The sequence below is a fragment of the Flavobacterium cutihirudinis genome (assembly GCF_003385895.1).
Taxonomy (GTDB): Bacteria; Bacteroidota; Bacteroidia; order Flavobacteriales; family Flavobacteriaceae; genus Flavobacterium; species Flavobacterium cutihirudinis.
Map to the genome: position 1 here is coordinate 115,343 of NZ_QRDQ01000007.1, position 57,671 is coordinate 173,013.

The 57,671-nt window shown below is 33.7% G+C and carries 58 protein-coding genes and 1 pseudogene (2 of these 59 running past the window's edge); 16 read left to right on the top strand and 43 right to left on the bottom strand.

Features of this window, described 5'->3' with window-relative positions:
* A protein-coding gene (locus BD847_RS00490) for an alpha/beta hydrolase (protein WP_115886317.1) crosses the window boundary here: on the bottom strand, nucleotides 1–403 show its 5' portion. Its footprint begins 398 nt before the window's first position; 403 of the gene's 801 nt are visible here — the first part of the coding sequence; its start codon is at nucleotides 401–403; its stop codon lies beyond the left edge, outside the window.
* A 53-nt stretch (nucleotides 404–456) separates the two neighbouring features.
* Between BD847_RS00490 and BD847_RS00495 the strand changes: the two genes are divergently transcribed.
* Entirely contained in the window at nucleotides 457–858 is a 402-nt protein-coding gene (locus tag BD847_RS00495) for a helix-turn-helix domain-containing protein (protein ID WP_115886318.1), read from the top strand.
* Nucleotides 859–878: 20 nt separating this feature from the next.
* Here BD847_RS00495 and BD847_RS00500 read toward each other — a convergent pair whose 3' ends face one another.
* The 17 genes from BD847_RS00500 to trmD form a co-directional block, all read right to left on the bottom strand.
* Complete coding sequence (locus tag BD847_RS00500) at nucleotides 879–3,074, bottom strand: prolyl oligopeptidase family serine peptidase (RefSeq protein WP_115886319.1); 2,196 nt, start codon at nucleotides 3,072–3,074, stop codon at nucleotides 879–881.
* Nucleotides 3,075–3,178: 104 nt separating this feature from the next.
* Nucleotides 3,179–5,170 carry an excinuclease ABC subunit UvrB gene (uvrB, locus tag BD847_RS00505; RefSeq protein ID WP_115886320.1) on the bottom strand — a complete coding sequence of 664 codons (1,992 nt, stop codon included), beginning with the start codon at nucleotides 5,168–5,170 and terminating at the stop codon, nucleotides 3,179–3,181.
* A gap of 428 nt (nucleotides 5,171–5,598) precedes the next feature.
* Nucleotides 5,599–6,543 (bottom strand): alpha/beta fold hydrolase, encoded by a 945-nt coding sequence (locus BD847_RS00510; RefSeq protein ID WP_115886321.1) that lies wholly within the window; start codon nucleotides 6,541–6,543, stop codon nucleotides 5,599–5,601.
* 77 nt (nucleotides 6,544–6,620) lie between these two features.
* On the bottom strand, nucleotides 6,621–6,857 hold the full coding sequence (locus tag BD847_RS00515; RefSeq protein WP_115886322.1) for a uroporphyrinogen decarboxylase: 237 nt from the start codon (nucleotides 6,855–6,857) through the stop codon (nucleotides 6,621–6,623).
* A 91-nt stretch (nucleotides 6,858–6,948) separates the two neighbouring features.
* A complete protein-coding gene (locus tag BD847_RS00520) occupies nucleotides 6,949–7,251 on the bottom strand; it encodes a type II toxin-antitoxin system RelE/ParE family toxin (protein WP_115886323.1) in 303 nt (100 codons plus the stop codon).
* Nucleotides 7,236–7,466 (bottom strand): hypothetical protein, encoded by a 231-nt coding sequence (locus tag BD847_RS00525; RefSeq protein ID WP_115886324.1) that lies wholly within the window; start codon nucleotides 7,464–7,466, stop codon nucleotides 7,236–7,238. Before BD847_RS00525 ends, BD847_RS00520 begins: the two co-directional genes overlap by 16 nt.
* Nucleotides 7,467–7,524: 58 nt before the next feature.
* Nucleotides 7,525–8,469, bottom strand: a complete 945-nt coding sequence (gene rlmF / locus BD847_RS00530; protein WP_115887299.1) for a 23S rRNA (adenine(1618)-N(6))-methyltransferase RlmF — start codon at nucleotides 8,467–8,469, stop codon at nucleotides 7,525–7,527.
* A 169-nt stretch (nucleotides 8,470–8,638) separates the two neighbouring features.
* Entirely contained in the window at nucleotides 8,639–9,301 is a 663-nt protein-coding gene (locus BD847_RS00535) for a thiamine diphosphokinase (protein ID WP_115886325.1), read from the bottom strand.
* Nucleotides 9,302–9,392: 91 nt separating this feature from the next.
* Nucleotides 9,393–9,836, bottom strand: a complete 444-nt coding sequence (locus BD847_RS00540) for a DinB family protein (protein WP_115886326.1) — start codon at nucleotides 9,834–9,836, stop codon at nucleotides 9,393–9,395.
* 12 nt (nucleotides 9,837–9,848) lie between these two features.
* Nucleotides 9,849–10,427, bottom strand: coding sequence for a hypothetical protein (locus tag BD847_RS00545; protein ID WP_115886327.1), 579 nt, complete (start codon nucleotides 10,425–10,427; stop codon nucleotides 9,849–9,851).
* 20 nt (nucleotides 10,428–10,447) lie between these two features.
* On the bottom strand, nucleotides 10,448–10,930 hold the full coding sequence (locus BD847_RS00550; protein WP_115886328.1) for a GyrI-like domain-containing protein: 483 nt from the start codon (nucleotides 10,928–10,930) through the stop codon (nucleotides 10,448–10,450).
* A gap of 9 nt (nucleotides 10,931–10,939) precedes the next feature.
* Complete coding sequence (locus tag BD847_RS00555; RefSeq protein ID WP_115886329.1) at nucleotides 10,940–11,761, bottom strand: DUF4249 family protein; 822 nt, start codon at nucleotides 11,759–11,761, stop codon at nucleotides 10,940–10,942.
* A 33-nt stretch (nucleotides 11,762–11,794) separates the two neighbouring features.
* Nucleotides 11,795–14,176, bottom strand: a complete 2,382-nt coding sequence (locus BD847_RS00560; protein ID WP_115887300.1) for a TonB-dependent receptor — start codon at nucleotides 14,174–14,176, stop codon at nucleotides 11,795–11,797.
* 142 nt (nucleotides 14,177–14,318) lie between these two features.
* Nucleotides 14,319–16,541 (bottom strand): NADP-dependent isocitrate dehydrogenase, encoded by a 2,223-nt coding sequence (locus tag BD847_RS00565; protein WP_115886330.1) that lies wholly within the window; start codon nucleotides 16,539–16,541, stop codon nucleotides 14,319–14,321.
* A gap of 282 nt (nucleotides 16,542–16,823) precedes the next feature.
* Nucleotides 16,824–17,174: a 50S ribosomal protein L19 gene (rplS, locus tag BD847_RS00570; protein WP_035649165.1), complete on the bottom strand. Its 351-nt coding sequence runs from the start codon at nucleotides 17,172–17,174 to the stop codon at nucleotides 16,824–16,826.
* A gap of 161 nt (nucleotides 17,175–17,335) precedes the next feature.
* The gene (locus tag BD847_RS00575; protein WP_115886331.1) at nucleotides 17,336–17,707 is read right to left on the bottom strand and encodes a hypothetical protein; all 372 of its coding nucleotides are present in this window, start codon (nucleotides 17,705–17,707) and stop codon (nucleotides 17,336–17,338) included.
* A 91-nt stretch (nucleotides 17,708–17,798) separates the two neighbouring features.
* The gene (gene trmD, locus BD847_RS00580) at nucleotides 17,799–18,476 is read right to left on the bottom strand and encodes a tRNA (guanosine(37)-N1)-methyltransferase TrmD (RefSeq protein ID WP_115886332.1); all 678 of its coding nucleotides are present in this window, start codon (nucleotides 18,474–18,476) and stop codon (nucleotides 17,799–17,801) included.
* Between the two features lie 663 nt (nucleotides 18,477–19,139).
* On the opposite strand from trmD, the pseudogene tnpA reads away from it, so the two are divergent.
* From tnpA to BD847_RS00610, 6 genes and pseudogenes are all read left to right on the top strand, one after another.
* Nucleotides 19,140–19,601: pseudogene (tnpA, locus tag BD847_RS00585) on the top strand (IS200/IS605 family transposase).
* 92 nt (nucleotides 19,602–19,693) lie between these two features.
* Complete coding sequence (locus tag BD847_RS00590) at nucleotides 19,694–20,593, top strand: Zn-dependent protease (protein WP_115886333.1); 900 nt, start codon at nucleotides 19,694–19,696, stop codon at nucleotides 20,591–20,593.
* Between the two features lie 2 nt (nucleotides 20,594–20,595).
* Nucleotides 20,596–20,937, top strand: coding sequence for a cupin domain-containing protein (locus BD847_RS00595; protein ID WP_115886334.1), 342 nt, complete (start codon nucleotides 20,596–20,598; stop codon nucleotides 20,935–20,937).
* Between the two features lie 133 nt (nucleotides 20,938–21,070).
* Entirely contained in the window at nucleotides 21,071–22,213 is a 1,143-nt protein-coding gene (locus BD847_RS00600; protein WP_244201536.1) for an MFS transporter, read from the top strand.
* 67 nt (nucleotides 22,214–22,280) lie between these two features.
* Complete coding sequence (locus tag BD847_RS00605; protein WP_115886336.1) at nucleotides 22,281–23,213, top strand: peptidylprolyl isomerase; 933 nt, start codon at nucleotides 22,281–22,283, stop codon at nucleotides 23,211–23,213.
* 98 nt (nucleotides 23,214–23,311) lie between these two features.
* Nucleotides 23,312–23,620, top strand: coding sequence for a c-type cytochrome (locus BD847_RS00610; protein WP_115886337.1), 309 nt, complete (start codon nucleotides 23,312–23,314; stop codon nucleotides 23,618–23,620).
* Between the two features lie 110 nt (nucleotides 23,621–23,730).
* Here the strand turns inward: BD847_RS00610 and BD847_RS00615 are convergent, their stop codons facing one another.
* The 3 genes from BD847_RS00615 to BD847_RS00625 form a co-directional block, all read right to left on the bottom strand.
* The gene (locus tag BD847_RS00615) at nucleotides 23,731–24,126 is read right to left on the bottom strand and encodes a GreA/GreB family elongation factor (protein ID WP_115886338.1); all 396 of its coding nucleotides are present in this window, start codon (nucleotides 24,124–24,126) and stop codon (nucleotides 23,731–23,733) included.
* Nucleotides 24,127–24,504: 378 nt separating this feature from the next.
* Nucleotides 24,505–25,059 carry a thioredoxin family protein gene (locus tag BD847_RS00620; protein WP_115886339.1) on the bottom strand — a complete coding sequence of 185 codons (555 nt, stop codon included), beginning with the start codon at nucleotides 25,057–25,059 and terminating at the stop codon, nucleotides 24,505–24,507.
* A 193-nt stretch (nucleotides 25,060–25,252) separates the two neighbouring features.
* A complete protein-coding gene (locus BD847_RS00625) occupies nucleotides 25,253–26,146 on the bottom strand; it encodes an alpha/beta fold hydrolase (protein ID WP_115886340.1) in 894 nt (297 codons plus the stop codon).
* 127 nt (nucleotides 26,147–26,273) lie between these two features.
* On the opposite strand from BD847_RS00625, the gene BD847_RS00630 reads away from it, so the two are divergent.
* Complete coding sequence (locus BD847_RS00630; protein WP_115886341.1) at nucleotides 26,274–26,609, top strand: tRNA-binding protein; 336 nt, start codon at nucleotides 26,274–26,276, stop codon at nucleotides 26,607–26,609.
* A gap of 91 nt (nucleotides 26,610–26,700) precedes the next feature.
* Here BD847_RS00630 and BD847_RS00635 read toward each other — a convergent pair whose 3' ends face one another.
* From BD847_RS00635 to BD847_RS00650, 4 genes are all read right to left on the bottom strand, one after another.
* Nucleotides 26,701–27,246 (bottom strand): RBBP9/YdeN family alpha/beta hydrolase, encoded by a 546-nt coding sequence (locus BD847_RS00635; RefSeq protein WP_115886342.1) that lies wholly within the window; start codon nucleotides 27,244–27,246, stop codon nucleotides 26,701–26,703.
* Nucleotides 27,247–27,267: 21 nt separating this feature from the next.
* Nucleotides 27,268–28,098 carry an alpha/beta hydrolase gene (locus BD847_RS00640; RefSeq protein WP_115886343.1) on the bottom strand — a complete coding sequence of 277 codons (831 nt, stop codon included), beginning with the start codon at nucleotides 28,096–28,098 and terminating at the stop codon, nucleotides 27,268–27,270.
* A gap of 167 nt (nucleotides 28,099–28,265) precedes the next feature.
* Nucleotides 28,266–28,634 carry a PUR family DNA/RNA-binding protein gene (locus BD847_RS00645; RefSeq protein ID WP_115886344.1) on the bottom strand — a complete coding sequence of 123 codons (369 nt, stop codon included), beginning with the start codon at nucleotides 28,632–28,634 and terminating at the stop codon, nucleotides 28,266–28,268.
* A gap of 69 nt (nucleotides 28,635–28,703) precedes the next feature.
* Nucleotides 28,704–30,482 (bottom strand): ABC transporter ATP-binding protein, encoded by a 1,779-nt coding sequence (locus tag BD847_RS00650; RefSeq protein WP_115886345.1) that lies wholly within the window; start codon nucleotides 30,480–30,482, stop codon nucleotides 28,704–28,706.
* A gap of 203 nt (nucleotides 30,483–30,685) precedes the next feature.
* Between BD847_RS00650 and BD847_RS00655 the strand changes: the two genes are divergently transcribed.
* From BD847_RS00655 to yajC, 3 genes are all read left to right on the top strand, one after another.
* Complete coding sequence (locus tag BD847_RS00655; RefSeq protein WP_115886346.1) at nucleotides 30,686–31,792, top strand: Glu/Leu/Phe/Val family dehydrogenase; 1,107 nt, start codon at nucleotides 30,686–30,688, stop codon at nucleotides 31,790–31,792.
* A gap of 250 nt (nucleotides 31,793–32,042) precedes the next feature.
* A complete protein-coding gene (gene nusB / locus BD847_RS00660) occupies nucleotides 32,043–32,954 on the top strand; it encodes a transcription antitermination factor NusB (RefSeq protein ID WP_115887301.1) in 912 nt (303 codons plus the stop codon).
* Nucleotides 32,955–33,031: 77 nt separating this feature from the next.
* Nucleotides 33,032–33,307, top strand: coding sequence for a preprotein translocase subunit YajC (gene yajC, locus BD847_RS00665; RefSeq protein ID WP_115886347.1), 276 nt, complete (start codon nucleotides 33,032–33,034; stop codon nucleotides 33,305–33,307).
* A 288-nt stretch (nucleotides 33,308–33,595) separates the two neighbouring features.
* Here yajC and BD847_RS00670 read toward each other — a convergent pair whose 3' ends face one another.
* From BD847_RS00670 to BD847_RS00700, 7 genes are all read right to left on the bottom strand, one after another.
* The gene (locus BD847_RS00670; protein WP_115887302.1) at nucleotides 33,596–34,156 is read right to left on the bottom strand and encodes a YdeI/OmpD-associated family protein; all 561 of its coding nucleotides are present in this window, start codon (nucleotides 34,154–34,156) and stop codon (nucleotides 33,596–33,598) included.
* A gap of 27 nt (nucleotides 34,157–34,183) precedes the next feature.
* Complete coding sequence (gene pepT, locus BD847_RS00675; protein WP_115886348.1) at nucleotides 34,184–35,461, bottom strand: peptidase T; 1,278 nt, start codon at nucleotides 35,459–35,461, stop codon at nucleotides 34,184–34,186.
* A 121-nt stretch (nucleotides 35,462–35,582) separates the two neighbouring features.
* Nucleotides 35,583–36,722: a formylglycine-generating enzyme family protein gene (locus tag BD847_RS00680; RefSeq protein WP_115886349.1), complete on the bottom strand. Its 1,140-nt coding sequence runs from the start codon at nucleotides 36,720–36,722 to the stop codon at nucleotides 35,583–35,585.
* 104 nt (nucleotides 36,723–36,826) lie between these two features.
* Complete coding sequence (locus BD847_RS00685) at nucleotides 36,827–37,855, bottom strand: DUF6515 family protein (RefSeq protein WP_115886350.1); 1,029 nt, start codon at nucleotides 37,853–37,855, stop codon at nucleotides 36,827–36,829.
* Between the two features lie 85 nt (nucleotides 37,856–37,940).
* On the bottom strand, nucleotides 37,941–39,173 hold the full coding sequence (locus BD847_RS00690) for an OprO/OprP family phosphate-selective porin (RefSeq protein WP_115886351.1): 1,233 nt from the start codon (nucleotides 39,171–39,173) through the stop codon (nucleotides 37,941–37,943).
* 17 nt (nucleotides 39,174–39,190) lie between these two features.
* Complete coding sequence (locus BD847_RS00695; RefSeq protein WP_115886352.1) at nucleotides 39,191–39,763, bottom strand: hypothetical protein; 573 nt, start codon at nucleotides 39,761–39,763, stop codon at nucleotides 39,191–39,193.
* A 119-nt stretch (nucleotides 39,764–39,882) separates the two neighbouring features.
* Nucleotides 39,883–42,324 carry an arylsulfatase gene (locus BD847_RS00700; protein ID WP_115886353.1) on the bottom strand — a complete coding sequence of 814 codons (2,442 nt, stop codon included), beginning with the start codon at nucleotides 42,322–42,324 and terminating at the stop codon, nucleotides 39,883–39,885.
* Between the two features lie 352 nt (nucleotides 42,325–42,676).
* Between BD847_RS00700 and BD847_RS00705 the strand changes: the two genes are divergently transcribed.
* On the top strand, nucleotides 42,677–43,711 hold the full coding sequence (locus BD847_RS00705; protein WP_115886354.1) for a quinone-dependent dihydroorotate dehydrogenase: 1,035 nt from the start codon (nucleotides 42,677–42,679) through the stop codon (nucleotides 43,709–43,711).
* Here the strand turns inward: BD847_RS00705 and BD847_RS00710 are convergent.
* The gene (locus BD847_RS00710) at nucleotides 43,697–44,413 is read right to left on the bottom strand and encodes a DUF3307 domain-containing protein (protein WP_115886355.1); all 717 of its coding nucleotides are present in this window, start codon (nucleotides 44,411–44,413) and stop codon (nucleotides 43,697–43,699) included. The genes BD847_RS00705 and BD847_RS00710 overlap by 15 nt on opposite strands.
* Nucleotides 44,410–45,021, bottom strand: a complete 612-nt coding sequence (locus BD847_RS00715; protein ID WP_115886356.1) for a SatD family protein — start codon at nucleotides 45,019–45,021, stop codon at nucleotides 44,410–44,412. The genes BD847_RS00710 and BD847_RS00715 overlap by 4 nt, the downstream gene beginning before the upstream one ends.
* 326 nt (nucleotides 45,022–45,347) lie before the next feature.
* Here BD847_RS00715 and BD847_RS00720 point away from each other — a divergent pair, with 326 nt between their 5' ends.
* The 4 genes from BD847_RS00720 to guaB all read left to right on the top strand — a co-directional run bounded on the left by BD847_RS00720 (nucleotide 45,348) and on the right by guaB (nucleotide 49,907).
* Entirely contained in the window at nucleotides 45,348–46,214 is an 867-nt protein-coding gene (locus BD847_RS00720) for a beta/alpha barrel domain-containing protein (RefSeq protein WP_115886357.1), read from the top strand.
* A gap of 81 nt (nucleotides 46,215–46,295) precedes the next feature.
* Complete coding sequence (locus BD847_RS00725) at nucleotides 46,296–46,844, top strand: hypothetical protein (protein WP_115886358.1); 549 nt, start codon at nucleotides 46,296–46,298, stop codon at nucleotides 46,842–46,844.
* Nucleotides 46,841–48,244, top strand: a complete 1,404-nt coding sequence (locus tag BD847_RS00730; RefSeq protein WP_115886359.1) for a DUF5723 family protein — start codon at nucleotides 46,841–46,843, stop codon at nucleotides 48,242–48,244. Before BD847_RS00725 ends, BD847_RS00730 begins: the two co-directional genes overlap by 4 nt.
* A gap of 190 nt (nucleotides 48,245–48,434) precedes the next feature.
* Complete coding sequence (guaB, locus tag BD847_RS00735) at nucleotides 48,435–49,907, top strand: IMP dehydrogenase (RefSeq protein WP_115886360.1); 1,473 nt, start codon at nucleotides 48,435–48,437, stop codon at nucleotides 49,905–49,907.
* A gap of 55 nt (nucleotides 49,908–49,962) precedes the next feature.
* Here guaB and BD847_RS00740 read toward each other — a convergent pair whose 3' ends face one another.
* The 9 genes from BD847_RS00740 to BD847_RS00780 all read right to left on the bottom strand — a co-directional run.
* Nucleotides 49,963–50,793, bottom strand: coding sequence for a hypothetical protein (locus tag BD847_RS00740; RefSeq protein WP_115886361.1), 831 nt, complete (start codon nucleotides 50,791–50,793; stop codon nucleotides 49,963–49,965).
* 62 nt (nucleotides 50,794–50,855) lie between these two features.
* Entirely contained in the window at nucleotides 50,856–51,998 is a 1,143-nt protein-coding gene (locus BD847_RS00745; protein WP_115886362.1) for an FAD-dependent oxidoreductase, read from the bottom strand.
* A 59-nt stretch (nucleotides 51,999–52,057) separates the two neighbouring features.
* Nucleotides 52,058–52,648: a TetR/AcrR family transcriptional regulator gene (locus BD847_RS00750; RefSeq protein WP_115886363.1), complete on the bottom strand. Its 591-nt coding sequence runs from the start codon at nucleotides 52,646–52,648 to the stop codon at nucleotides 52,058–52,060.
* A 192-nt stretch (nucleotides 52,649–52,840) separates the two neighbouring features.
* On the bottom strand, nucleotides 52,841–53,725 hold the full coding sequence (locus BD847_RS00755; RefSeq protein ID WP_115886364.1) for a L,D-transpeptidase: 885 nt from the start codon (nucleotides 53,723–53,725) through the stop codon (nucleotides 52,841–52,843).
* Between the two features lie 157 nt (nucleotides 53,726–53,882).
* On the bottom strand, nucleotides 53,883–54,464 hold the full coding sequence (locus tag BD847_RS00760; protein ID WP_115886365.1) for an NUDIX domain-containing protein: 582 nt from the start codon (nucleotides 54,462–54,464) through the stop codon (nucleotides 53,883–53,885).
* A 55-nt stretch (nucleotides 54,465–54,519) separates the two neighbouring features.
* Nucleotides 54,520–55,791, bottom strand: coding sequence for an adenylosuccinate synthase (locus BD847_RS00765; RefSeq protein WP_115886366.1), 1,272 nt, complete (start codon nucleotides 55,789–55,791; stop codon nucleotides 54,520–54,522).
* Nucleotides 55,792–55,885: 94 nt separating this feature from the next.
* On the bottom strand, nucleotides 55,886–56,344 hold the full coding sequence (locus BD847_RS00770) for a Fur family transcriptional regulator (RefSeq protein ID WP_026981862.1): 459 nt from the start codon (nucleotides 56,342–56,344) through the stop codon (nucleotides 55,886–55,888).
* Nucleotides 56,345–56,528: 184 nt separating this feature from the next.
* A complete protein-coding gene (locus BD847_RS00775) occupies nucleotides 56,529–57,071 on the bottom strand; it encodes a hypothetical protein (protein WP_115886367.1) in 543 nt (180 codons plus the stop codon).
* A gap of 216 nt (nucleotides 57,072–57,287) precedes the next feature.
* Nucleotides 57,288–57,671, bottom strand: the 3' end of a protein-coding gene (locus tag BD847_RS00780; protein ID WP_115886368.1) for a RelA/SpoT family protein. 1,836 nt of this gene lie beyond the right edge of the window; the window shows 384 of its 2,220 coding nt (coding positions 1,837–2,220); its start codon lies off the right edge, out of view; the stop codon is at nucleotides 57,288–57,290.

Below are 57,671 nucleotides of genomic sequence, written 5' to 3' on the forward strand. Positions count from 1 at the left end.
TCACGGTATTTACGATAAAATCCAGGTATTCATCAGCTTTTCCGCCGCCGTATTTTTCATTTTTGAAAGGCGTTAATTCATCGATACGTTTGTCATTTCCGTGTTCGATTCCCACCACAATTACAGGTGCTTTTAAACTGTCCAATTTTTCATCTATATTCCATTCGCCTACAAAAGAGGTTTTAGCATCAAAGAGATTTTGAGCATCATGCATATAGATTACACTATATCTTTTTTTGGCTGAAGCCGAATAATCTTCGGGCAGATAAAGCCATATTTTTTTGGTGGTTTTAAGTTGAGGAGATTCCAGATTGAAAGTAGACACATTTTTGGAAGCAGTGCTTTCTTGCGCATTTCCGAACGTAATCCAAAGAAAAACAAAAAAGAAAAGTCCTCTATTCATGTTTATTGTGTTTTAGTTATAAATATGATATTTTAGCTAAAAATAATAAATTGATGAATACCGAAGAAGAAAAGAGAAGTTTACTTTTAGAAATGATTGCTTTCTCGACAGTTGATGGTCAATTGCATAAACGCGAGCTGGAATTTTTATGGCTGGTTGCTCAGGAACTGAATATTGATCGTGCTCTTTTTCAGGATTTATTTCATCAGGAATATACTGCTAAAGTGATCAAATCTGAATTTCAGCGTATTCAGCAATTTTACAGATTAGCATTGATTATGCATTGCGACGGTATTTTGCACGAAAAAGAAGCAAAAGCAATTCAGCAAATTGCAATTGAAATGGGATTAAATCCAGGCGCTGTAAAGCGTGTTTTGGATCTTATGGAAAAAGCACCAAATGCCTTAATTGACCCAAAAGTGCTGCTCAAGGTATTTCAGGAGCAACACAATTAGTTCATAAAAAATTTTAGATTTTATAGTTTGCTATTTATTTGTGATTGATTTTTTGATGGTTGAAATTTTGGATGCCCAGTATAAGTATAAGCGAAACTCACTAAGTCACTTGCTTTTTCAATGTTTTTTGTGACGCTGTCACCCATTCCGTGTCCCGATTCAAAGTCAGTAAAGAAAAGTATAGGATTATCAGATGTATTGGCATTTTGAAATGCTGCTGCAAATTTTGACGGTTGCCAGGCAATAACCCGCGGATCATTCATTCCTGCCGTAATTAATGTTGCCGGATATGCGGTTCCTTTTTTAATATGATGAAAGGAATCCATTTCCAGTAAAGCTTTAAATTCTACAGGATCTTTTACAGTTCCAAATTCGGGAATATTTGGTGGACCATTTGGAGCTATTTCTGATCGAATTGTATTGAATTCCCCAACTTGTGCAATGGCAGCTGCAAATAGATCAGGACGTTCAGTAATGGCTCTTCCAATTAAAATTCCGCCGGCACTTGCGCTCCAAATTGCAATTTTTTTGGATGACGTATATTTTTCCTGAATTAAATATTCGGCAGTTGCGATTAAATCCTTCCAGGTATTAGGTTTAGTTGTTTTGTAACCGGCTTTGTGCCAGGTTTCTCCCAATTCGCCGCCACCACGGACATGTGCAATAACATAAATTCCACCATAAGCACAATACGTCATATTCATAGTGCTGAAATAAGGATCGATTGAAGCTCCGTATGCTCCGTATCCCATTATTAAAACGGGATTTTCTCCGTTGAGCTTGGTGTTTTTATTATATATAAGAGAAACCGGAAGTTTTATACCATCATGAGAAGTAACTGTAATTTCTTTGGAAATAATATCTTTAAATTCGGGATATTCTATAGCTTTTGACAAAGGCTGATAAATAAAGTTATTTGTTTCCGGATTGTATAAGTAACGTTTTTTAGGCGAAGTCCAGCCAGTAAGCGTAATCCAGATTTCGCTTTTATTTTCGTTTATATTTAAAAAAGATGCTGCGCCAGACTGAAATGGCAATTTTAGTTCAACGGGATTGGTTTTTTCTTTCGGTAAAAAATATACTTTCGCCTGAACTCCATTTACTGTAAGCGAATAATACAAGCCATCTTTTGTAAGAACAAAATCGGTAATATTTCCGTATTTCGATTCATTGATTACATTTGTTGCATTTTCGATTTCAGGATGTGCAATTGGAACTTTAATAATTTTGAAATTGGGTGCATTTTTAAAGGTTAAATAGTAAATGAATTCTTTGTCGACGTGATAATTAATAACTTCGTCTTTTTTGTCAACTAAGATTTTCCATTTTGCAGGCGAAAAATTATTTTTTAAGTCTGTGGTATATAACTTAATTCTGTTATCTACTGTTACAACTTGTCCGTAATTTTTACTTGAATTTTTATGAAAATAATTAAATGGAAATTCTTCTGCAGCGATGTTAAGTTCGGGATTAGTTGCGCTCGAAAAATATTCGATGTCTTTGTTTGCATCTTTTCCCACTTCGTGGTAATAAACTTTGGAGTTTAATAGTCTGTTAGGATCTGTAATATTTGAAGAATTTAACCTTGCATAAGTAAAAGAATTACCATCCGGAAGCCATGATGGAGAACTAAACCAGCACCGATCAATTACTTCAGGATAAACTTTACCATCACTGTTTATAATTAGTAATTCAGCATTTTCAGAACCGCTTGCAGCAATCTCTACAGCAACTTTATCTCCTTTTTCATTGGGTGTAATAGAACTGATATTGTAATTGGCTTTAGTGGATTTTTTATAAGTTTCGGGATCTAAAAGTAATTTTTCAGCTCCTTCGTAACCAATCCGTAAATATAATTTGCCGTTTTCTTCGTTGGCATTTCGTTTTAGATAAAAATAATGATTGTTTTCAGTAATTTGCAGATCTGTGATGGTACTTTCTTTTCTGGTATCAAGCTCTTTAAGTTTTTTAATCAGATTTTGACGTTCTGGAACTTCATCTAATTTTGCGCGGGCATAATTAGCATTAGATTTCATCCAATTTACCACATTTGGATCTTCGAGATTTTCGAGATATTGGTATGCATCTTCTATTTTCTGCCCAAAATATTCATCAACAACAATTTTTTCTTTTGCGGGCTGAGGCTTAACTTGTCCGAAATTGTATACTATCGAACCCAAGAGAGAAGCAATAGTGAAAGTAAATTTAGTATTCATAATTTATCTAGTTTAAAAGAAAGGCTGAAATCCCAGATAGATTATGGATATGTAAATTTATACAATTATTTTAAGTAATTGATATTTAAGTTGTTGTATTTTTTTTATGATAGCTGTTCCTGAAGCTTTTTAATATCATCGCGAAGTTTAGCAGCTTGCATAAAGTCTAATTCTTTTGCCGCTTTTTCCATTGATTTTCGTTTTTCACGAATCATTTTTTCCAATTCAGTTTTCGACATATACTTCGTTTCGGGTTCTGCTGCAGCTGGCAAAGTATGTCCTAATTCGTATTCTACCAAAGGGTTTTTTGTAAACGCGCTGTCGATTTTTTTATTTAAAGCTTGTGGCGTAATGTTATTTGCAGTGTTGAAATTGATTTGTTTTGTTCTTCTGTAATTGGTTTCATCAATTGTTCTTTGCATGCTGGCCGTTATTTTATCGGCATACATAATGGCTTTTCCATTTAAATTTCTTGCGGCACGTCCAATGGTTTGGGTCAAAGATCTGTGGTTTCTTAAAAAACCTTCTTTATCGGCATCAAGAATGGCGACTAATGAAACTTCTGGTAAATCTAGACCTTCACGAAGTAAGTTTACCCCAATTAAAACATCAAAAATACCTTTTCGTAAATCCTGCATAATTTCAATACGTTCCAAAGTATCAACTTCCGAATGGATATAACGACAGCGAATGTTCACTTTTGTCAAATATTTGGCTAATTCTTCGGCCATTCTTTTTGTTAAAGTCGTTACCAAAACACGTTCGTCTAATTCGCATCGAACCTGAATTTCTTCTATCAAATCATCAATTTGATTTAAACTTGGACGAACTTCAATAATAGGATCCAACAATCCGGTTGGACGAATAATTTGCTCGACATAAATTCCGTCCGATTTCTGTAACTCATAATCGGCAGGAGTTGCTGAAACATAGATAACTTGATTTTGCAAGGCTTCAAATTCTTCAAATTTTAATGGACGGTTGTCCATAGCTGCAGGGAGTCGGAAACCATATTCGACCAGGTTTTCTTTACGACTTCTATCACCTCCATACATGGCATGAACTTGAGAAACCGTAACGTGGCTTTCGTCAACAACCATTAAAAAATCACTCGGAAAATAATCTAATAAACAGAAAGGTCGTGTTCCGGCTTCTCGTCCGTCAAGATAGCGGGAATAATTTTCAATTCCGGAACAATAACCTAATTCCCGAATCATTTCTAAATCGAAATTAGTTCTTTCTTCCAGACGTTTGGCTTCCAGATGTTTGCCTATTTCTTTAAAATAATCAACTTGTTTTACTAAATCCTGCTGAATCTGCCAAATAGCACCTTGCAAAACTTCAGGTGAAGTCACAAACATATTGGCTGGATAAATTGTAAGTCTTTTGAATTTTTCAATAACCTGGGAAGTTTTAGCATCAAATGATTCAATTTCTTCGATTTCATCTCCAAAAAAATGAATTCGATAGGCATCATCAGCATAACTTGGATATACTTCGACCGTGTCGCCTTTGATTCTGAATGTTCCCGGATTAAAATCGGCTTCTGTTCTGGCGTACAAACTCTGAACTAAACTATGCAATAATTTTGTTCTCGAAATAACCTGATCCCTTGTGATTTCAATTACATTCTTCTGAAATTCGACAGGATTTCCAATACCATACAAACAAGAAACGGAAGCGACTACCAAAACATCGCGGCGGCCTGAAAGTAGGGAAGAAGTAGTGCTTAAACGCATTTTTTCTAATTCTTCATTGATAGATAAATCTTTCTCAATAAAAACTCCGGTTACAGGCATAAAAGCTTCCGGCTGATAATAATCGTAATAAGAAACAAAATATTCAACAGCATTGTTTGGGAAAAACTGCTTGAATTCTGAATATAATTGTGCCGCCAAAGTTTTATTATGTGCTAAAACCAAAGTAGGGCGCTGTACTTCTTGAATAACATTTGCAACAGTAAAAGTTTTACCAGATCCTGTAACTCCCAATAAAGTTTGATATTTTTCTCCATCGACTACGCCTTGTGCTAGTTTTTGTATGGCTTGAGGCTGATCTCCTTTTGGACTATATTCTGAGGATACTTGAAAATTCATTTCTTACTGATGAAAGATTAGTTTTGTAAAGATACGAAGTTTGAATTCTATAAAAAAGCTAAATAGGATTGCCATGAATTACACGGATTTTCATGAATTATTTTATGGTGTAGTCCCTACGGGACATTCGTTTTGGACGATATTTTTTCTACCGATATTAAATTCCTAACGGAATATTTTATAGCAATTTGACAAATAAATTTTGTTTTTGACTAATATTAAACTACAAATAAGATATCTCGTAGCGTTTTGATCGATATTTTTCCGGCAGATATTTTCTTCCGACATTAAACTTTTAAATGAATATTCCGCTAGAATCTAATTTTCATCAAATTACTCCGTTAGGAGTTTAATATCGGTAGAAAATATCGGTAGAAAAAAATGTTTTCACACAACAAAATTGTCCCGTAGGGACTACACATTGTACATTATTGTAAAAAATCACTAATCTTATCATTCACAATTTGCGATTGATCTATGGATAAAAAATGCCCCGCATCCTTAATTGTTTCGGTTTTACTGTGAATTAGATGTTTTTTTGCCCGTTCTAAACTGTCTTCCGAATTTATAACATCATGATCGCCAATTAAAACCAATACCGGATTTTGAATCGATTCTAATTCTTTATCTGAAAAAGGTGTCATTTTAAGCATGCTAGAATTAGATTTAGCATATTTATTGGCTAAATAAAATTGTCTGTTATAAATAGAGCTAATTTTTTCCGGATGGGTAGAAAATGTTTTTAATGTTTTGCTGAATTTCTTTTCACTTGGGAAAAGTTTTAAAAGTAAGGCAGAAGATGTTTTTCTGGGTTTATCGATAAATTTAAAGGTTTGTGCTGGACTTAGCAGTACAATTTTATCAATTGAATTGTTTTTTTGAACCGCTAATAATGTTGCAATCCAGCCTCCGCGTGAAGCGCCGACAATATCAAATTTCTTTAATTTATAATGATTGAAAATTTCGTTATAGCAAACCACAATATCTTCAGATGAAAGCGATTTTGCTGTTAAAGTAGATTTATTGGGTTCCATCAAAAAATCGATGGCATAAATGCGATGATTTTTGGCTAAAGTTTTAATGTTTGGATACCACATCGTAGAACTGGCGTCCATACCGTGAAGTAGCACAAGATCTTTTCCGCTTTTTGGCCCTGCAATAATAACGTGAGCGATCCCAAAAGTGGTTTTTACATCTTCTTCTGTGTATGGAATTTCATAAAGCTTTAAAGCTTTATCGTAAGAAGCAATGTAATTTTGTTTGTCGCTTTTGGTTTTAAAAACATAATCTTCAAATTTGGTTTCTTTTGAAGATCCGCAACCAGCAAGTAGTATAATAAGGAATAAACCAACGAACGTTTTTGAAGTACTCATAAAATTCAATTTAATTTAAAGGTACAACAATCTAATTTCGAAGAAGTTTCAAAATTTTTATCTAAAATATCAAAATTTTAAGATTCAGTACTTTTTGACGTCAGATAATAAATCTGCACAAATGCTAAAATTGCATTAGGGATAATCACGGGCCAAAGCCATTGATTGAAATCTCTATAATCATTTAAAAATACACCATAAATGACAAAGCAGATACAGCCAAACATATTAATGAACCGAATTGCTCTTAGGTTTTTCAATAAAAATCCTCCAACAATAAAAACAGATGCGAGATAACCAACATATTCTGCCATAGTCTTGATATTAAATAGTTTAAATAAATGTAGCAAAACAAAACTATATAATCAAGAGTTGGAGCTTAAAATCAAGAATGCTAAAATGAACTTATAACTTTTTAGGATTTCGACTTGTGTGTCGAATTCTTAGAATGTGAATTTCCTTTAAAGTTATTTTGTATGAGATGCGATAATTATAAATTTCATAAGCGCGGTAATTTATATGATTTGGAATTTTTAATTCATCCAATTCGTATATTTCCCAATTTGTACCTAGAATTGAAACTGAGTTATAAAGAGAATCAATTATTTTATCCGGAATGTTTTTGCTTTTAGTTTCTTTAAATAAATAGAAGTAAATTTTTTCAAGCTGCCTTAAAGAAGTTTTGGACCAAATTATTTTTTTTTCCATTGTTCTATTTTATTCTTGGCATCATCATGAGAATAAAAATTACCTTTTTCAATATCCTCTTCTGCAACTTTTAGCTCATTATTGTATTGTTCCAAATATTCTTTAGGAGAAGTTTTTCGACTGTCTAAAATCGTTTTTAATGCTGATAAAAAAGTATCATCATCAATCTTTTCGATTTCAGAAATCAGGATATTTTTGAGCTGAAGGGTATTCATAATACTATAATTTACTCGAAGTTACAAAACAAAATTTAATATGAAGACTTAATAATTCTTAAAGTTTCCATGATTTTTGTTGTACTTCACTTAAAAAAGACCAAGCCACGATACGACTGTTTTTTTGCCCTTGCGACATTTCAATTGTTTTTACTGAAACGGCATTTACTTTTTTTAATATTTTGTAAATAGAAGAAAGATTTTCGTGTTTTGAAACCAAAGTTGTAAACCACAAACATTGTGAGGTGTATTTTGCACTTTCGTAAATCATTTGTGTAACAAATCCAATTTCGCCGCCGTTGCACCATAATTCAGCATTATGACCGCCAAAATTCAGAACAGGATTTGTGCTTCTCTTTTCTTTTAGATTGGAAACTTTTCTTGAAGCGCTTTTGTTCGCTTCTTCTGCGGAAGCATGAAAAGGAGGATTGCACATCGTAAAAGTGAATCGGTCTTCGGGAATAATAATGTTTTTGAAAATAAAACGAGATTCAGTTTGTTGTTGTAAACTAATCGCATCAATTAATTTCGGATTGTTTTCAATAATTTTACTGCAGTTTTCAATTGCTTTTTTGTCGATATCCGTACCAACAAAACTCCAATTGTAAATAGCGTTTCCTAAAATTGGATAAATGAGATTGGCACCAGTACCGATATCTAATCCTAAAACAGAATTTCCTTGCGGAATTTGATTGTTGTTGCTTTCAGCTAATAAATCGGCGATGTAATGAATATAGTCTGCTCTTCCAGGGATTGGCGGGCAAAGATAATTTTTCGGAATATCCCAGTTTTGAATATCATAATAGGTCTGCAATAAAGCTTTATTTAAAGCCTTTACAGCAAGTGGATTACTGAAATCAATGGTTTCGATTCCGTATTTGTTTATAGAAACAAACGCTTTTAATTCGGGACAATTTTTAATAAGAAGTTCAAAATCATATCGTGAGCGATGCAGATTTCTTGGATGTAAATTGTCTTTTTGTGAATTATCGTTTGCTTTCATTTTCATAGATTTCGTGCAAAGATAGGTATTCCTTTATTAGAAAAGTTCATTATGAAACCGATTGCCCTAGCCCTGATGGGAGCGGCATCCTTTTGTGGCGGGGTTCGCCGCAAAAGATATAGCGGACAGCAGGTATCAGCTCCTAATTTTTTAACTTCTTAGAATGACATTAATCAAAACATTCCATCAATAAAAGATCACCTTGAAGATGTGAGATTGTTACAAGTCCGTCTTGTTCAACAGAATTACTACTTCCTGTTCTGTAACCCATTGTGAGCGTATCGTTTTGTAATTCGTATTTCAAATTGGTGGAATAAATTCCGTTTACAACACCAATTGGAATAAGTGAAATTGGCGTTTTTGCCGTATACCATTTTTCGAATTTCGTTGGCAGTAAGAATATTTTTGAGTGATCGTCAAGAATAACAATTTTCAGTAAATTGCGATAACGAACAATATTAGTAAGGTTTGTAATAGTGTGATCGGCGCGTCTTCCGGTTGCCCAAACTACATTTACGGCCGGAATTTTTCTTTCGATTAAATAATCAAATGCTTTTTCTAAATCTGTTTTATTTTGATCTGGCGTATGAATAATTTCTATTGGATATTGTGAAGTTTTATAGATTTCTGGATCAAAACCACGGTCAAAATCTCCCAAAAGCACATCGACTTTTATGCCTAATTCAATAACACGTTCAATTGCAGAATCAAGAACTACAACAAGTGGCGACCATTCTAGCAATTGCCCTAATAATTCGGGATTGCAGGCCGCGCCATTGGCAATTATTAAAGCAGGTTCCTGATCGTCGCGAACTATATGGTGTGATGACATGTGAGTTTTTTTGAATGTATTGCAAAGAAAGAGATTTTTGATTTCTGATTAACGATTTTTGATCTTAGAATTTTTAAATAAATCGAAAATCTTAAATAATGAGTCTTCGATGATAATTAATTTGTCCTAAATGATAGGCCAAATGTGTTGAGAGATGAATAAGAAAAAAGCCGGTTGTCATTTCTTTTTCAAAAACTATTTGGGGATAAATCGCTTCTAAATCAGTTTCAGTTAAAGAATCAAGTGCATTATTTACAATAATAATTGTTTCTTCAATTTTATTGATTAGTTCTTTTTTAGGTATATCTTTTAAAGAAAATTCTAAAGGACGGTTTCGGATATAACCTGTTTTTCCAATTTCTGCTCCAATATAAGTGTTGAGATTTCCAATTAAATGCAGACAAAGATTTCCTGCCGAATTGGAGATATTTTTATCAATTTTCCAAATCTGACTTTCGTTTTGGTAGGATTCGATTTCGAGTTTTAATTTATTGAGATCTCGATTATAAAGTGATTTTAGCGTTTCAATCAGCATAATGTTTTTTTATTAACGATATAAAAAGAACAAACAAAGCAATGTAATTATTGTACCTGCGAGTGAGGCTAAAAAAACAAAAGTATTATCGCGTGTTTGCTTTGTTATTAGTTTAATTGTTTGGTAGCAAATAAAGTACACTCCAATTATAGGAAAGTATACAATTTTCCCAAAAAGAGAAAGAATTAAAATATAAAATATTAAACTAAGAATAATTCCAACTGCCATTCCAGCTAAACTTCCATAAATTGTTTTCTGATTGATTGTTCTGTCTGTCAAAATTGCTAGATGTTCATTAAACTTTAGTTCAATCAATTCATTTAATTCATCATGATTTAAGACGTCAGATTTTATAAATTGCTTTATGAAATCCAAGTCAGAATAATCATTGCTCATGGAGTAAACTTCAGCAGTTATTCTATTTATTTCTTTTTTATTAAGTTTATTGAATTCTAAGGTAGATAAAAAAATATCAATTCCACCTCTGTTGTCAATTTCAACAAGAATTTCTTTGCTGGCTTTTCCAGAATAATCCATCATTGTTGTATATGCTTCTTCGAGATCTTCATTTGAATAATTTTTATAATTCATATAAACATGGATTTTTAAGATTAGTCTCTATTTTTTATCGGAATCCAGATTTCTTCTTCAGACGAAGGATCGTCTTTTTTGTATCTTTCATCCATTACAGCAAAATGTGGTCGGTCATCAACTGTATATCCTGATTTTGGCAACCATTCAGCAAAAATTTCATGATAGGTTGTGTGCGCTTCGGTTTGTGATCCTTTATGCAGAAAAACAGCATAAATTCCGGTAGGAATAACCAAAGTTTCCATTTCATCCGGAACAGAATCAAAATCGCGAACTTCTACCGCAGCCCATTTTTGAAAGTCCTGACTTGGATCAAAATTGTCGAAATGATTTTTAGAGAATACTTCCAATGAATATAAAGTATTGTCTGTCATGTTTTTGATTTCCTTTCTTCTTGGCATAAAACCGCTCCATAGCTGAAAGGTTTTGTTTTCCATAAAAGACATTGAAATATGTTTTCCAATAAGTTTTTTCTCGGTAAGTATTTTGATATGGGCTTCCATTTTGCAGTTTTATTGAATAGTATATTTTTTTGTGTCCGTTTCACTAAGAGAAAAATATCCCAAAGGATAATCTGCTTTGTCTTTAGTATTGATAATATTCCCTTTTACAGTTGCAGGAGGAGACTGAAAAGGACCTCCAACATTGCTGCCTGCGATACTTACCAGAATACTCATATAGTTGTAATATTGTTTTGAGATTCCAATGTGGGTTATTTCGATATTATTACCAGGTTCTAAATCATCATCATCAGACTGACTGAAAATTTCATTGCCCTGATAAAACTTATCTTCAGAAACGTAAAAGTTTGCGGTTACTTTATTTGAATAAGTGTATTTAAATAAATAATAATTTTCTTTATCTGCAGGATCAGTATAAAAAGCTTTTACTTCGATGTCTTTTCCAGTGATGCCTCCTTCATTATTCTGCTCAATTCTTGTAATTGGCGCGACAGATTTTAATGTTTCGGTCGCAGTGTAGACAATTCCGTTATTTATTACAGTCAAAGTATAAGTTTCGTCGATTTCCGGTTTGAAATTATTACAAATGTATCGACCGGTTTTTGGAACTTCAATAAAATTGAACTTTTCGTCTTTACTATTTTTTATAAAAATCGTTGCGCCGGAAACAACAGGAATTACGTTCTGAAAGTAACCTGTAGTCGTTGTAAGTTTTATTGTTTGCTGGTTTCCGCTTGTTTCTTTGTGCCAATTAATTGCGGCTTCGATTACTAATTTGGGCGGTGCAGTATCCAGATCAACATCAACAACTTCCTCACAACTGATGAAGAGAATGGAAATGAAAAACGCAATTATGAAGTTTAATTTTTTCATGATGTATCTTTTTTCTTTCTGAGAAATAAATTTTTAAAATTTGAAATTATAACTAACAGCTGGTACAATTCCGAAAATGGAAGTTTTTACTGCTTCATTGGCACCAGTATCCATATTTTGTCTGAAATTTATCGAAGCAGCATTCATTCGATTGTATAAGTTGTAGATGCTAAAAACCCATTCGCCTTTCCAGTTTCTGTCTTTATTGCTTCTTGGTGTTAAAGTGGCAGAGATATCTAAATGATGATATGCGGGTAAGCGATTTTCATTTCTTAATCCGTAACTTGGAACTGTAATGCCTAAATACTCGTATTGTCCGTTAGGATACGTAACTGGCTGTCCGGATTGTAAGGCAAAATTAGCACCAAAAGACCATTTATCATTCAGATTATAGGCAGAAGTAATCGCTAAATTATGGGTTTTATCGTAAGCAGAACTATACCATTGGCCATTATTGATTCCGGTTTCTTCAGGAGTTCTTCCTGGAGTTTGTTGCTCTGATTTCGAAAGTGTATACGAAACCCATCCATTAAAGCGGCCTTCATTTTTCTTAAACATAATTTCAAGACCATAAGAGCGCATCTGCCCATTTAAGATGACTTGTTCAATTGCGTCATTTGCAATCAAATTAGCTCCATCTATGTAATCAAGGCGGTTTTGAATTTCTTTATAATAGGTTTCAACCTCTACAGAATATGCACCATTTTTTATATTTCTAAAATACCCCAGAGCAACCTGATCTGCAATTTGAGGTTTAATATAATTATCACTAGGCGTCCAGACATCCAGCGGAGTAGGAGATGAAGTGTTTGAAATCAATTGCAGATATTGCGCCATTCTGTTATAACTTGCCTTTACAGCCTGATCATCATTCAGCTGATATGAAATTGCAAATCGAGGCTCTAAATTGTTATAATTTTTAATTGATTTATTCTTGCTGTAATATTCGGTTCCAATAGGAGTTGCTTTTTCATAAATTCCCATATCGGTATTAAACAAAACCGGATTGTTGTTTTCGTACAAATTCACAGTTGACGGACCTAAACGATAGAATAAACTATATCGTAACCCGTATGAAACGTTTATTTTTTTTGAAAGCTGACTTTCTGCATCTATATATAAAGAAGGTTCAAAAGCATATTTTTTATCTAACTGATCAGGATTAATCCCTGAGTCTTCACCAGTTGGTTTAATGGTTCCTGGATTAAACTCATAATAAATTCCATTAAGACCATAATTCAGTTTGAGTTTATCAGTAATATAATGTTTAAAGTCGTATTTAATATTGTAATTTTTGATTCCTGAATCCCATTTGAATCCTACGAAATCCAAATCAAGACCGTAATAATAATCACTATAGATTAAAGATAAATTCGAGAATAATTTATCTGAATACAAATGATTCCAACGAAGATTTAAAGTCGAATTTCCGTAAATGTTGGTAAAGCTTTTATTTAAACTGAAGACATCGCGTCCAAAATAACCTGAAAGATATAAGCTGTTATTGTCGTTTAGTTTGTAACTTAATTTAGCATTCAAATCATAAAAATAAGCCGAATTATCTTTTTGGTCTTCAGATAATTTTAAAAATAAATGCGCATACGAAGCTCTTCCGCCAATTAAAAACGAGCCTTTATCTTTTACCAAAGGACCTTCAGCTAAAAGACGGCTTGAGATTAATCCAATTCCGCCATTCATATGAAAATTTTTACTGCTTCCGTCCTTTTGATAGATATCTAAAACGGAAGAAGCTCTTCCGCCAAAGCGTGCCGGAATACCGCCTTTGTATAATTTTAAATCTTTGATAGCGTCAGGATTAAACACGGAGAAAAAACCAAAAACATGCGAAGAATTAAATATGGTAGCTTCGTCTAACAAGATTAAATTCTGATCAGCGCCACCGCCTCGTACATTGAATCCCGATGCGCCTTCGCCGGCATTCGTTACACCCGGAAGAAGCAAAATAGATTTTAAAACATCTACTTCACCCAATACAACGGGCATTTTTTTTATGGTTGCAATTGATAGTTTGTTGGTACTCATTTCAGGCGATTTGATATTAATTCGGCCTTTTTTATCTGTAATAACAACTTCCTGAAGTTCTTCGCCGCCTTCGTTAATTGCAAAATTACTTTTTGTGTTTTGATTTAAGGAAATAGTTTGCTGGATGGTTTGATATCCAACATAACTAATTTCGATTTGATGTTCGCCTTGAGGAATTGTTAAGGAATAAAAACCGTATTCATTTGTGGTGGTGCCGATTTTCAAGGCCGGAATATAAATGTTAACGCCAATTAAGGTTTCATTGTTTTTGGAGTCTTTAACGATACCGCTTAATGTGAATTTTTCCTGAGCAAAAGAGGTAAATGTGCTGAAAATAATAAGTAGAAGTAAACTGATTTTTTTTGCAATCATCGTTTTGGTTTTGATATACATAGATAATAATTCTTACTAAATATTATTACGAAACTATTGTTAAACATTAGTTAAGATAAAAAAAGGACAACTTTTTGAGTTGTCCTTTTTATAATTGTTTTTCGAAAAGCAATGTTTTCGACTATTTTATTTTAGCAATAATAGCATTGAATGTTTCGCTAGGACGCATTGCTTTGCTTACTAATTCTGGAGTTGGTTGGTAGTATCCTCCAAGAGTTTGAGGTTTTCCTTGTGCACCAATTAGTTCAGCATCGATTTTAGCTTCGTTAGCTTCAAATTCAGCAGCGATTGGAGTGAAGATCGCTTTTAATTCAGCATCTTTATTTTGAGCAGCCAAAGCCTGAGCCCAATAGAAAGCTAAGTAAAAGTGAGATCCACGGTTGTCAATCTGACCAACTTTACGTGCTGGAGATTTGTCATTTGCCAAGAATTTATCGTTAGCTTGATCTAAAGTTTCAGATAAAACAATTGCTTTAGAATTGTCTAAAGTTTGTCCTAAATGCTCTAAAGAAGCACCAAGAGCTAAAAATTCTCCTAATGAATCCCAACGTAAGTAACCTTCTTCTGTAAATTGCTCAACGTGTTTAGGAGCAGATCCTCCAGCACCAGTTTCGAACAATCCACCACCGTTCATTAAAGGAACGATAGATAACATTTTAGCAGAAGTTCCTAATTCTAAAATTGGGAATAAATCTGTTAAGTAATCACGTAAAACGTTTCCTGTTACAGAAATAGTATCTAAACCTTTGATGATTCTGTCTAAAGTAAATTCAGTTGCAGCGATTGGGTTTAAAATACGGATATCTAAGTTTGTAGTATCGTAATCTTTAAGATATTTTTGAACTTTAGCGATTAATTCTCTATCGTGCGCTCTGTTTTCGTCTAACCAGAAAACAGCCGGCGTGCTAGATAAACGAGCTCTGTTTACAGCCAATTTAACCCAGTCCTGAATAGGAGCGTCTTTTGCCTGACACATTCTGAAAATATCATTAGTTTCAACGTTTTGTTCCATTAAAACAGTTCCGTTTGCATCGACAACACGAACAACACCGTCAGCTTTCATTTGGAAAGTTTTATCGTGAGATCCGTATTCTTCTGCTTTTTGAGCCATTAATCCAACGTTTGGAACACTTCCCATTGTTTTTGGATCAAAAGCACCATGTTTTTTACAGAAGTCGATTGTTGCAGTATAAACTCCAGCGTAAGAACGGTCTGGAATAACTGCGATTGTATCTTGTTGTTTTCCTTCTTTGTTGTACATCTGTCCAGAAGTACGGATCATTGCTGGCATAGAAGCATCAACAATTACGTCAGAAGGAACGTGTAAGTTTGTAATTCCTTTATCAGAATTAACCATTGCAAGAGCTGGTCCGTTTTCGATAGCTTTAGTAATATCAGCTTCAACTTCAGCTTGCTCAGGTCTTCCAGCGATTTTTGCATAGATATCACCTAAACCATTTCTAGTGTCGATGTTTAATTCAGCAAATAAAGCCTCATATTTTTTGAAAAGATCAGCAAAATATACTTCAACGATAGCGCCAAAGATAATTGGATCTGAAACTTTCATCATTGTAGCTTTTAAGTGCACAGAAAGTAAAACTCCTGCAGCTTTAGCTTCAGCAATTGCTTCAGCAGCAAAAGATTTTAATGTTTTAACGCTTAAAACAGCACTGTCAATAATTTCTCCAGCTTTTAGCGGCGTACTTGCTTTTAGAACAGTTGTTGTGCCGTCTTTAGCAACGAATTCGATTTTTACATCATTAGCTTCAGCAACAGTAAGTGATTTTTCACTTCCGTAGAAATCACCGTTTGGCATAGAAGCCACTTTAGTTTTTGAGTCAGCAGACCAAGCACCCATAGAATGCGGATTTGCTTTTGCAAAGTTTTTAACGGCTCTTGGAGCTCTACGATCTGAGTTTCCTTCACGTAAAACCGGGTTTACGGCAGAACCTAAAACTTTTGCATATTTTGCTTTAATTTCTTTTTCAGCATCCGTTTGAGGATCTTCTGGGAAATTAGGAACATTGTATCCGTGAGATTGTAATTCAGCGATAGCTGCTTTTAATTGTGGTACAGATGCAGAAACGTTTGGCAATTTGATGATGTTAGCTTCAGGTTTTGTAGCTAGTTGGCCAAGTTCAGCAAGAGCATCTCCTGTTTTTTGAGCATCTGTCAATGATTCAGGAAAGTTTGATAAAATTCTTCCTGCTAGAGAGATGTCTCTGGTTTCAATAGCGATACCTGCTGTAGAAGTAAACGCCTGCACAATTGGTAACAACGAATAAGTCGCTAATAATGGCGCCTCATCAGTTAAGGTGTAAAAAATTTTTGAATTCTGTGTCATTTTTTTTTTTTTTTTATAAGCGTGTCGTCAAAGGATGACGATATGAAAAGTATAGTCGGCTCAAAACGAGCGGAGCAAATATAATAAAAACAGTCCGAAATCGGTGTAGTTTTGTTTAGAAATGGAGGATTTAGCAGATTGTTATTTCGTGCTTGTTAAATTGTCAAATCGATGATTTTGATATTAAAAAATTACGGTTTTGATATTGACTGAAATAAAGGCATAAAAAAAACTCGTTTCAAGCAATATGAAACGAGTTTTTTATAACAGATTGATAAATGATTATCTTCTTTTATCTTTAATCTTAGCTTTTTTACCAGTAAGTTCTCTGAAGTAGAAAATTCTAGCTCTACGTACAGCACCTTTCTTGTTGATTTCAATTTTTTGTAAAGCTGGTAAGTTTACTGGGAAGATACGCTCAACTCCAATAGCTCCAGACATTTTACGGATTGTAAAAGTTTCTGTGTTACCAGAACCTCTTCTTTGAATAACAACTCCTTTAAAAAACTGAGTTCTTGTTTTTTCACCCTCTTTAATTTCGTAGAAAACTGTGATAGTATCTCCAGCTCCAAATACAGGGAAATCTTTTTTAGCAACGAATTCGTTTTGAACGAACTTTAATAAATCTGCCATGATAATTTTATTATTATAGTTTTATATAGAGTAACATTCACGGATCTCGCCAGAGGTTAGTCTAATTCGGGTGCAAATGTAAAAAATAATTATAAATTATGAATTATAAATTGTAAATTATTTTTTAAGTCTTGGTTTTAATGTAAAATGCTAATTTTTAATTAGATAACTAACTTGGCTAATTTTACTTTCCGTTTCACGGAATTTATGTTTTTATCCGTTTTTTTCTTCACATCTGAGTATTTGTCAGCTCCTAAAGAGGAGGCCAGGCTTTTGTCTCTCTTGTCAAACAAATTGTCTATTTGACTGTCTCGTTCCTTTTTAGAGAGATTTTTTTTATCGAGATCTGTCAATCCAGCAACAAGATCGGCATTAGCCTTGTCATATGCATTTTTTTGTTTGTTGTCTAAAGAAACTCCTTGCGTTGCTCCTAATGCCGCAGTTAGTGTTTTTTTGTTGAAACCTTGTGCAAAACCTGCCGAAGAAATTAATAATGCCAAGCAGAAAGTCAATTTTAAGATTACTTCTTTCATAAATTTATTTTTTGAATTAATTATAAAATGATTTTAAATAATTGTTTTTCAGTGTGTTAAATGTATGAAAAATACCAAAATTTCACAACTCTTATTCTTCTAGCAAATCGGGACGTCTATTTTTTGTGTGTTCAAACGCTTTGTCTTCGCGCCATTTATCAATTTTGGCAGCATGACCGCTGGTTAAGACTTCTGGAACTTTCCATCCTTTATAATCTGCGGGTCTTGTATATATCGGCCCAGAAAGCAAATTATCCTGAAAACTATCTGTCAGAGCAGAGGTTTCGTCACTTAAAACTCCGGGAATTAATCTAATTAAGGCATCAGATAAAACAATAGCGCCTAACTCTCCGCCAGATAAAACATAATCGCCAATAGAAATTTCTTTAGTAATAAAATGATCTCTTACTCTTTGGTCAACACCTTTATAATGTCCGCATAAGATGATTATGTTTTCATACATCGACATTGTGTTGGCCATTTTTTGATTCAGCGTTTCTCCGTCAGGCGACATATAAATAATTTCATCATAATCGCGCTGACTTTTTAAATGTGTAATACAGTCATCAATTGGCTGAATCGTCATTACCATTCCTGCACCGCCACCAAAGGGGTAATCATCAACACTTTTTTGTCTGTTGGTACTGTAGTCACGAAGATTGTGAAAATGTACTTCGACTAAACCTTTGTCAATGGCACGTTTCATAATCGAAGCCTCAAACGGGCTTCTTAATAATTCAGGTAAAAGGGTAATTATGTCAATTCGCATTTTTTCTTCAATAATTTGGGCAAAGATACAAAGTTAAAAATGAAGATGTAAAAATGTGTAGTCCCTACGGGACAAAAAAATATGCGTCAAAATTTTTTCTACCGATATTTTGTTCCTACCGGAACTTTCTTTTTCTACTGATATTTTTTTGTGGAAATTTTTGTTTTGTGGACAAATGGTAAATATGTTTTTTATCAATATTTTTTGTTATAACTCCCTGTATATATAGTCCATACGGGACATTTGAGCTTAGCTCTATCTTTTTTTCTACCGATATTTTGTTCCTACTGGAACTTTTTTTATCGATACTTTTTTCTTGTGGAAATTTTTATTTTGTGGACAAATGGTAAATATTTTTTTTCAATATTTTATTAAAACTCTTTTTATGTGTAGTTCCTACTGGACAAAACAATAAGTGCGAATAAAATATTTCTACCGATATTATTTTCCTACCGGAACTTTCTTTGTAATTCCTTTAATAAGTTCTAAGTAAATTCAATATGATATCCCGTTAGGGATAAAATATCGGTAGAAAAAACACAAGATGTAGGTTCAAATGTCCCGTAGGGACTATACATTATTCGCTAAATAAAAAGAAGGAATATTCTTTCTTTTTTATATATTTGAAAAGAGATAAAAAATAAATTTATCATTAAAATTATTATGGCAAATACCTACACACAAATACATATTCATTTCGGTTTTGCCGTAAAATATAGACAAGCGGTTATACATACAAACTGGAAAAATGATTTATATAAATATATTTCCGGAATTATTAAAAACAATAATCACAAGCTTTTAGCAATCAATGGAGTTTCAGATCATATTCATATTTTAATCGGAACAAGGCCTGCACAATCACTAGCAGAATTAATGAAATGAATAAAGCAAAATTCATCAAAATGGATAAACGAAAATAAATTCACAACCGTTCATTTTGAATGGCAGGAAGGATACGGCGCATTTTCATATAGCAAATCTCAATTAAGTGTAGTTGCTGACTATATAGGGAATCAGGAAATGCACCATGAAAAGAAAACTTTTAAAGAGGAATATATTAACTTTCTTGAAAAATTTGAAGTTGATTATGATGAAAAGTTTATTTTTAAAGAATTAATCTAACGTTTTTTTTATTCTGAAATATTTTATCAAAATAGAAAAAAAATGCCAATGATCGAACCGTCATTTGCATTAAAAAATTCATTACATAATTTATGAAGAAACTTCTCTTTCTGGTATTTGTGATTTTTTGTGGATGTCAATCAGATAAAAAAGAAAACCAGGATTTGAATCCAGTTTTAGATCTTCCTCCAGATCCTTATTTTGTTGATATAAAGGCAAATGATGTAAAACTTGGCGAGCCTGTTTTTGGCGATTGGTTGTATTCTCATAAAGAAAAAGGACAAAGTTTTGAACAATTTTTAAAGACAAAACATATTGTCCCAACTAAAAATGAAAACATTATTTATTTGCAACCACTCGGTCAATTTGATAAAAGGCAAATGAAACAAATTGAATTGGTTCGTCAGTATTTGGAAATATTTTTTCAGTTGAAAACAAAGATTCTGAATCCAATTTCAAATGATATAATTCCAAAACATGCCAGACGAATTGGTGACGTAGGGCAGGAACAATTTTTAGCAGGTTATATTTTGGATAGTATTCTAAAAAAAGAGAAACCTGAAAGAGGAATTGCGCTAATGGCCATAACGGAAAAAGATTTGTATCCAAAACCGGAATGGAATTACGTTTTTGGATTGGCCTCTTACAGAGATAAAATTGCGGTAAGTTCTATGCACCGAATGAAGGATGAAACTAATCCTGATTTAAGTTTATCGAGATTATTGAAAATATGCTCGCATGAAATTGGTCATATGTTTGGACTTCATCATTGTATTGAAGCCAATTGTGTTATGAATGGTACTAATAGTATGTCAGAAACTGATGAACATTCTCTTAGATTATGTTCGCTTTGCCAAAGAAAACTGAACTCCGGTTTTCAATATGATAATATTAGAAGGCTTAAAGAACTTGAAAAGTATTTTAAAGACAATAACTTAGCAGAAGGATTGGAATTAATGAGGAAAGATAGTCAAAGCATTAAAAACAAATAGAGATGGCAACCAGTAAAGAGTTTATAAAAGGAGATGAGATAGAATGGGAAGTAGTTGGAGAAGGAATCAAACGCAAAATTCTGGCTTTTGATGAGAAAGTAATGCTTGTAAATGTTCACTTCGAAAAAGGTGGAATCGGTGTTTTGCATGAACATTATCATTCGCAGGTAACGTATATTGCAAGTGGTAAATTTGATGTAACGATCAGCGGCGTCACGCAAACATTAAAAGAAGGAGATAGTTTCTATATTCCGCCTCACGCTATTCATGGCGTTGTTTGCCTCGAAACCGGAATGCTTACTGATGTTTTTAGTCCTATTCGTGAGGACTTTTTGAAACCCTAAATACAACAGAATTGATGCAAAAATGCTTTGTTCTGAACTTCATTTTGAAAAATTTATAGATTTTTTAAAGTTTTGCTAAAGATTAGATTGGTATTTTTGCACCATGAATTTATCAAAAACTAATGTACTGTTTATGGCAGTTTGCACTGGTCTTATAGTTGCAAATCTTTATTACTGCCAGCCTTTGATTGTTTTAATTGCCAACGAATTTAAAATTCCTGAAGCGAATGCCGGAACAATAACTTATCTGACTCAGGCAGGTTACGCGATTGGATTATTTTTTATGGTGCCACTTGGCGATAAAATTGAACGAAAAAGGCAAATTTTAATGACAACTTTTGCATCAGTAATTGCTTTGTTGATTGCTGCAACGGCAAAAAGCTTTTTTATTCTTCAAGCCGCTTCATTATTAATCGGAATTACCTCGATTGTACCGCAGCTTATTCTGCCTTTGGCCGCTTCTTTAAGCACGCCGGAACAGCGAGGAAAAGTCATAGGAACAATTATGAGCGGGCTTTTAGTAGGGATTTTGCTTTCCAGAACTTTAAGCGGATTTATTGGTCAGGTTTTAGGATGGAGATCCATGTTTTATATCGCGGCCGGAATTTGTCTTTTGATCTTTTTTGTTATTCAGAATAAATTTCCGGTAAATAAACCGCAGTTTCAGGGAACTTACGGTCAGCTTATTCAATCCCTTTTTACACTTATAAAAACGCAACCGGTTTTGCGTGAAGCCACTATGATTAATGTTTTCAGTTTTGCTCAGTTTGGCGCATTCTGGACAACGATGGTTTTGCTGCTTTCGGGCGAACCGTTTCATTTTAATAGTGCAACAATTGGTTTGTTTGGAATTGTAGGTGCTTCCGGAGCTTTGGCGGCGCCTTTGGTTGGGAAAATTGGAGACAAAGGAAATTCAAGAATTGCAGTTGGTTATGGCTGCTTACTGATTTTAATAAGCTTTTTGATTTTTTATTTTTCAATTGAAAGTGTAATAGGAATTGCAATCGGAATTGTATTTATCGATATAGGAATTCAAGGTGTTCACATTTCGAATCAAACCAGAGTTTATTCATTATTGCCCGAAGCAAGAAATAGATTAAATACGGTTTTTATGTCGTTCAGCTTTTTAGGAACAGCAGCCGGATCTGCATACGGATTATTGTTGTGGAAATTGGGCGGATGGCACGCTGTAGCAATTGGCTGTATGGTTTTATCTTTACTTGCTTTAGCGGTTTACGGAATTACTTATAAATCAATCCCGAAACGTCGGGACTAAATAACAAAACCGCAAATTCATTAAAAAATTAATTTGTAAATTTGCGTTGAAATTAAAAATAACAACAATGGAAAACGGAATATACGCTAAATTCAACACTAGCAAAGGTTCGATTTTAGTAAAATTGACTCACGATTTAACACCTGGAACTGTAGGGAACTTTGTAGCTCTTGCAGAAGGTAATATGGAAAATAAAGTAAAACCTCAAGGACAAAAATTCTATGACGGATTAAACTTTCACAGAGTAATCGCTGATTTTATGATTCAGGGAGGATGTCCAAAAGGAACTGGAACTGGAGATCCTGGATATAAATTTGATGACGAATTTCACCCAACTTTAAAACACGATCGTCCGGGAGTTTTATCTATGGCAAATTCTGGACCTGGAAGTAATGGTTCTCAATTTTTCATCACTCACGTTCCAACTCCTTGGTTAGATGGTAAACATAGTGTTTTTGGATATGTTGTTGAAGGACAAGATATCGTTGATGCTGTTGCTCAAGGTGATAACTTAGATTCAGTAGAAATTATCAGAGTTGGTGAGGAAGCTCAGAAATTTAATGCTATCGAAGCTTTCATTGGTTTAAAAGGTGCTCGTCTAAAAAGAGAAGCAGCTTTAAAAGCAGAATCTGAAGCAAAAATGGAACAATTAGCTGCTGGTTTTGATAAAACTGAAAGTGGTTTACGTTATAAAATGATTCAAAAAGGGGAAGGTAAAAGAGCTGAAGCAGGAAAAACAGTTTCTGTTCACTACGAAGGTTCTTTAGAAAACGGAAAAGTTTTTGATTCTTCTTACCCGAGAAAAAAACCAATCGAATTCAAATTAGGAATTGGACAGGTTATCGAAGGATGGGATGAAGGTATCGCTTTATTGCAAGTTGGAGACAAAGCTCGTTTTGTAATTCCATCTGATTTAGCATACGGACCATCAGGTGCTGGAGGTGTTATCCCACCAAACGCAACTTTGATTTTTGATGTTGAATTAATGGACGTTAAATAAGAATTTAGAAGCAATTTAGTATTGTTTTAAATAGTAATCCCACATGCCACGGCATGTGGGATTTTTTTATATTTACTTAATAAAAAAAAACACGAGCAATGAAATCAAAAATTTTAACACTAGCCGCTATAGGATTATTTTTAGTTTCGTGCGGTACAAAAAAAGCACCAGCTGCACCAGCAACACCACCTGTTGCTGAAACTGTAAAAACAGTAGAACTAACTCCGGAACTTGCCGAAGGTAAAAGCTTATATGAAAATAACTGTGCAAGATGTCACAAATTAAAGGACCCTAAGAAATATACTAAGGAAGAATGGGGGCCAATTTTAGTAAAAATGCAGAAAAAAGCGAAGTTAGATGATGTTAAAATGGCTTCGATTACAAACTATATTCATTCGCAATTGTAATTTGCTCTTGAAGAAAAAAAAGAAAAATGATTCAATAATTTAATTGAATCGTTTTTCTTTTTTAAACAGATATAAAAAAACACCTTCATATAAATGAGGTGTTTAAAAAGTTATGAAGTATGTACTTCAGAATTGTCAACAGCAACTATTTTTAAAGTTTTAATTCCAGCTGGTAATTCCCAATCAACCTGATCGTTTTCTTTAAAACCAATAATTGCGACACTTAGAGGCGCTAGAATTGAAATTTTTGATTGCTTTAAGTCGGCAGATGAAGGTAAAACAATTTGTATTTTCATTTGTTTTTGTGCCTTGACATCTTCAATAGTTACCGTAGAATTTATACGGATCACTGAAGGATCTAATTCACTTTCTTTACTGATAACGGCGCGATCCAGTTCCTGAGAAAGCTGATTCGCTTCTTTTGTATTTGTTGAATTTTTACTTTTTAAAATCAATTCTCTTAAAAATTGATAATCTGATTTCGTGAAAGAAGGTATTGGTTTCATATCTGTTTGTTTTAATATTTTTTTGAATGATTTTTCTTCTTTTGTAATTTAAAGCATAAGCTGTTGCAAGCCTTTTTAAGGTTCAATTTTCAAATTGCTTTAAATAAGGAAAAACAAAAAAATACCTGACCAAAATTGATTTTGTCAAATAATTGAATGTTTTAATGTGGTATAAATCCTCCGCCTGAAAGAAGAAATGAAATAGACGGAGGCCTAATGAATAAAGGCCTTACTATGTGACACAAATACAGCAGTCATTGGTCTTCTTGTTAAAGAAAACAGCAAAAATGAAACTGTAATTATTGTTATAGTGCTCACAATGAGTGTTGTTGAATTTAGCTTACAAAGATAAGAAAACTTTTTTAATGCGAAAAAGCTTTATTTCCATTTGATATTACAGCCGATACTAGGTTTCTGAATATCGCTTAGAGTTCGGTTGTAAATTAAGGCATCAATGGCACTTCTTAAATCGCTTCCGCTTAGCGGAATTCCATTTCCGGGTCTTGAATCGTCTAATTGACCTCTGTAAAATAATTTGTTTTGGCTGTCAAACAAAAAGAAATCCGGTGTACAAGCTGCGTCATAGGCTTTCGCAATTTCCTGACTTTCGTCAAATAGATACGGAAAATCAATTTTGTTTTGAAATGCAAATTCAGTCATTTTTTCTGGTGAATCTTCAGGATATTTTTCAATATCATTACTTGAAATAGCGACAATTCCCAATCCCTGAACGCGATAATCGTTTGCAATCATTACGATTTCTCTAATAACATGAAGCACAAAAGGACAATGATTACACATAAAAATGACAAGCGTTCCTTTTGAACCTTTCAAATCTTCAAAGGAATAGCTGTTGTTTGAATTGGTATCTTTTAAATAAAATTCAGGAGCAATCGTTCCAAGCGGAATCATATTTGAAGGAGTTCGTGCCATTTTTACAGATAATTTATTCTCAAAAATAGCTTTAAATTTCTGTAAATAAAAGGGCACAAGAAAGAATTCTTATGCTGTTTAATTTTTTTAGCTACTCCCGATAGCTATCGGGATTCACAGATCAAAATGATTATTAAATTTTATACTGATTTCAACTTTATAAAATCATTTTAATCTGTGGCTAAACCTATTTTTATGAATTCAAAAATTCAAGTAAATCTTTATTTAATTTGTCTTTTTCAGTGTAAAAAAGCCCGTGTGGAGCGCCTTCGTAAACAATGAAAGTATTGTTTTCTATTGCTTTTGCTGTTTTTTCTGAACTGATTTCAATAGGAACATTTTTATCGTCAGTTCCATGAATTATTAAAGTTGGAACTTTGATAGTATGAAGTTCATCTCTAAAATCGGTGTTGTTTAACGATTCGGCACATTGTAAAGTTGCTCTTGGAGAAGCCACTGAACACAAATTTCTGTAATATTCTAATAATGGTGTACTTAAAGGTTTGTTGATGATGTTTACACCAAAGAATATTTTACCAAAATTATCCAAAAAACCAATTCTGTCTTCTCTAATTGCCGCAGCACTAGATTCTCCTTTTTCTTTTGGACGTCCTTCAGGATTGTCTTCCGTTTTTGCTAAAAATGGAATAATTGACGAAATTAGAGCTGCTTTAGTAACGCCTTTTCCTTGATGTCTGCTGAAATATCGAACAACTTCGCCACCTCCCATAGAAAAACCAACTAAAGTCACGTCTTCTAATTGCAGTTGCTCAATAATTTCGCTTAAATCATCTGTCAAAGTATCATAATCATAACCATCCCAAGGTTGAGATGATTTACCAAAACCACGACGGTCATAAGCAATTACTCTGTAATTATTCTGAACCAAAAATTCTGTTTGATACTCCCACATTTCGTTAGAAAGCGGCCATCCGTGAATTAAAATTACCGGTTTTCCTTTTCCGTAATCTCTTACGTAAAGTTTTACATTTTTTGCTGTTTCAATATATTTATCACTATTCGATTTGTTGACTTCATAATCAAAATCTTTAAGAGAAATTCCGGGACTTATTAAATTATTTTCCATTTTATATGTTTTTACTGTTAGTTTAAAAAGATGATGAGTAAAATTAATTGAAGTCCTAAAAAAGGGGTTATAGAATTAGTTAGATTAGTTACAAAATTTATAGGTTTGTAAATAAACAATTTTAGAAATGGATTTAACCTGGAATGAATTTGAAAGAACCGATATGCGAGTAGGAACTATTGTTGAGGTAAATGATTTTCCTGAAGCAAGAAAACCGGCTTTTCAATTAACAATAGATTTTGGTTCCGAAATCGGAATCCGAAAATCATCGGCGCAAATTACAAAGCGTTATAAAAAAGAAGATTTGGTAAACAGACAAATCGTTGCCGTTGTAAATTTTCCGAAAAAACAAATCGGGAAATTTATGAGCGAATGTCTGGTTCTTGGCGCTGTAGGCGAGGAGGGAGATGTTATTTTATTAGCACCGGATTTTAAGATTGAAAATGGACTGCGTATAGGATAGTTTTTAGTCGCAGTCTCAGTGTTCAGTCTCAGTGTCGGTATTAAGTCCCAGTTCAAAACTGCAAACTGCGACTGAATACTGCGACTGTAAACTAAGAAATCTTCTCAATCAACTGATTCAAAATCACTTGTCCTTCTTCCCAGTATTTTAAATCGGAATCAGAATTGATGTGTCCTTGTTGGCCAACGTTCACAAAATCACTTCCCCATTTTTCTGCAAAATATTGTTTTCTTTCGAAAGAAGCATAAGGATCATTTTCGCTAGCGACAACAATTGATGGAAATGGTAATTTATAAAGCGGCATTGGTGAAAAATTCCGGATAATATCCGGAGTATGTTCTGGTGAGTCAACATCTGCAGGAGCGACCAATAAAGCACCAATAATATTTTTGTTCGAATTGTTTTCTGCCCAATGCAATACTAAAGAAACCGCAAGACTATGCGCAACTAAAATTGTTGGATTTTCTAGTTTGTCAACTTCTTCGTTTAAGCGGGAAATCCAATCTTCGCGAACAGGTTCGTCCCAATTGTCCTGAACCAAACGAATTGAGTTTTTAAATTTTTCATGCCAAAAGGTTTGCCAATGTTTATCTCCGGAATTTCCTAATCCGGGTAAAATCAATAACTGTGTGTCCATTGCCGTGGATTTTTATTGTGTTTATTTTTTAGTTTGTTTCTCTTTTAAAATTCGGTTTACCTCATTTACCAGAAGTGGAAAACCCGGTTCAGTCATTCCGTGACCGTAACCATCTAATTCATAAAGTTTAGTTTCTGTATGACCAACAAGTTTCATCATTCTTGCCATATAAGCATTTTCTTCATATCGACCGAGCATTTCCATTTCGCGATCTCCGGTAATTAATAAAAGTGGAGGTGCATCTGCGCGAACATGAAATAAAGGCGCTAAACTATCTATTGTTGGCTGTTTTTCTGGAATTCCGTTTTGTTTTCTAATTTCAAAATGTGTAATACATTGTCCGCTAAACGGAATTAATCCAGCTATTTTATTGGCATCAATTCCTTCTTTTTGGAGCCATTTTTTATCTAAACCAATCATCATTCCCAAATATCCTCCAGCCGAATGTCCAGAGACGAAAATCTGAGAAGAATCACCGCCATAATTGCTGATATTATTAAAAGCCCAACTTACCGCCGCTGCTGCATCTTCAATCGCTTTTTCGGCTTTTACTTTCGGCGAAAGCCTATAATTAACGCCAATAATTGCAAAGCCTTTATTCTTTAAAGCTTCCGGAATTTCTTTGTTTCCTCCGGTCAATCCGCCACCGTGAAACCAGACAATTGTTGCGAAATTTTTGCTGTTTTTGGGATAATAAATATCTAAAACGCATCTTTCGTTTATATAACTGTCAGATTTGTTTGTCGCTGAATTATAGTATTGAATATTGGATTTGGTTTCGTATTCTGTTTTTTGAGAAAATGAAGAAATGCTAATAAATAGAAAACAAAGTAAAAGGGCTAATTTGTTCATTTTTGAATGTTTTATAGATTTATTTTCAGAATCTAAAATCTGACCCTAAGGCTTCTTGACTAAAATCTAAAATTTTACCTCGACTAAAATTATAGAATTTAAATGTATAAAAAAAGTCCAAAATGCTAAACAAATTGGACTTGTACTTTCTAAAAAGTTATTTGGGACTAAATATCGTCAAAATCAATATCTGTAAAACTAGATCTTTGTCCTTCAGTTTTCTCAGAACTGTATTCTTTTTTAAAATCTTTTTGGTGTCTTTCAGAAATTACTTCTTCGCCTTTGTGGTTCAAGACATATGAAGTCATTTCTTCTAGTATTTCGGCAAAAGCACTAAAATCTTCTTTGTACAAGTAAATTTTGTGTTTTTTAAAATGAAAAGAACCATCTTCTTCAGTAAATTTTTTACTTTCGGTAATTGTGATGTAATAATCGTCAGCTTTTGTAGCTCTCACATCAAAGAAATAAGTTCTTCTTCCTGCGCGTAATACTTTAGAAAAAATCTCTTCTTTTTCTAACATGTCATTTTCTCTCATAATACGTTCTATCATTTTTTGGAATTAATAGTAATCAAAAATCATAAAAAATTATCTATTACACAACAATTAAAGTAATTCTTTTTCCGAAAGTTGTTTTAAATATAACGACGAATAGTAACCTTCCTGATTTATTAATTGATTATGAGAACCTTGTTGAATAATCTTACCATCTTCTAAAATGATAATTTTATCGGCATTTTTAGCTGATGAAACTCGGTGACTTACAATTATTGTAGTTTTATTTTTACAAATTTCAAATAAATTATTTAAGATCGTTTCTTCTGTTTCAGTATCGACTGCAGAAAGACAATCATCAAAAAGTAAAATCGCCGGATTTTTAATTATAGCACGAGCAATTGATACACGTTGTTTTTGTCCGCCCGATAAAGTGATACCTCTTTCACCTAAAACGGTATCATATTGTTTATTAAAAGCGATGATATTATCGTGAACTACAGCGTTTTTTGCTGCTTCCATAACTTCTTCATCGGTCGCATTTTGATTTCCAAATTTGATGTTGTTTTTAATAGTATCTGAAAATAAGAAAGCATCTTGTGGTACAATTCCAATGTTGTTTCTCAAATCATTTAGATTCAAAGTGCTTATTTCGTTTTGGTCAATCGTAATTCTTCCTTCCGTAACATCATACAATCGGGAAATCAAAGATAATATAGTCGATTTACCAGATCCGGTTTTACCTAAAATGGCTAATGTTTCTCCGTTTTTAACAGTAAATGTTACATTCTTTAATGCCTCAATATTGGTGTCTTCGTATGTAAAACTCACATTTTCGAAAGCAATTGATCCTTGAATTTCCGATGAATTTGGATTGTTGTTTTTGATTTCCGGTTCAATTTTTAAAAACTCATTCAAACGTTTTTGCGAAGCTTCGGCTTCCTGAACCATCGATGAAACCCAGCCTAAAGAAGCTACAGGCCACGTAAGCATATTCACGTACAAAATAAATTCGGCGATTGTTCCAATATTCGGAATGCTTCCATTAATGTACATTACTCCTCCAAAATAAATCACAACCAAATTGCTAATTCCGATTAAGGCGATCATTAAAGGACCAAATAAAGATTGAACTTTGGCTAAATCCAGACTTTTGCGCTTGCTTTCATCAGCAAGATCAATCATGTTGTTTTGGTGCTGATTTTCTAATGAATATGCTTTTATAACTCGAATTCCAGAGAAAATTTCCTGAGTAAAACTTGAAACTTTAGATAAATATTGCTGAAACGTTGTGCTTCGTTTATTGATTTCTGAACTCAGTTTGAAAATACAATACGATAAAATAGGCAGTGGCAAAATCGTATATAAAGTCAGCAAAGGCGAAACATTATACATATATATAATAACGATAGCAAAACGAATAAATGTATTGATCGTGTACATAACTGCCGGCCCAACGTACATCCTGACTTTTGAAACGTCTTCGCTAATTCTGTTCATTAAATCTCCCGTACGATTTTGTTTGTAGAAATTCTGCGAAAGCATTTCATATTGTTTGAAAACCTCATTTTTCAAATCAAATTCAATGTGACGTGACATTACAATTAAAGTCTGACGCATTAAAAAGGTTAAAAAACCAGCTACAATTGCACTTCCGATGATTAGTAATACATTATGAATCAGGTCTTGTTTGTAAAAATCCCTGATAATAGAAGAATTTTGATCGGCTTCTGATAGTTTTAGAAAGCGCTCAATAACATCAAAAGAATGACTCACCAATTTTGGAGTAAATAAAAAGAATATTTGTGCGATTATGGTGATTAAAATTCCGAATGAGAAACTGAATTTATATTTGATGAAATATTTGTTTAAATAGCTTAATTCTTTCATTTTTTTAAGAAATGTGGTATTGAATTGATTTAAAATTATGAATTATAATTAATTAAAATTATAATAAATTGCAATTTAATCAAAACAATTATATTGTAAAATTGTTATTTTAAAGATAAAAAATTAGCACATGTGTATTTTTTAATTATGTTTGAGAAGTCTTTTTGACAAATTCATAATTTTAACTAATTAATACTAGCGCTATGGATGCAACTTTCGCAACTGGAAAGGAACTTCAAAAAATGGATCCTGTTTTTGGTCAATTATCTTTTGACGATCACGAACAAATTGTATTTTGCAATGACAAAGATACAGGTTTAAAAGCAATTATTGGTATTCATAATTCGGTTATGGGACCAGCTTTGGGAGGTACCAGAATGTGGAATTACAACACAGAATGGGAAGCTTTAAATGATGTTTTACGCCTTTCAAGAGGTATGACTTATAAATCTGCTATTACCGGACTTAATATTGGTGGAGGTAAAGCGGTTATTATTGGAGATGCTAAAACACAGAAAACGCCTGAGTTGATGCGTAAGTTTGGAGAATTTGTTCACTCTTTAAGCGGAAGATATATTACTGCTGAAGATGTTGGAATGGAAACAAAAGACATGGATACTGTAAGAGACGTAACGCCTTATGTTACTGGGATCTCTGAAGAAAGAGGTGGTTCTGGAAATCCTTCTCCTGTAACAGCTTACGGAGTTTATTTAGGAATGAAAGCTGCTGCTAAAAGTCAGTTTGGTTCTGATGTTTTAGATGGGAAAAAAGTATTGGTTCAGGGAATTGGACACGTAGGTGAAGCTTTGGTTGAGTATTTGACTAAAGAAGGAGCGAAGGTTACAATCTCAGATATCAACGAAGAAAAATTATATGAAGTAGCTCAAAAATACAACGCCACAATTTATACAGGTGAAGATTTGTACACTGCTGATGTTGATATTTACGCGCCATGTGCGATGGGAGCAATCATCAATGATAATACTGTAGATAAAATTAAAGCTAAAGTTATTGCTGGTGCAGCAAATAACCAATTGGCTGATGAAAATGTTCACGGTGCAAGATTACAAGAAAGAGGTATTTTATATGCGCCAGATTTCTTGATCAATGCTGGAGGAATTATCAATGTTTATGCTGAATTAGCAAACTACGGTAAAGCGGAAATCATGAGTAAAACCGAAAATATCTATAACACTACTTTAGAAATTATCGATTATGCTGTGAAAAACGGTATTACAACACATAAAGCGGCGCTTACAATTGCTCAAAATCGTATCGATGCGAGAAAAATAGAAAACGCAGCGAAATAATTAAGTGTTCAGTGTTCACTTTTTTAGTGTTCAGTTTATAGTCTCAGTCTCAGTTTACAGTTTTATCTGTAAACTGAGATTTTTTTTATCTCCATATTTCGACTGAACAGTAAATACTGATACTGACCACTAAAACCATGACTTTTTTACGAATTAATTTTAATATCAAGATTGAAATTCCTAATTTTGCAGACTAATTTTTAAATGTTCTTACAAGGTGGTAAATAGAAGACACATACGCGTTAAAGTAATGCAATCCATTTATGCAATGCATCAAAGCGGTTCTGATAATATGGAAAAAGAAGAAAAATTTCTTTTTTACAGTATTGACAATATTCAGGACTTATATCTTATAATGCTTTCTTCATTGATTGAAATTTGCAAAAAAGAATCTGTATTTCTGCATTTATCAAGTAAAAAACACCTTGCAACTGCAGCAGAACGTAACCCTAATGAAAAATTTATCAAGAATAAAATTTTTCAACTTCTTGCCGAAAGCAACTCGCTTAGTATCGCTTTAGAAAATCGTAAAATCAATAACTGGTCATTAAATGATGATTATATTATTTTGCTTTTAAATGATATTAAAGCAAGCGATTTGTATAAAAAATACATGAGCAATACTGTTAATACTTTTGAAGAAGACAGACAATTTATAATTGACTTGTTTGAAAATGTTATTGTTCCGAATGAGAAATTATACGAATATCTTGAAGACGATAAATTAACATGGGTTGATGATATTCCGGTAGTAAATACGCATATCATAAAACAATTGAAAGCAATCAAAACGGAAGATCCGGATGCTTTTAGAGTTCCGAAATTATATAAAGACGTTGAGGATAAAGATTTTGCAAAAGATTTATTTAGACGTACAGTTTTAAACGAAGCAGTTTTAGCTAAAGAATATGATGATAAAACGCCAAACTGGGATAGCGAGCGTATTGCAGAAATCGATACAATTATCTTGAAAATGGCAATTTGTGAATTTTTGAAATTCCCGTCAATTCCTGTAAAAGTAACTCTTAACGAATATTTAGAGATTGCAAAAGAGTATTCTACACCAAAAAGCAGTATTTTTATCAACGGAATTTTAGATAACCTTGTAAAAGAACTTACTGCCAATAAAAAAATGGTAAAAGTGGGAAGGGGATTAATGTAATTGGAAATAATTTTCAATTTTACTGAACAAATTCTAAAAAAAGAATATTAAATATAAATCAAAAACAAATTTAAATTATGGGACAATTAACTCAATTTGCGCCATTTCTACTAATGTTTGTAGTGCTTTACTTCTTCATGATTAGACCACAGCAAAAAAGAGCAAAAAACGAAAAAGAATTTGAAAGCAGCCTAAAAGTAGGTGACAAAATAGTTACAAAAAGTGGTTTCCACGGTAAAATTGCTGAATTAGCTGAAACTACAGTTGTTATTGAAACAATGTCTGGAAAGTTAAAATTAGAGCGTTCAGCTATTTCTTTAGAATTAAGTGCTGCTTTAAATAAAAAGGCATAATTTTTTAAATTGCAATATTTGAAAATCTCAAATTCCAAAAGGAGTTTGGGATTTTTTTTGTTTTTAATCGTATTCACTACGTTTTTGTCATTTCGACGAAGGAGAAATCTTCGTTAGTAGCTCCGCAATCTTTGTAGAGTTTCTTGTGAAGATTTCTCCTTCGTCGAAATGACAAACTTTATGCTAAACCTTTAGGTTGAATTTTGTTAGTATTATAAAAAAAAGAAAAAACCTTTGTCAAAGTTTAAAACTTTGACAAAGGTTTTCTAATATTGGAATTTTCAAATTCTACCTGTATTTATCATTCAGTCCAACATTTGCTAAAATCATCGGAATAACTTTCTCAATTCTCGAAAGCTTGGTTTTTTCCTGTTTTGCTGTTTCAATATATTCTAAAAATTCATATTGTTTATAAGGAGAGAATTTCTGAAAAGCATCTTTTAAAGCTGGATTCTGATTCATTTCTTTTTCAAGAAGTTCAGAAATAATGGCTTCTTTTTTTGAAGGTTTTATAATTTTACCCTGCTTTTCATTTTCAATTGCTTCAGCTATATATTCCAGGATTTCTTTTTCGTTTATTTCTTCTTTCGATTTAAAACGCCATTGACGTAATGATTTTGTTACATCTTCCTGAGCGTTAATAAGTTTCTTTTTTTCGTCTTTCAGAAAAACACCATTGAAAAACCAGATAGCAAAGTAATCCTTAAAACCGCCTAAACCAATTACGTTTTTCTTTTCATAAACGTATACTGGACCGCCCCATTTTGTGGTTTCAGTCAGGACTGTTTTGTCAATAATGGCTTTAAGCAGGATCAATTCTTCTTCCCACTGTCCGCCATATTTCCACATGCCTTTATTTTCTGGTTTTGCTTCCAATTATTTTGTTCTTTTGGCTTTTTCTGCAACATCAAAAATTCCTGGAACAGCAGTCAATTCAGCAATTTTCACAATTACTTCAGTTGCTTTTTGAATGCTTTCTGCAGGAACATATTCGTATTTTCCATGGAAATTATGTCCGCCGGCAAAAATGTTCGGACAAGGCAATCCCATAAATGATAATTGAGAACCGTCAGTTCCGCCTCGAATAGGTTTTATGATTGGTTTTATGTTTAATTCTCTCATTGCCTTTTCAGCAATGTCAACAATATGTTTTACAGGAAGAACCTTTTCTTTCATATTGTAATATTGGTCTTTTACTTCCGCAATTACAATGTCTTCACCAAATTTCTTCGCGAATTTTTTATTGAAGTTTTTCGCAATTTTGAAAATAAGTTCTTTTCGTTTTTCGAATTTTTTCTTGTTATGATCGCGAATAATCAATTCTAAAACTGTTTCTTCAATATTTCCTTTAATGTGATGAACATGAAAAAAACCTTCGTAACCTTTTGTTTCCTGAGGTGTTTCTCCTTTCGGAAGTTCATTGATAAACTCATTAGCCAGAAGCATTGAATTGATCATTTTTCCTTTTGCATAACCTGGGTGAACACTTTTTCCTTTAAAAGTAATTTTAGCTCCGGCAGCGTTGAAATTTTCATATTCTAATTCGCCAATTTGGCTTCCGTCCATGGTGTATGCCCATTGCGCGCCAAATTTTTCGACATCAAAATGATGTGCTCCACGGCCAATTTCTTCGTCAGGAGTAAAACCAATTCTGATCTTTCCGTGTTTGATTTCCGGATGCTGAATAAGATATTCCATTGCCGAAACAATTTCTGTAATTCCGGCTTTATCATCAGCACCTAACAAAGTTGTTCCGTCAGTTGTGATAATCGTTTGGCCTTTATATAAAAGTAAATCTTTGAAGTAATTTGGAGATAAAACGATATTTTTTTCCGCATTCAGAATAATATCTTTTCCATCATAATTCTCAATAATTTGAGGTTTTACATTCGCTCCGCTAAAATCAGGCGAAGTATCAAAATGAGACACAAAACCAATTGTTGGAACTTCATGATCAACATTGCTTGGCAAGGTTGCCATGATATAGGCTTTGTCATCAATAGTAACATCTTGCAATCCAATTGTTTTTAGTTCTTCAACTAATTTATTGGCAAGATTCCATTGTTTTTCTGTACTTGGAGTAGTTTGTGAATTTGGATCAGATTCAGTATCAATTGTTACATAACTGATAAAACGATCTATGATATGTTGCATTATTTTGTTTTTTTAGCAAATATAGAAATTTTTCAATGGTATGATTTTAAATTTTATTTGCAGTTTATAACAAAAAAAAGAGATCTATAAATTTATAAATCTCTTTTCTCTATATTTTTAATTATTTGCTTTTGACACATCTAAAGCCTAGGTGATTGGCTGCAGATCGAATTTCGCCTTTTCCTCGTGTCCCAACCATGTATCGCGTACAATATTGGTCAGTACATAAAAATGAACCTCCTCTATGTACTCTTTTAATCTGAGTTGGATCAGTTGGATCATTATATGCGTCCGGTCCTTGAGGGTTTTTTGCTGTTTGTCCACTTTCGGCAAGGCTTTTATAATAATCTACGCTGTACCAATCGTTAACCCATTCCCAAACATTTCCGGCCATATCATATAATCCATAAGCATTTGGCGCATATTGACCAGTAGGAGCTATTCCTTTAAAACCATCTTCACCGGTATCGCCATCTTTTATAGGGAAATGCCCCTGATAAATATTAGCCTGAAATTTTCCGTTAGGTTTTAATGAATTTCCCCAAGCGTATAGATTTCCGGTTTTTCCACCTCTGGCGGCAAATTCCCATTCAGCCTCAGTTGGAAGTCTTTTTCCTGCCCATTTTGCATAGGCAGCTGCATCTTCGTAAGCGATATGTACAACAGGATATTTTTCTCTTCCTTTGATAGTGCTTTGAGGACCTTCAGGGTGTTTCCAGTCTGTATTTGGTTCATAGCGCCACCATTGCAAAAAGTTGTTTAAATTCACAGCACTAGGTGTAGGAGTAAAGATAACCGATCCGGTTATTAAATCTTCTTCGTTAGCGGTAGGGAATTCTTCTTTAGTTGGTTTTTGTTCTGCAACTGTTATATAACCAGTAGCTTTTACAAATTTTTCATATTCTTCATTTGTAACTTCGGTTTGATCCATATAATACCCATCAACATAAACACGATGAATAGGAGCGGCATCTTTGGTAACACCTTTTATACTGCACAAGCTTTCGTCTTCGACATTTGATCCCATTGAAAATTCTCCGCCTGGAATCCAAACCATTCCTTTTGGAGCTTTTCCTGTTGGTTTGTTTTTGTTTTCAATAGTGGGTTTAAACGCAGATGCTTCTGTCGTATTTGGAGTTTCTGCACAATCCATTGCTACTTCTTTTTTTTCCTTCGAAACACCTAATTTTGTGAATCCGTAAGCAATTGAAATAATTGAAATAGTCAGCAGTGCGAATATCCAGTAGGTTTTATTTTTCATTGATATTAGTTTTAATATATTCTGGTTTGTTAATAGGGTGATAAAATTATAAAAATAAGATTAGAATAGTCTATTTATTTTATAGAATTTATAGACTAATTTTTTTAACTATCTTTTTCAACTGAAACAACCTCATATTTATCTTTTCCATCAACTTGTACGGGTTGATAATACGTTTCACCAAATTTTACATATTTTGCATCACCAATAGTAACTTCTTCACCTCCTTCAGGTAAATTCTCGACTATTGTTCCGGCTGTTGGTGCAACTACCTTATAGCTGCTTCCGTCTTTTTCATAGTAAGTCCCACCGTAGTAATAATTGTTTACGGTTCCCGTATTAACGGTTTCTGCTCCACTTGGAATATTATTTACAGTACCGCCAACTGGTGCAGGAACTGCTGTATAACCTCCGCTCGTAGAACTGTACCAAACTCCTTGATCATAATGATACTTTTGGTTTTCAACACTAACAATAATCGCCGTAGTTGCTAACGTTGCCACGAAAAATCCCCACGGATGCCAAACTGGTCCCCAGTAAAAAGGTCTGTACGGACGTGGGTAATAAGGGTGGTAACAATTGTATCTGTAACCGCCATATCGGTAAGGTGGTCGCACATAGGGTCTTGGTCCAGGTCTAACTATAGTATTTCGGTTATTGCGGACATGAACACTGTTATTCACGTTAATATTGACGTTATTTCTATTTCTGTTCACAGTGTTGCCACTTATATTAGTATTTCTGTTTCCGGAATTATTGATTCTGTTTCCGGAATTAGAATTTCTATTATTTACTGTATTTCTATTGTTATTGATTTTTGTGTTAGAAGCATTAGATGGTCTGTTTATTTTAGTGCCGCTATTATTAGCTCCTGGTCTTGATACAGATTTGTTTATTGCTGGTCTGTTTTGTGTGGCAGGTCTTGCCTCGCGTGTTGGTCTTGCGCCAGCTGCGTTGCCGGCTCTGTGTGCGCCACCTCCACCGCCAGCTCTGTGTGCGCCTCCACCGCCGCCTCCAGCACCATGAAAACCGCCTCGGCCGCGTTGTGCAAAACTGTCAATTGAAATCATAAAAAGCGATCCCACGAAAAGCATACAAACCGTTTTTTTTATTGTTTTGGTTATATTTTTCATTTTCAGAGTTTTAGTTTTATAAAGTTATTAAAAAAATGAATTCTCCTTTAAAATTTAACTATAAATCGGTTAAGATTCTTGTTTGTTATAATGAAATATCCCATTGAATTCTAAAGCGCCAGCCTTGTTCTAAAGGCAATGTTTTATCCTGAAAACTAAAATAACTGACTTCTGAAGTCAATTTGTTTTTATGGCCATTGAAGAACCAATTAAAAGCAATAGTAGTTTCTTCTTGTGAGTTTTGTTTGATTGAATTATCAGGACGGTATCCTGCATGTCTTGCAGCCATTTCTAATTTTTTTGGCCACCATTCAACAACATTATTAAAGAAATAACCAGCCTGAACATAATAACCTCTTAATGTTGTAGTGTCGTCAAAATTTAATTTATCTATTATTTTCTTTGTATGTAATTCGCTTTGCCATGAAAAACCGCGGTACATAAATGCGCTTTCGATATTCCATTGATTTACCCGATATTGACCTGGAAGACCATTTTCAAAGCCTTCTAAAGATCCTCCTCCGGATTGAGAAAATCGAGTGTAGGGGCTTCGGTTTGTTAAGCCTGAAATAGCAATAATTGGAGTTGGTTTTTCATGAAATTCTAAATCACTACCTTCAAAGTCAAGAAATCTTCCTAGAAAATTCCACTGTGCGCGACCAAAATACATTAGATTTCCATCGTCATTTGCTGTGTTTCCTCGTCCGGTTCCGGTTAGTGCTGCTGCCCAGTAATTAAAATCAGCAATGCCGGCGCCTTTAAGATGGCCGTATACTTCAACTCCCATTTGTCTGTCAGCAGTAAAGGGACGATTGATTAAAGAGCGATCAACTGTTTGCTGCTCGCCACTGCTTATAAAACGTTCGCGGGTATATTCTACCTTCCATTGACCAGCTTTAAAACTGAGCCATTCCCATTTTTCAACCATCAATCTAAAATCTAATAAATTTGATTGGCTGAGTTCATATTCCCAATAATATTTCAGCCAAGGATGAAAAGCGTGTCCGCCGACTTTTAATCTTGCTCTGTTGATTTTAAAAGTTGTTTTTGTATCCTGACTGTAATCATCATAAGTTAAAGGATCTGTATCATTGGGTGTAGAAAATCGGAATTGAAGTCTGCTTTGCAATTGGAAAAGAAATTTATCGTCTCTGGTTCTTAGTTCAATACCTTTTTTGCCGTAGCTTACATTGATCAGTTTAGTAGTGTCTTTTTCTTTTTCAAGCTGTGCCATTCCATTTAAACCAATTAAAAGCATTAAGAATGTCCAAAGAAATTTTGAAATCGAAACGGTCTTATTTGTTTTATATAGATACATAATTGGTTTTTATAATATTATTTTCCTCCAAAGTTTTTTGCGATTCCTAAACCAATTCCCCAGCTATCATAGGCATTCCATTTGAAATCATAACTTACAGTCCCAAAAATTTCCCAGCCTTGTGGTAGTTCATATCCATATTCGACTCCGGCTCTTGTTAGGAAATAATTTTCTTCTTTAGCAAATTCGCCTCCAAAACCTAAAAGAAAACCCCAATGTTCGTTTGGTTTATAAATTCCCATTAGAGCGGGTGCAATTGGATAGCTTCGTTCAACGGTTTCTTTCTCATCTCCGCTTTCCAGGTTTTTTTCTACTTTAAATTTTTCGATTATAAAATCAGTATGAAGACCGATTGCCCATTTTTCGTGAAATTGAAAAGTATAATCTAATCCCCAAGCAGGAAGACTTAAAACCTCACGATTTCCTTCATCATCCCGACCTTCAAAAACATGAACATGATTAATTGAAATGCCTATTTGATGATGCGGACTAAAAGGTTTTTCTTCATTTTCCTGAGCAGTACTTTTATTAGAAAAAATTGAAGTCAGGATAATAAGGATTATTAAGAAAGAGATTTTTGTGTAAGACATTGGAAAGCATTATTAATGAAATTTTATTTTAAGATAAAGCTTCTATGAAATCAGAAACAAAAAGAGGTATTTCTGTCAGTTTTACTGTTCATAAAATACCTCTTTTTTTGTTTTAATAATTAGTCTCTTCCTAAAGCTCTTTTGGCTTCATTATTCAAGTCAGAATATTCAATTTTCCCAACATTAACGCCTACGCCTAAAATTTCGCCGCCTTTAAAAGTGCCAGGAGTTTTGTATTCTTTACTAACAGCGTCGCCACTGTCAAATCCTACGCAAAGTCCATCACCAGAAAGCGTAAACTTACCGGATTGTGTTCGCATTGGTCCTGACGCCACTTCTTTTCCATCGATGTAAAGTTTCATAGTTCCGAGTGATTCACCATTTGGACCAGCTTTTTCGCGGTTGAATTCCATTCCAAAAACATGTTTTCCAGGAGTAATGGTCACATTTGAAGTAAATCTTTGTTCAGGTGCAATTCCTAAGAAATTGTATACATAATTTAATTTTTGGTCTTTAATGAATAAAGTATGCCCTCCAAAACGAGATCCATGAGCAAAAAGTACTCCGGAAGCATTGGCATCTTTTACATCGACATCGGCTACAATTTTATAAGATCGTCCACGAACATTAACCGCTACACCTTCAGGTACAGGAGAAGTTCCTGGATAATATTTATAGAGATCACGAGGTGCTTCAGACGAAGGTCTTTCGGTTCCTAAAACCTCGATTGCAGAACGGTCGTCTAAAGGTAAAACTAGATTTTTAGCGGCTTCGTCGTCCCAGTCTTTAATTAATTCTTTTAATTTATCTGGATATTTTTTAGCTAAGTTGTTCGATTCTGATCGATCTACATCAGTGTTATAAAGTTCCCAGACATCTTGATCAAAATGACCTTTTCCACCAAGAGGAGCGTGAAGTGCAACCGCTTTCCAGCCATCTTTCCATAAAGCGCGGCTTCCTAGCATTGCAAAATATTGAATGTGTTTTTGAGTTTTTGTATTGGGAGCCGCATCAAAAGTATAGCGCATAGAAACTCCGGATAATGGATATTGTTGTACTCCATGATATTCTTTCGGCATTTCTAAACCACAAACATCTAAGATTGTCGGAACAATGTCAGTAGAGTGATGAAATTGATCACGAACAACGCCTTTTGCTTTGATTCCCTTTGGCCATGACATTACTAAAGGATCACATGTTCCTCCGGCATATTGGCTGTATCTTTTGAACATTTTAAATGGAGTAGAAAAAGCAGCGGCCCATCCTGTTGGATAATGTTCGTAAGTGTCTGGACTTCCTAGTTTGTCGATATATTTTAAATTTTCTTTTAATTCATCAGGATAACCGTTGAAGAATTTGTTTTCATTTACCGAACCTGATTCAGAACCTTCACCAGAAGCACCGTTATCAGCAGCATAAATTACTAAAGTATTTTCCAGCTGTCCGGTTTTTTCTAAATAATCAATAATACGGCCAACTTGCGCATCTGTATATTCTGAGAAACCAGCATAAACTTCAGCCAATCTTGAGAATAATTTTTTTTCTTCCGGTTTTAATTTATTCCAGTCTAACACATTATCTGCTGGATTTGCAACTCCAGGAGGCATAGGATTAAAGTTGTCGAATTTTGTTCCCGGAGGAAGTACTCCTTTCGCAATCATTCTAGGAAGTGCCCATTTACGATAAGCATCGTAACCTTCATCAAATTTACCTTTATATTTTGCAATATATTCTTCAGGAGCTTGGTGTGGTGCATGGTTTGCTCCCGGGCAATACCACATGTACCATGGTTTAGAAGGATTTGTTGCTTGTTGGTCTTTAATAAATTCCAATGCATGATCGGCTAAATCTTTAGATAAATGATAACCTTCTTCTGGCGTTGCCGGTGGTTCAACAAAATGATTGTCTTCTACTAAATCAGGATACCATTGATTGGTTTCTCCTCCAAGAAAACCATAAAAACGATCAAATCCCATTTGTAGCGGCCATGTAACTCTTGGTCCTCCTGATGCGATGTCTTGTTCAGGAACGTTATGATTTTTTCCAACCCAAAAGGTACTCCATCCATTATCCTGAAGTATTTGCCCAATAGTTGCGGCTTGTTTTGGTATTCTTCCGCTTGCACCCGGATATCCATCTGCCGTTTCAGTGATCGCGGCCATTCCATTTAAATGATGGTTACGTCCGGTTAGTAATGTTGATCTGGTAGGAGAACATAAAGCTGTTGTATGCCATTGCGAGTAGGTAATTCCGTTATCGGCTAATTTTTGCATGGTTGGCATGTTGATGGCACCTCCATAAGGAGACCAAGCAGCCATTCCGGTATCATCGTATAAAATAAATAAGATGTTTGGAGCACCTGCTGGCGCTTTTTTAGGCAAATATGGAGCCCAATCACTTTTTGAATCTCTAATGTCTAAAGCTATTTTCCCTTTAAAAGTTTCTTTAGTGACTTGCTGAGGATCTGCCTGCGCAAATAATTTAGAAGTCGTACCAAGTAACAAGCATAACACAATTAGAAAAAAACTTTTTGTAAGAGCTGAAACTTTAATGTTTTTCATAATCTTTAAGTTTAAATGTTGATGAGTTTTTTGCAAAAAAAAAAAATTATCTGCTGAAAAAGCGCAGCTTTGTTTTGGATAATGATGATTTGTGATAGTTTTTGTAAATACTTCAAAAATAATTAATTAGTGATTCAAGTCAGGTTTTAAAAATACCCGAAGTGGTTTCATTTTAGAATCTGCAACGTTAAAAACTAGATTTTGCAACATGATTTTTCGTTTTTATAAAAAGTTTCATTTTTATAGAAATTAAAATGGAGATTAAAACTCCTTTAATTTGTTTTTATAAAAAAGTACCTTTTTAAACTATAATATTTAAATTTGCATCCGAAAACAACACAACAATATTCTCATGTATAAATTGATAATTCGTCCGATACTTTTTTGGTTTGATCCTGAAGAAGTGCATTATTTTACTTTTTCATTCGTTAAATTCATTTCAAAAATCCCAGGAGTTTCGTCAATTATAAGGTCGATTTACGAAGTAAAAGATGCTCGTTTAGAGAGAGAAGTTTTCGGAATTAAATTCAAAAATCCTGTTGGACTTGCTGCTGGGTTTGATAAAGACGCCAAGCTATATAAAGAACTTGGAGATTTTGGTTTTGGGTTTATTGAAATTGGAACTGTAACTCCTGTTGGCCAGGAAGGAAATCCTAAAAAACGTTTGTTCCGTTTAAAAGAAGATCAGGCGATTATTAACCGAATGGGATTTAATAACGGCGGCGTTATTGAAGCCGTAGAACGTTTGAAAAAGAATTCGAGTGTTTTGATTGGAGGAAATATCGGAAAGAACAAAGTAACACCAAACGAAAATGCTGTCGACGATTATATCATTTGTTTTGATGCCTTGTTTGATCATGTTGATTATTTTGTAGTGAATGTAAGTTCGCCAAATACACCAAATTTAAGAGCGCTTCAAGATAAAGAACCTTTAACAGCTTTATTGCAGACATTGCAAGACAGAAATGTTGAAAAGCAAAAAACAAGCACTCAAAAAGTAAAACCAATTCTTTTAAAAATTGCTCCAGACTTAACAGATGAGCAATTATTAGACATTATTGATATTGTAAAAACGACCCAAATTGCGGGTGTAATTGCAACAAATACAACAATTTCGAGAGACGGTTTACAATCTGCAAATCACTCTGAAATGGGAGGTTTATCTGGAAAACCATTAACAAAACGTTCTACAGAAGTGATTCGTTTTCTTTCGGAAAAAAGCAATAAAGCGTTCCCAATTATTGGAGTAGGAGGAATTCATTCTGCTGATGATGCGATTGAAAAATTAAATGCAGGAGCAAGTTTAGTACAATTATACACTGGATTTATCTACGAAGGACCAGCTTTAATAAAAACAATCAATAAAAAAGTTTTAGGGCAATTGTAACAGAAGTGCCTGGATTATAAGTCCGGCGACGATTGCAATTCCGAAACTAATTAAGGTTCCAATCATTACATATTCAGTAAGTTTCCTGTCTTTGGCTTCTTTTAGGTCTCCAAATCTAAAAATAGATTTTGCAGCCAATAAAAATCCTATTGCCTCAAAGTGATTGGTCAGAATAAAACAAACGATAAGAAGACGTTCCAAAATGCCAATGTAATTACCTGCGTTGGCAAGCGAATTGTCCTGTTGACTATTTTGACTTTCAGGACTCCAGATTGAAATAATGGTTTTAATGAAAATAGAAGTGGGCTTGGTTACCAATAAAAAGCCCGTAAACAGAACCCAAAATTCGTTATTCTGCCAAAAATGAATGAGAGTTTTATTTTCATAAACTAGCACAACTGCAATTAAAACCAATAAATGTGCAATTTGATCGACAACAAACCAAGTACGTTTGGTTTTGTTTTTTTGAAAATTCAGTTTAACTAAATCGATGATTCCGTGTGTAACAGCAATTAAAACGGCATAGGGTATAAAACGAATTTCTCCCGCCAGAATTGCTGCCAAAACTCCATGAAGCAAAACGTGAACATATAAGTAAGGACTTTTATGTTTTTTAATTTCTTTGTCGGCAACCCATGAATTTGGCTGCCAGATAAAATCACCTAATAAATGTGCTAAAAGCAGTTTTACGAATAAAATCATGGGGCAAGCAGTTTTATTTGAGTTCTAAAATATCGATCTAAATTCATGACCAAATCAAATTGGGCGCGTTTTTGTCTTCGGCTCACAGCAGCTTGATTAATTCCTAATTTTTGCCCAAGTTCTTCTTGAGATAAATTTGGGTTTTCGATCGCTAAAGCAACAAATTCGGCAGATTGCGCAAGCCAGTTATCCATAAAAGTTAATGCCAACTGAAGCATTAAATTCAACTTTTCATCCATTTCAGCATTTGCTGTTCTTAAGGCTAAAGTCACTTTTTGCTTTTTCAATGTTTCAAAAAGCTCTCCCGAATGTATAAAAGCAGAACCATTGCTTTCTGATATTTTTTCAGCATTATGCGTTTTATCTCCAAAACCAATACTCATGCGGGCATCCGATTTGATAGCGCGTAAATGCGCTTTTACCAAAATAGCTGTCAATAAAGCTTCTTCGGGGTTTTTGACTTCAATTTGAAATTCATCACCTCTATAAACTTCCCATTGACTTGGTGTTGCACCAAATGGACTTAAAATCTTTTTTAAATCATCAACCCAATGATTCGATTTTTGCTGTCGTGAGCCAATAATGTCGCCTGTAATTACACTAGTCATAATCAAATATAATTAAAAAATAATAAACATTCTATTACAAATATAAGGAATATTATTTATTATTACGTTTTTTAGTAATATTTTAAATTATTACGCTTTTGGGTAATAATATTTGTAATTACGATTTTATGTAATAATTCAAACAGGGGTATTGTAGAGGCGCACGGCAGGGCGTCTTACGTGTTGTATATCCAGTATTGTGGATTTTCTTTGCGTAGACGCACTGTCGTGCGCCTCTACGATACATAATTTAAAAAATAGAAATATCACATAATTTTTATTTCTTTAAAAAAGAAGCTAACTTAGCCTTTACAAAAGAAAAAGTTTTGAATAAAGAAATCAAGATTATCGAATGTCCCCGGGATGCAATGCAAGGCATCAAGGATTTTATTCCAACTAAAAATAAGGTTACTTATATTCAGGCATTGCTTCGTGTAGGTTTTGATACTATTGATTTTGGAAGTTTTGTATCTCCAAAAGCGATTCCGCAAATGCAGGATACAGCCGAAGTTTTGGCTCAGTTAGATCTTTCGCAAACTTCCAGTAAATTGCTATCTATTATTGCCAATACGCAAGGTGCAACTTTGGCTTCAGAATTTGAATCCATTCAATATTTAGGATTTCCTTTTTCGATATCAGAGAATTTTCAGATGCGTAATACACATAAAACGATTGCCGAATCGCTAGTGACATTAGAAGAAATTCTAAATATTGCCGATAAAAAAAATAAAGAAGTTGTAACCTATCTTTCGATGGGTTTTGGGAATCCTTACGGAGATCCTTGGAATGTTGAAATTGTAGGCGAGTGGACCGAAAAATTGGCCGGAATGGGCGTTAAAATTTTATCACTTTCTGATACCGTAGGAAGTTCAACGCCGGACGTAATTACCTATCTTTTTTCGAATTTGATTCCGAAATATCCTCAAATTGAGTTTGGAGCTCATCTTCATACAACTCCTGACAGTTGGTTCGAAAAAATTGATGCAGCTGCAAAAGCCGGCTGTACACGTTTTGATGGAGCCATTCAGGGTTTTGGAGGTTGTCCGATGGCGACAGATAAGCTGACAGGAAATATGCCTACTGAAAAATTGGTTTCTTATTTCACAGCAAATAAAAAAATTACAGGTCTTAATTCATTAAGTTTCGAGAGTGCTTATAATGAAGCATCAAAATTGTTTGGTCAGTTTCATTAAAAAAAATCTTATATTTACTTAGTGAAACAATAAAAATAACAATCCCCAGTTATTACTATTTGTCTTAAAATTCTTTCAGATATGAAACGGAATTATATTAATAGTATTCTAAAGATTTTTGCAGTAGCAATTTTGTTTTTTTCCTGTTCAAGCGATTTAGACTTTGATCAGGCAAAGGATCTGAAGTTAGAGCCGGTTATTGTCGCAAATCTTGCTTATTTTAGTGTTCCAGCTAATTTATTGGCACAAAATACAGAAAATCAGCCTTTATTTGATGTTCGCGACTTTGATGTTTTTAAAGATAAATTTTTTAATGACCATTTAAAAAGATGCGATTTTGATGTTGAAGTTGAAAACACAATAGAGCGTAATTTTATTGTAACCCTTCGTCTTCTTGATGCTAATAATACTATTCTTGAAACCATTTCTTATCCCGTTCCTGCTTATAAAGGAAGTCAGAATATAGTAAAATATCCAACGGAAGTTTTTCAAAATCTACGACTTGAAAATTTAAAACGAACTGTAAAAATTGTTTTTGTCGTTTTAATTGACGGTGAGCCCTTAACCGAGCAAAGTTTAGGAAATCTTAAATTGCGATCAAGTGCAACTGTTTATCTAGATATTGAATGAGAAAAATAGGAATTATTGCATTGCTGTTGGTAGCATTTTCTTGTTTTTCTCAAAACAAAGAAGTACTCTATAATTTTACCTCAATTCCGCAAGCTTCCATGGTAAATCCGGGAGCAGATGTTTCGTATAAATTTTATTTTGGATTTCCTGTATTGTCTGGAATTTCGGCCAATGTAGGATCGAGCAGTTTTTCTGCTTATGATTTGTTTGCCAACAATGGAGTCGATTTTAATGATAAAGTCAGAAATGTAATTAACAAATCTTCCAAAAATGATAAGGTTGTTACCAATCAGCAATTAGAAATATTTTCAGGAGGATTTCGGGTAGGAGGAAAAGAAAGCCGTTCGTATGTTTCATTTGGAGCGTATCAGGAATTTGATTTTTTTATGTACGTCCCTAAAGATTTGGCTTTACTGGCGCTGGATGGGAATAAAAATTACATCGGAAAAGCATTTGATCTCAGCGATTTGAGTTTGAGAGCAGAAGTACTTTCTGTTTTTCACGTTGGTTTTCACAGTAAGCTCAATGATAAAGTAGTTGTTGGTGGGCGCGCAAAAATCTACTCAAGCGGTGCCAATGCAGTTTCGACTCACAATTCGGGTTATATATACACAGGACAAGCAGCTGGAACATCCAATATTTATGAGCAAATTATTTATTCAAATTTAGAACTTAAAACTTCCGGTTTGGCCCCTTTTACAAAAGATGAATACGAAGGAAATATTGCCGAAGATATTACGCACAATACTTTTTTTAACGGAAGTTTAGGCTTTGGTGTAGATGCGGGAGTAACCTATTATATAAAGGAAAATGTTCAGTTTACTGCTAGTATCATCGATCTGGGATTTGTCAAACAATCTAAAAACATTGAAACACTAACGTACAAAGGAACTTATGAGTACAAGGGTACCAATCCTGATTTCTTGGGTTCAAACGATCCGGAAAATGTTTTTGATGAATTTGATGAGGCAATTCCGCGAGATACATTATATAATAAATATACAACTTGGCGCCCCACAAAAATATACTCGTCCATTCAATATTCATTTGGAAAATCACGCGCAGACGAAGAATGTAATTGCAGAATGCCACAAAGCAAAGAAAGATTTAAGAACGATGTCGGGCTTCAGTTTTTTGCAATGTCGGCACCCAGAGAACCTATAGCAGCACTAACATTATTTTATAAAAGAAATATTTTAGAAAAGTTAGATTTTAAAGCCAGTTACACATTCGATACATTTTCAAATAAAAATATTGGTTTAGGGCTTTCCGGAACTATTGGAATGGTAAACATTTATGCATTAGTAAATAATGTTTTAGAATATAAAGACATATCAAAAGCAAATAGCGCGGCATTCCAGCTCGGCATAAATTTTGTTTTTCAGGATAAAGAAGAATAAATCCCGAAATGAGGAAAGCTAAATCTCAAAAATGAGACCTAATTTTCTTTTTTATTGGAATTTGGAATTTTCTTTTTCGAGATTTTAAATCGTCAGATTTTTCCTGTAAGGTTAAATTTATGAATAACTTAGCATTCAAGTTTCCAATTTATTCACTATATTTGCACGCAATTCAACTAGAAATTGCACCATGATAGCACACAACTCCAAGATTATCGGCGAAGGTTTGACTTACGACGATGTATTATTAGTACCTAACTACTCGAATGTGCTTCCTCGCGAAGTGAGTATCAAATCAAAATTCTCAAGAAACATCACATTAAACGTACCAATTGTATCTGCAGCTATGGATACAGTTACTGAAAGCGCAATGGCAATTGCTATGGCGCAAGAAGGCGGTATTGGTGTTTTGCATAAAAATATGACAATCGAGCAGCAAGCTGGAAAAGTTAGAAAAGTAAAACGAGCCGAAGCAGGAATGATTATCGATCCGGTAACATTACCAATGACTTCGACAATTGCAGATGCAAAAAATGCAATGAAAGAATTTGGAATCGGTGGTATTCCAATTGTTGATGAAAATAAGACCCTTAAAGGAATTGTTACCAATCGTGATTTACGTTTCGAAAAAAATGGAGCAAGACCAATCGTTGAGGTAATGACAAGTAAAAACTTAGTTACAGTTGCGGAAGGAACTTCATTAGAGCAAGCAGAGGTAGTTTTACAAGGGCATAAAATCGAAAAATTACCGGTTGTAAATGATAAGAATGAGTTGGTAGGTTTAATTACTTTCAGAGATATTACAAAACTTACTCAAAAACCAATCGCAAATAAAGATTCATTTGGACGTTTAAGAGTTGCTGCAGCTATTGGAGTTACTGGAGATGCAGTTCAAAGAGCTGAAGCTTTGGTTGCTGCCGGAGTAGATGCAATTATTATCGATACTGCTCACGGACATACAGAAGGTGTTGTAAATACCTTAAAAGAAGTAAAATCAAAATTCCCTCAAATAGATGTAATTGTTGGAAACATTGCCACTCCGGAAGCTGCTAAATATTTAGTAGAGAATGGTGCTGATGGTGTAAAAGTTGGAATCGGACCTGGTTCTATCTGTACTACGCGTATCGTTGCAGGTGTTGGTTTTCCTCAATTCTCAGCAGTTTTAGAAGTTGCTGCAGCTATAAAAGGAACTGGTGTTCCAGTTATTGCTGATGGTGGAATTCGTTATACAGGAGATATTCCTAAAGCTATCGCTGCAGGTGCTGACTGTGTAATGTTAGGTTCATTATTAGCAGGAACAAAAGAATCGCCAGGAGAAACTATTATTTTTGAAGGAAGAAAATTCAAATCTTACCGCGGAATGGGTTCTGTTGAAGCGATGCAAACTGGTTCTAAAGATCGTTATTTCCAAGATGTTGAGGACGATGTTAAGAAATTAGTTCCAGAAGGAATCGTTGGACGTGTTCCTTACAAAGGTGAATTGAATGAAAGTATGCTTCAGTTTATTGGAGGTCTTCGCGCCGGAATGGGATACTGTGGTTCAAAAGATATTCCGACTTTACAAGAAACTGGACGTTTTGTTAGAATCACGTCAAGCGGAATTACTGAAAGTCATCCACATAACGTAACTATTACAAAAGAAGCTCCAAATTATTCTAGATAATTTTTAGTTTCCATTATAAAACAAAAGGCGTAAGAAATAAATCTTACGCCTTTTTTTATTTTTTTGAAATTTTGCAAGTTTGTTTAAAATTACTTTTTGATTTCAACTGTAGAGAAAAATCGGTGTGTTTTAGACCGAGGCTAAATTCCATATCTAAATTGTTTTCTGTAATAAAATGATTCGCGATGTCATAAACCAGATTTCCTTTTCCATTTCCAGTTCCGCTTGTTTCAAATTTGGTATCAGAAATTTTCATTGTATACGTTTGTACAATATCAAAAAATGCATTTTTTGAATCTATGCTTTTTAAAAGATAAGTTGTTGTAATTACCATTTCAAAGTTGATTCCTGCAATTGGTATTACTAATGGATTATCTTGGTTAAAAGATTCGCCTATTTTTAGTTTTTTCTGTGGCAATATTAATTGCGAAAATGTGCTTTGTACAGTTTCAAAAATAGTGTTTTTAAAACTTTCTTCCATGTCTTTTGCAACAATAGAATCCATTTTTGGCATTGCGTATAGAGAGGATTTTCCGTAAAGAAGAGTACCACTTGGAATTATAGTTTTTCCATTTGCATCATAGGACTTAAGGTATTCTATAGTTATTGGGAAATTTCCATCTTTATTACTTTTGCCAGTTTTAGAAACCGTCTCGACAGTGAAGGTTGTCTTTATTTTTGTTGGATTTTCTGTTCCGTTTTCCTTTAAAGCTTCTAAGAATTTTTCTGATCCTGAATATGCAATTTCATAATCAGAAGAATTAATTGTTGATTGATTGTAAATGGTTTCGGGTAAATACCCCGCTTTAAAATCTAAAATTTGATTTGATTGCCCATAGCTAAAAGCAAATGTGCAAATAAATAGAAGTAAAAATGTTTTTCTCATTGTTGTTTTTTGTGCAGTTTTTTCTGCTTAGTCAAAACGAAAGTAAGAAATTTAAACTAACGTTACTCAACTCTACTATTTAAAATATCTTCAGCTGTAATATCAGAATGCAATAAATCTTCCATTCTTTTCGTCATTCTTTGTGCTTCTAAAGCATATCCAAACATCTTTTTCTCATAATCCTGAATGGCGTCGTCGATTGTTTCAAATTTTCCGTTGGTTAAATTTTCAGTCAAATGAAAAGCATCAAATAATCCCATATTTACGCCTTCGCCTGCAAATGGAGGCATTAAATGTGCTGCATCGCCAACAAGCGTAATATTAGAATGTTCTTTCCAATCTTCCTCCAAAGAAAATAATCTTAGAGGCAAACCAGAGAATTCGGTTGAAACGGCAAAGAATTTTTTATAATCATCGCTCCAGTTTTTAAAAGTTTCGTTTAGAAAAGAAATTACAACTTTGTCATCTTCAAAATTGATTCCGTTATTCAAAATCCAATTTTCATCGGCTTTAAAAGAAACTCCAAAATGCACAGAACCATCGCTCATAGTATGCGTATAAAACATTTTTTGCTCGCCCATTGCCATTACATTTCCGTTACCGTATTTAGGTTTAAATTCAGGATAATCTTGATCTGGGTTTACAATTTCTCCCTGAATAATATAAGTTCCTGAAAGTTGAGGTTCTTGATCACTTACAAATTTTCTAGCATTTGATCTTCCGCCATTTGCTACAATTACAAAATCGGCTTTTGTTGTTGTACCGTTTTTAAATTTTAAAATATACTCATTTTCTATTTTTTCAATGGCTATTAATTGGCTATCCCAAACAACAGTATTTTCCTGTAGATTTTCCAGCATAATTTTTCGCAAATCATTACGGTCAATTTCTGGTCTCGAATAAGCATTTGTTTCGTCTGGCATTTCATCGGCATTGATATTTCCGTGCATGTCGGCCATTTTCTCCCCGGTCGGACGTGCGTATTTATAAAATTCTTCCATCAGTCCGGCTTTCTGAATCGCATATTGACCCGAACCTGCATGTATATCTAAAGTTCCTCCAGAAGTTCTGGCTTGGGCATTGATGTCTCTTTCATATACCGTAACATCGGCACCATTAATTTGTAAAATTCGAGCTGTTGTAAGTCCGACAGGACCACCGCCAATTATGGCTATTTTTTTATTTTCTATAAGTGAAGTTTTCATTCTGTTGTATTTTGATATTGTATTTGATATTGAATTTTGTAATTGAAATTGATTTTTTGCTAAGGAATCAGTGCCTTCAAAACCATATCGAAAGCTTCGTCTCTAATCTCGTCAGTAAAAACAAAAGGTTTTCCAGACATTGATTTTCCTTCTCGATGAAGTTCTAAAAGGGAATAAAGAGATCCGTAAGCAATGCTCCAGAAAATCTCAAATGTCATGGGAAGTAGCTCTTTCTTTTCAATTGATTTTGTAATGAATTTTTCCATTTCATTTCTAAAATCAGGCGTTATTTTAGATAGAATAGCATCAGCATAAGTAGAATGTTTTAAAAGTTCGAAACAAGTAGTTTCAAGCAAATTGTTAATTACAAATCTCGAACGGTTTTCCCATTGCTTTCGTAATCCATCAACAAAAGACATTTCTGAAGAAAATCCGTCCAACATTTCATTAAAGAAATTTTGACCTATTTCAGTTCCGATTTTCTTAATCAAGTCTTCTTTATCCGAATAATAAATATAAAGTGTTGCTACAGAAACGCTACATTCTCTCGCCAATCGATTCATTCCAAATCCTTCAACACCTTGCGAAACCAGCATTTCTATTGCTTTTCGCTTAACGATTTCTTCTTTATTAATATCTCTTGTTCTCATAATTTTCTGAATTATGGTACAAAGATATAAATAATAAGTGAATGTTCGCTTATTTATGTTTTTAAAGATGCAAAGTTTCAAAGTAACAAAGTTTCAAAGTTTTTTGTGTGTGGTTTAATTTGTTCCTAAACAAAAATCCGCTGAAACATTGCTTTAAATGTTTCAGCGGATTTTATATAATAAAACTAATTTTTACATAGTTGCACTTGGTTCGGCTTCTCTTAATTTTTGATTGTCTAAAATCTTTTGTAAAAAAGGCTGTACTTGACTTTCTATTTCGTTTTCTGAAATATTTAAAGCTTTTGGATCAGATTTTAATTGCAACCAAGGTTTTGGCCCGTCGAAATTATAACTTCCAAAAACAATTACAGGCGTTCCTTTTACTTTTACATTTTCTTTGTCTTTCAGAATCCATTCGTCAGCAAATTTATAAAGATATTTAGCGTCTTTTTCCTGAAGTCTTAAGCAAGAATGCGAAGCTGGATATCCAGGTAATTCATATTGGTGAAAACCAACTCCAAGTTTATTTTCGATATTGAAATTCCATTTTAAATCCCATTCGTCGTTAAAAGTACTTGTGGTTTGTTCTGCTTTCCAATTGGTAAAAAACAAACCGGTTGGTGTAGGATCTTTTTTTCGACCCATATTAGTTGGACCTGTACGAACTAATTCTCCATTTTCATAAGCTCCAAAAGTCTGAGTAGGATAGGAGAATATAATAACTTTTGAAACATCTTCTAGGGCTGAAACATGAATTGGAAATGGCATATAATAAACCAAATCACCACTAAAATCTGCTGGAATAACAACCGAATCCAATTTCTTAAAATTCGTTTTGTCTGTTCTGTTTACTGCATAAACAATATCCATTTTAGAGCTGTCGGCTTCATTCACTTTCAGCCATTCTTTTGTGTTCTGAATTTGATATGAAACAGCAGAAGCAGGTTTTTTATATTCAATTACTTTTCTTTCTTTTTTATTTTCGGATAAATGTACAGTTTCACTTTTTTTACAAGAACCTAGTAAAACTAACATCAATAAAAGCAGGGCGTTTGCGGAATAATATAACTTTTTCATAGGTAGTAATTTTTATTATAGTAAAATTACATCCTGATATGGAAAAAGTACTTATAAAATTTTTAGAATTGTTTTCGGGATTTACATTTTGATTTCCGTTATTTAGACTTAACAGGTTTTAAAAAACTGTTAGATCTCTCTACTTAACTTTTGAAATTTAAATCAGCCCTTTTATTTTAGCATGCTGTAGCAAAATAATAGTTTTAGCATCGACAATTTCGCCAGATTCAATCATTGCATATGCTTCGTCAAAAGTATACTCCAAAACCTCAATGTTTTCTTGTTCAGAAGCTAATCCACCGCCTTCGCTTACTTTCATACTTTCATCGTATTCTCCAACAAAAAGATATAAAATTTCAGTAACAGCACCGGGAGACATATATGTTTGAGTTACTTTTTGAACTTTACTAATTCGGTAACCTGTTTCTTCTTCGGTTTCGCGAATGATGCATTCTTCAGGGTTATCTTCGTCTAAAAGTCCGGCGCAGACTTCAATCATCATTCCGGTTTTATTTCCGTTAAGGAAACTTGGCAAACGAAATTGACGCGTTAAAATAACCGTTTTTTTATCGGTATTATACAAAAGAATTCCTGCTCCATTTCCTCTGTCATAAACTTCACGAACATGAGTCTGCACTTTCTCATTTTCTTTCTGATAAGTGAAAGTAATCTTGTTTAAGATGTACCAATTGTCTGATAATAATTTAGTTTCTGTAACTTTAATTTCTGGATTTTTCATGGCGTAAATATTTGTATAAAAAAAACGCTCTGATTATCAGAGCGTTTAGAATGTATTATTTTGTTATTGTTTGCTTTCTGTCTGGTCCAACCGATACGATTTTGATTGGCACTCCAACTTCAGCTTCAATAAATTCGATATATTCTTTTAGCTCAACTGGTAATTGATCATAAGTTGTCAAACCAGTTAAATCAGCTTGCCATCCTTTGAACTCCTTGTAAACAGGAGTTACATTTTCTGGTTCAATGTTGTAAGGGAAATGAGAAATATTTTGTCCTTTATAGTTGTATTCAGTACAAACTTTCAAAGTTTCGAATCCAGAAAGAACATCGCCTTTCATCATCATTAACTGAGTAACTCCGTTTACTTGAACAGCATATTTTAAAGCTACTAAGTCTAACCATCCGCAACGTCTTTGTCTTCCTGTAACAGATCCAAATTCGTTTCCGACTCTTGCCATTGTAGCACCAACTTCGTCAAAAAGTTCAGTAGGGAAAGGTCCGCTACCAACACGTGTAACATAAGCTTTAAAAATTCCGTAAACTTCTTTGATTTTGTTAGGAGCAATTCCTAAACCTGTACAAGCTCCAGCTGCAGTAGTATTTGATGAAGTTACGAACGGATACGTTCCAAAATCAACATCTAATAAAGAACCTTGAGCTCCTTCACAAAGAATAGATTTACCTGCTTTTTGAGCTTGGTACATATATTCTTCACTGTCAATAAAATCTAATTTTTTAAGTTCTTCAATAGCTTCAAAGAATTCTTTTTCTAATTCAGCTAAATTATATTGAATAGCAACATCATAAAAAGCAATCATTGCCTCATGTTTGTCTGCTAATGCTCTGTAACGCTCTTTGAAATCTTCTAATTCAACATCTCCAACACGTAAACCGTTTCTTCCGGTTTTATCCATGTAAGTTGGTCCAATTCCTTTTAGAGTAGAACCAATTTTTGCTTTTCCTTTTGATGCTTCAGAAGCAGCGTCAAGCAAACGGTGTGTTGGTAAAATTAAATGTGCTTTTCTAGAAATGATTAATTTCTTTTTGATGTCAAGGTTGAATTTCTCTAAACCTTCAATTTCTTTTTGAAAAACTACAGGATCGATTACAACACCATTCCCGATGATGTTTACTGAATCTTTATGGAAAATTCCAGAAGGAATAGTTCTTAATACGTGCTTAATTCCGTCAAATTCTAATGTATGTCCTGCATTTGGGCCTCCTTGAAAACGTGCAATAATATCATAATTTGAGGTAAGAACGTCAACAATTTTTCCTTTACCTTCATCTCCCCATTGTAATCCTAGTAATAAATCTACGGTCATTCTGTTTTAATTTGCGTTGAGACAAGCCAAGCTGCCCTACTGATTAATGTAGTTAATTTTCTTTTTTTTATTTTTTGAATAATTCCTTTCCGGATTATTGTTTTTGCTTTTTGTTTCCGTAGAAATACAGTGAATGATTCGTAATTTCGATATCAAATATTTCTTCGATTGTTTTTTTGATGGTCTGAATTCTTGGATCACAAAATTCAATAACTTCTCCAGAATCAGTCATGATGATATGATCATGCTGTTTGTCGAAATACGATTTCTCGTAGTAAGCCTGATTTTGTCCAAATTGATGTTTTCTAACCAAAGCGCAGTCTAACAATAACTCAATCGTGTTGTACAAAGTAGCTCTGCTCACACGGTAGTTCTTGTTTTTCATTTTGATATATAAGTTTTCAATATCAAAATGCTCTTCGCTGTCGTAAATTTCCTGAAGTATAGCATAACGCTCAGGAGTTTTACGATGCCCTTTTTGTTCAAGATACATTGTAAAAACATTTTTTACAATTTCTTGATTCTTAGTGTTGTCAGTTGAAATGAGTGTCATATCCGGCAAAGATAATTTTTTATTTTTAATCAATAAAAGTTTCGGCTTTAAAGTTTAACGTTCAAAATCATTTCAAAGCGGTAGAAAGACAATATTTATAGGCTTTAGCAATGATTTATTTTGGATAATCTAAAAAAGCTTAATTAACATAAATATTTTTAATTACAATAAAATTAACAAATTTCTATTTGCTTTTCGTCATGTACATGTACCAATTCCATTCCCACGTTTTTCCGTTGTCATCAGACATTGCCTGACTCCAAACAGGATTTTGTGGATCTCTGGCATCCCAGCGAAAAACTTGGAGCACATCTTTATCTTCAAAAATATCTTTTGAGAAAAAATGCCCAATATTATTTTCGAATGAACCAACGACAGGCTTATCTAAAACTCCTGTATTTGAATCGGACCAATAAATACTCCACAATCTCGTTTTTGGATTAAATAATCTGACCGTCATTCCTTCAAAAGGTTCTCCGTCAAAAGTGGCTAGAAAATTATCAATATTTCCAATTCCGTGAAGGATTTTATACATTTCCTGAGTCGATGGAAACTCAATCCATTCGGTGCAATTTGCAAAACGTTTTTTTAATTTTTTATTTCGGATGAAAGACTTTCCCTGAAAAAAATCAAAATCATCTTTTGAAGAAGATTTAGAAGCGACAATTATAAGTTCGCCATTTTTATCAAAATGTATTTCAGGAATTTCTAAGTTTTCATTTTCCATAAAAAAAATATTTAAGTTCTTGCTTGTTCTCCTTATGCGTAATTATTTTAAACACATAGAAACATAGGTTTTATTTTCTAAAAAGTGGACAAAAAGTAACCAGTTTCTAACACATAGTCTATGTTTGATATTATAAGTGAAACGCCTTTGTCGACAAAGGAATCTATGTTTCTATGTGTTAAAATATTTTTTTTTTTGATTCTTTGTTAGTAATTATTATGTTCTGTATTCTCTTGTAACTTTATCTACACCATCAATTTTCTTGATCGCATTAATCATTTTCTTTAAAATGGTATTGTTTTTCACAATTACCGCAACTTGTCCATGAAAAATTCCAGCATCGGTACTCAAAGAAATACTTTGAATATTCACACTCATATTGTTCGAAATTACCTTCGTCAACTGGTTTGTAAGTCCTAAAACGTCCATTCCGGTAATATTGATAATTGCCTTGAATTCTTCTTGAGACGAATCAATCCATTTGGCGCTCATGATTCGGTACGCATAATTGGACTGCATTCCAATAGCATTTGGACAATCTTTCTTATGTACTTTTATACCTTCGTTGATCGTAACAAAACCAAAAACATCATCACCCGG

What these genes read in the sequence shown, in the direction of transcription:
- BD847_RS00495 (WP_115886318.1), top strand. Translation starts at nt 457, where the DNA reads ATGAATACCGAAGAAGAAAAGAGAAGTTTACTTTTAGAAATGATTGCT.
- BD847_RS00500 (WP_115886319.1), bottom strand. Translation starts at nt 3,074, where the DNA reads ATGAATACTAAATTTACTTTCACTATTGCTTCTCTCTTGGGTTCGATA.
- uvrB (WP_115886320.1), bottom strand. Translation starts at nt 5,170, where the DNA reads ATGAATTTTCAAGTATCCTCAGAATATAGTCCAAAAGGAGATCAGCCT.
- BD847_RS00510 (WP_115886321.1), bottom strand. Translation starts at nt 6,543, where the DNA reads ATGAGTACTTCAAAAACGTTCGTTGGTTTATTCCTTATTATACTACTT.
- BD847_RS00515 (WP_115886322.1), bottom strand. Translation starts at nt 6,857, where the DNA reads ATGGCAGAATATGTTGGTTATCTCGCATCTGTTTTTATTGTTGGAGGA.
- BD847_RS00520 (WP_115886323.1), bottom strand. Translation starts at nt 7,251, where the DNA reads ATGGAAAAAAAAATAATTTGGTCCAAAACTTCTTTAAGGCAGCTTGAA.
- BD847_RS00525 (WP_115886324.1), bottom strand. Translation starts at nt 7,466, where the DNA reads ATGAATACCCTTCAGCTCAAAAATATCCTGATTTCTGAAATCGAAAAG.
- rlmF (WP_115887299.1), bottom strand. Translation starts at nt 8,469, where the DNA reads ATGAAAGCAAACGATAATTCACAAAAAGACAATTTACATCCAAGAAAT.
- BD847_RS00535 (WP_115886325.1), bottom strand. Translation starts at nt 9,301, where the DNA reads ATGTCATCACACCATATAGTTCGCGACGATCAGGAACCTGCTTTAATA.
- BD847_RS00540 (WP_115886326.1), bottom strand. Translation starts at nt 9,836, where the DNA reads ATGCTGATTGAAACGCTAAAATCACTTTATAATCGAGATCTCAATAAA.
- BD847_RS00545 (WP_115886327.1), bottom strand. Translation starts at nt 10,427, where the DNA reads ATGAATTATAAAAATTATTCAAATGAAGATCTCGAAGAAGCATATACA.
- BD847_RS00550 (WP_115886328.1), bottom strand. Translation starts at nt 10,930, where the DNA reads ATGGAAGCCCATATCAAAATACTTACCGAGAAAAAACTTATTGGAAAA.
- BD847_RS00555 (WP_115886329.1), bottom strand. Translation starts at nt 11,761, where the DNA reads ATGAAAAAATTAAACTTCATAATTGCGTTTTTCATTTCCATTCTCTTC.
- BD847_RS00560 (WP_115887300.1), bottom strand. Translation starts at nt 14,176, where the DNA reads ATGATTGCAAAAAAAATCAGTTTACTTCTACTTATTATTTTCAGCACA.
- BD847_RS00565 (WP_115886330.1), bottom strand. Translation starts at nt 16,541, where the DNA reads ATGACACAGAATTCAAAAATTTTTTACACCTTAACTGATGAGGCGCCA.
- rplS (WP_035649165.1), bottom strand. Translation starts at nt 17,174, where the DNA reads ATGGCAGATTTATTAAAGTTCGTTCAAAACGAATTCGTTGCTAAAAAA.
- BD847_RS00575 (WP_115886331.1), bottom strand. Translation starts at nt 17,707, where the DNA reads ATGAAAGAAGTAATCTTAAAATTGACTTTCTGCTTGGCATTATTAATT.
- trmD (WP_115886332.1), bottom strand. Translation starts at nt 18,476, where the DNA reads ATGCGAATTGACATAATTACCCTTTTACCTGAATTATTAAGAAGCCCG.
- BD847_RS00590 (WP_115886333.1), top strand. Translation starts at nt 19,694, where the DNA reads ATGAAGAAACTTCTCTTTCTGGTATTTGTGATTTTTTGTGGATGTCAA.
- BD847_RS00595 (WP_115886334.1), top strand. Translation starts at nt 20,596, where the DNA reads ATGGCAACCAGTAAAGAGTTTATAAAAGGAGATGAGATAGAATGGGAA.
- BD847_RS00600 (WP_244201536.1), top strand. Translation starts at nt 21,071, where the DNA reads ATGGCAGTTTGCACTGGTCTTATAGTTGCAAATCTTTATTACTGCCAG.
- BD847_RS00605 (WP_115886336.1), top strand. Translation starts at nt 22,281, where the DNA reads ATGGAAAACGGAATATACGCTAAATTCAACACTAGCAAAGGTTCGATT.
- BD847_RS00610 (WP_115886337.1), top strand. Translation starts at nt 23,312, where the DNA reads ATGAAATCAAAAATTTTAACACTAGCCGCTATAGGATTATTTTTAGTT.
- BD847_RS00615 (WP_115886338.1), bottom strand. Translation starts at nt 24,126, where the DNA reads ATGAAACCAATACCTTCTTTCACGAAATCAGATTATCAATTTTTAAGA.
- BD847_RS00620 (WP_115886339.1), bottom strand. Translation starts at nt 25,059, where the DNA reads ATGGCACGAACTCCTTCAAATATGATTCCGCTTGGAACGATTGCTCCT.
- BD847_RS00625 (WP_115886340.1), bottom strand. Translation starts at nt 26,146, where the DNA reads ATGGAAAATAATTTAATAAGTCCCGGAATTTCTCTTAAAGATTTTGAT.
- BD847_RS00630 (WP_115886341.1), top strand. Translation starts at nt 26,274, where the DNA reads ATGGATTTAACCTGGAATGAATTTGAAAGAACCGATATGCGAGTAGGA.
- BD847_RS00635 (WP_115886342.1), bottom strand. Translation starts at nt 27,246, where the DNA reads ATGGACACACAGTTATTGATTTTACCCGGATTAGGAAATTCCGGAGAT.
- BD847_RS00640 (WP_115886343.1), bottom strand. Translation starts at nt 28,098, where the DNA reads ATGAACAAATTAGCCCTTTTACTTTGTTTTCTATTTATTAGCATTTCT.
- BD847_RS00645 (WP_115886344.1), bottom strand. Translation starts at nt 28,634, where the DNA reads ATGAGAGAAAATGACATGTTAGAAAAAGAAGAGATTTTTTCTAAAGTA.
- BD847_RS00650 (WP_115886345.1), bottom strand. Translation starts at nt 30,482, where the DNA reads ATGAAAGAATTAAGCTATTTAAACAAATATTTCATCAAATATAAATTC.
- BD847_RS00655 (WP_115886346.1), top strand. Translation starts at nt 30,686, where the DNA reads ATGGATGCAACTTTCGCAACTGGAAAGGAACTTCAAAAAATGGATCCT.
- nusB (WP_115887301.1), top strand. Translation starts at nt 32,043, where the DNA reads ATGCAATCCATTTATGCAATGCATCAAAGCGGTTCTGATAATATGGAA.
- yajC (WP_115886347.1), top strand. Translation starts at nt 33,032, where the DNA reads ATGGGACAATTAACTCAATTTGCGCCATTTCTACTAATGTTTGTAGTG.
- BD847_RS00670 (WP_115887302.1), bottom strand. Translation starts at nt 34,156, where the DNA reads ATGTGGAAATATGGCGGACAGTGGGAAGAAGAATTGATCCTGCTTAAA.
- pepT (WP_115886348.1), bottom strand. Translation starts at nt 35,461, where the DNA reads ATGCAACATATCATAGATCGTTTTATCAGTTATGTAACAATTGATACT.
- BD847_RS00680 (WP_115886349.1), bottom strand. Translation starts at nt 36,722, where the DNA reads ATGAAAAATAAAACCTACTGGATATTCGCACTGCTGACTATTTCAATT.
- BD847_RS00685 (WP_115886350.1), bottom strand. Translation starts at nt 37,855, where the DNA reads ATGAAAAATATAACCAAAACAATAAAAAAAACGGTTTGTATGCTTTTC.
- BD847_RS00690 (WP_115886351.1), bottom strand. Translation starts at nt 39,173, where the DNA reads ATGTATCTATATAAAACAAATAAGACCGTTTCGATTTCAAAATTTCTT.
- BD847_RS00695 (WP_115886352.1), bottom strand. Translation starts at nt 39,763, where the DNA reads ATGTCTTACACAAAAATCTCTTTCTTAATAATCCTTATTATCCTGACT.
- BD847_RS00700 (WP_115886353.1), bottom strand. Translation starts at nt 42,324, where the DNA reads ATGAAAAACATTAAAGTTTCAGCTCTTACAAAAAGTTTTTTTCTAATT.
- BD847_RS00705 (WP_115886354.1), top strand. Translation starts at nt 42,677, where the DNA reads ATGTATAAATTGATAATTCGTCCGATACTTTTTTGGTTTGATCCTGAA.
- BD847_RS00710 (WP_115886355.1), bottom strand. Translation starts at nt 44,413, where the DNA reads ATGATTTTATTCGTAAAACTGCTTTTAGCACATTTATTAGGTGATTTT.
- BD847_RS00715 (WP_115886356.1), bottom strand. Translation starts at nt 45,021, where the DNA reads ATGACTAGTGTAATTACAGGCGACATTATTGGCTCACGACAGCAAAAA.
- BD847_RS00725 (WP_115886358.1), top strand. Translation starts at nt 46,296, where the DNA reads ATGAAACGGAATTATATTAATAGTATTCTAAAGATTTTTGCAGTAGCA.
- BD847_RS00730 (WP_115886359.1), top strand. Translation starts at nt 46,841, where the DNA reads ATGAGAAAAATAGGAATTATTGCATTGCTGTTGGTAGCATTTTCTTGT.
- guaB (WP_115886360.1), top strand. Translation starts at nt 48,435, where the DNA reads ATGATAGCACACAACTCCAAGATTATCGGCGAAGGTTTGACTTACGAC.
- BD847_RS00740 (WP_115886361.1), bottom strand. Translation starts at nt 50,793, where the DNA reads ATGAGAAAAACATTTTTACTTCTATTTATTTGCACATTTGCTTTTAGC.
- BD847_RS00745 (WP_115886362.1), bottom strand. Translation starts at nt 51,998, where the DNA reads ATGAAAACTTCACTTATAGAAAATAAAAAAATAGCCATAATTGGCGGT.
- BD847_RS00750 (WP_115886363.1), bottom strand. Translation starts at nt 52,648, where the DNA reads ATGAGAACAAGAGATATTAATAAAGAAGAAATCGTTAAGCGAAAAGCA.
- BD847_RS00755 (WP_115886364.1), bottom strand. Translation starts at nt 53,725, where the DNA reads ATGAAAAAGTTATATTATTCCGCAAACGCCCTGCTTTTATTGATGTTA.
- BD847_RS00760 (WP_115886365.1), bottom strand. Translation starts at nt 54,464, where the DNA reads ATGAAAAATCCAGAAATTAAAGTTACAGAAACTAAATTATTATCAGAC.
- BD847_RS00765 (WP_115886366.1), bottom strand. Translation starts at nt 55,791, where the DNA reads ATGACCGTAGATTTATTACTAGGATTACAATGGGGAGATGAAGGTAAA.
- BD847_RS00770 (WP_026981862.1), bottom strand. Translation starts at nt 56,344, where the DNA reads ATGACACTCATTTCAACTGACAACACTAAGAATCAAGAAATTGTAAAA.
- BD847_RS00775 (WP_115886367.1), bottom strand. Translation starts at nt 57,071, where the DNA reads ATGGAAAATGAAAACTTAGAAATTCCTGAAATACATTTTGATAAAAAT.